This is a genomic window from Exiguobacterium sp. PHA03 (assembly GCF_041945985.1).
Lineage (GTDB): Bacteria > Bacillota > Bacilli > Exiguobacteriales > Exiguobacteriaceae > Exiguobacterium_A.
In genome coordinates, this window is record NZ_JAUTYQ010000005.1 from 1 (window position 1) to 54,202 (window position 54,202).

Annotated in this window: 70 protein-coding genes and 2 other annotated features; of the genes, 1 reads left to right on the plus strand and 69 read right to left on the minus strand. The window is 47.8% G+C overall.

Translation table 11 applies throughout. The features are described 5' to 3' along the window. Positions 1-226: 226 nt before the first annotated feature. The 3 genes from Q7C19_RS14895 to Q7C19_RS14905 all read right to left on the minus strand — a co-directional run bounded on the left by Q7C19_RS14895 (position 227) and on the right by Q7C19_RS14905 (position 2,658). Positions 227-829 carry a KinB-signaling pathway activation protein gene (locus Q7C19_RS14895; protein ID WP_056064876.1) on the minus strand — a complete coding sequence of 201 codons (603 nt, stop codon included), beginning with the start codon at positions 827-829 and terminating at the stop codon, positions 227-229. A gap of 2 nt (positions 830-831) precedes the next feature. Beyond that, on the minus strand, positions 832-1,863 hold the full coding sequence (locus Q7C19_RS14900) for an Mrp/NBP35 family ATP-binding protein (protein ID WP_023466657.1): 1,032 nt from the start codon (positions 1,861-1,863) through the stop codon (positions 832-834). A 144-nt stretch (positions 1,864-2,007) separates the two neighbouring features. Continuing rightward, positions 2,008-2,658 carry a M15 family metallopeptidase gene (locus Q7C19_RS14905; protein ID WP_375092394.1) on the minus strand — a complete coding sequence of 217 codons (651 nt, stop codon included), beginning with the start codon at positions 2,656-2,658 and terminating at the stop codon, positions 2,008-2,010. A 96-nt stretch (positions 2,659-2,754) separates the two neighbouring features. On the opposite strand from Q7C19_RS14905, the gene Q7C19_RS14910 reads away from it, so the two are divergent. Then, the gene (locus Q7C19_RS14910) at positions 2,755-3,042 is read left to right on the plus strand and encodes a hypothetical protein (protein WP_056064884.1); all 288 of its coding nucleotides are present in this window, start codon (positions 2,755-2,757) and stop codon (positions 3,040-3,042) included. Positions 3,043-3,136: 94 nt separating this feature from the next. Here the strand turns inward: Q7C19_RS14910 and rpsI are convergent, their stop codons facing one another. From rpsI to Q7C19_RS15240, 66 genes are all read right to left on the minus strand, one after another. Then, positions 3,137-3,529, minus strand: a complete 393-nt coding sequence (gene rpsI, locus Q7C19_RS14915) for a 30S ribosomal protein S9 (RefSeq protein ID WP_023466655.1) — start codon at positions 3,527-3,529, stop codon at positions 3,137-3,139. 24 nt (positions 3,530-3,553) lie between these two features. Continuing rightward, positions 3,554-3,991, minus strand: a complete 438-nt coding sequence (gene rplM, locus Q7C19_RS14920; RefSeq protein ID WP_023466654.1) for a 50S ribosomal protein L13 — start codon at positions 3,989-3,991, stop codon at positions 3,554-3,556. A 168-nt stretch (positions 3,992-4,159) separates the two neighbouring features. Continuing rightward, on the minus strand, positions 4,160-4,894 hold the full coding sequence (gene truA / locus Q7C19_RS14925; protein ID WP_290788141.1) for a tRNA pseudouridine(38-40) synthase TruA: 735 nt from the start codon (positions 4,892-4,894) through the stop codon (positions 4,160-4,162). Continuing rightward, a complete protein-coding gene (locus Q7C19_RS14930; RefSeq protein ID WP_029343097.1) occupies positions 4,894-5,685 on the minus strand; it encodes an energy-coupling factor transporter transmembrane component T family protein in 792 nt (263 codons plus the stop codon). Before Q7C19_RS14930 ends, truA begins: the two co-directional genes overlap by 1 nt. Continuing rightward, entirely contained in the window at positions 5,682-6,536 is an 855-nt protein-coding gene (locus Q7C19_RS14935; protein WP_035413165.1) for an energy-coupling factor transporter ATPase, read from the minus strand. The genes Q7C19_RS14930 and Q7C19_RS14935 overlap by 4 nt, the downstream gene beginning before the upstream one ends. Beyond that, positions 6,524-7,354 carry an energy-coupling factor ABC transporter ATP-binding protein gene (locus Q7C19_RS14940; protein WP_029343095.1) on the minus strand — a complete coding sequence of 277 codons (831 nt, stop codon included), beginning with the start codon at positions 7,352-7,354 and terminating at the stop codon, positions 6,524-6,526. The genes Q7C19_RS14935 and Q7C19_RS14940 overlap by 13 nt, the downstream gene beginning before the upstream one ends. Positions 7,355-7,452: 98 nt before the next feature. Continuing rightward, positions 7,453-7,824, minus strand: coding sequence for a 50S ribosomal protein L17 (rplQ, locus tag Q7C19_RS14945; protein ID WP_023466649.1), 372 nt, complete (start codon positions 7,822-7,824; stop codon positions 7,453-7,455). Between the two features lie 33 nt (positions 7,825-7,857). Then, complete coding sequence (locus Q7C19_RS14950; RefSeq protein WP_023466648.1) at positions 7,858-8,802, minus strand: DNA-directed RNA polymerase subunit alpha; 945 nt, start codon at positions 8,800-8,802, stop codon at positions 7,858-7,860. A gap of 137 nt (positions 8,803-8,939) precedes the next feature. Beyond that, positions 8,940-9,335, minus strand: a complete 396-nt coding sequence (rpsK, locus tag Q7C19_RS14955; RefSeq protein ID WP_023466647.1) for a 30S ribosomal protein S11 — start codon at positions 9,333-9,335, stop codon at positions 8,940-8,942. A 16-nt stretch (positions 9,336-9,351) separates the two neighbouring features. Continuing rightward, positions 9,352-9,717, minus strand: a complete 366-nt coding sequence (rpsM, locus tag Q7C19_RS14960; protein WP_023466646.1) for a 30S ribosomal protein S13 — start codon at positions 9,715-9,717, stop codon at positions 9,352-9,354. A gap of 20 nt (positions 9,718-9,737) precedes the next feature. Continuing rightward, entirely contained in the window at positions 9,738-9,851 is a 114-nt protein-coding gene (rpmJ, locus tag Q7C19_RS14965) for a 50S ribosomal protein L36 (protein ID WP_003156543.1), read from the minus strand. A gap of 33 nt (positions 9,852-9,884) precedes the next feature. Further along, positions 9,885-10,103 (minus strand): translation initiation factor IF-1, encoded by a 219-nt coding sequence (infA, locus tag Q7C19_RS14970; protein ID WP_012369032.1) that lies wholly within the window; start codon positions 10,101-10,103, stop codon positions 9,885-9,887. A 149-nt stretch (positions 10,104-10,252) separates the two neighbouring features. Beyond that, entirely contained in the window at positions 10,253-11,005 is a 753-nt protein-coding gene (map, locus tag Q7C19_RS14975; protein ID WP_023466644.1) for a type I methionyl aminopeptidase, read from the minus strand. Beyond that, positions 11,005-11,652 (minus strand): adenylate kinase, encoded by a 648-nt coding sequence (locus Q7C19_RS14980; protein WP_023466643.1) that lies wholly within the window; start codon positions 11,650-11,652, stop codon positions 11,005-11,007. Before Q7C19_RS14980 ends, map begins: the two co-directional genes overlap by 1 nt. 71 nt (positions 11,653-11,723) lie before the next feature. Further along, positions 11,724-13,013, minus strand: a complete 1,290-nt coding sequence (gene secY / locus Q7C19_RS14985) for a preprotein translocase subunit SecY (protein ID WP_023466642.1) — start codon at positions 13,011-13,013, stop codon at positions 11,724-11,726. Next, complete coding sequence (rplO, locus tag Q7C19_RS14990) at positions 13,013-13,453, minus strand: 50S ribosomal protein L15 (RefSeq protein WP_035399353.1); 441 nt, start codon at positions 13,451-13,453, stop codon at positions 13,013-13,015. Before rplO ends, secY begins: the two co-directional genes overlap by 1 nt. Positions 13,454-13,488: 35 nt before the next feature. Next, the gene (gene rpmD / locus Q7C19_RS14995) at positions 13,489-13,674 is read right to left on the minus strand and encodes a 50S ribosomal protein L30 (RefSeq protein ID WP_023466640.1); all 186 of its coding nucleotides are present in this window, start codon (positions 13,672-13,674) and stop codon (positions 13,489-13,491) included. A gap of 18 nt (positions 13,675-13,692) precedes the next feature. After that, positions 13,693-14,193 (minus strand): 30S ribosomal protein S5, encoded by a 501-nt coding sequence (rpsE, locus tag Q7C19_RS15000; protein ID WP_023466639.1) that lies wholly within the window; start codon positions 14,191-14,193, stop codon positions 13,693-13,695. Positions 14,194-14,215: 22 nt separating this feature from the next. After that, positions 14,216-14,566, minus strand: coding sequence for a 50S ribosomal protein L18 (gene rplR, locus Q7C19_RS15005; RefSeq protein ID WP_023466638.1), 351 nt, complete (start codon positions 14,564-14,566; stop codon positions 14,216-14,218). A 37-nt stretch (positions 14,567-14,603) separates the two neighbouring features. Then, positions 14,604-15,140: a 50S ribosomal protein L6 gene (rplF, locus tag Q7C19_RS15010; RefSeq protein WP_023466637.1), complete on the minus strand. Its 537-nt coding sequence runs from the start codon at positions 15,138-15,140 to the stop codon at positions 14,604-14,606. A 31-nt stretch (positions 15,141-15,171) separates the two neighbouring features. Further along, positions 15,172-15,570 carry a 30S ribosomal protein S8 gene (gene rpsH / locus Q7C19_RS15015; RefSeq protein WP_012369023.1) on the minus strand — a complete coding sequence of 133 codons (399 nt, stop codon included), beginning with the start codon at positions 15,568-15,570 and terminating at the stop codon, positions 15,172-15,174. Positions 15,571-15,601: 31 nt separating this feature from the next. Then, positions 15,602-15,871 (minus strand): 30S ribosomal protein S14, encoded by a 270-nt coding sequence (gene rpsN / locus Q7C19_RS15020; RefSeq protein WP_023466636.1) that lies wholly within the window; start codon positions 15,869-15,871, stop codon positions 15,602-15,604. 14 nt (positions 15,872-15,885) lie between these two features. Next, positions 15,886-16,425, minus strand: coding sequence for a 50S ribosomal protein L5 (rplE, locus tag Q7C19_RS15025; RefSeq protein ID WP_023466635.1), 540 nt, complete (start codon positions 16,423-16,425; stop codon positions 15,886-15,888). A 31-nt stretch (positions 16,426-16,456) separates the two neighbouring features. Further along, entirely contained in the window at positions 16,457-16,768 is a 312-nt protein-coding gene (rplX, locus tag Q7C19_RS15030; protein WP_012369020.1) for a 50S ribosomal protein L24, read from the minus strand. Between the two features lie 34 nt (positions 16,769-16,802). Continuing rightward, on the minus strand, positions 16,803-17,171 hold the full coding sequence (rplN, locus tag Q7C19_RS15035; RefSeq protein WP_012369019.1) for a 50S ribosomal protein L14: 369 nt from the start codon (positions 17,169-17,171) through the stop codon (positions 16,803-16,805). Positions 17,172-17,219: 48 nt separating this feature from the next. Next, positions 17,220-17,483 (minus strand): 30S ribosomal protein S17, encoded by a 264-nt coding sequence (gene rpsQ / locus Q7C19_RS15040; RefSeq protein ID WP_023466634.1) that lies wholly within the window; start codon positions 17,481-17,483, stop codon positions 17,220-17,222. A gap of 31 nt (positions 17,484-17,514) precedes the next feature. After that, the gene (rpmC, locus tag Q7C19_RS15045; protein WP_012369017.1) at positions 17,515-17,718 is read right to left on the minus strand and encodes a 50S ribosomal protein L29; all 204 of its coding nucleotides are present in this window, start codon (positions 17,716-17,718) and stop codon (positions 17,515-17,517) included. Next, positions 17,705-18,142 (minus strand): 50S ribosomal protein L16, encoded by a 438-nt coding sequence (gene rplP, locus Q7C19_RS15050; RefSeq protein ID WP_012369016.1) that lies wholly within the window; start codon positions 18,140-18,142, stop codon positions 17,705-17,707. The genes rpmC and rplP overlap by 14 nt, the downstream gene beginning before the upstream one ends. Positions 18,143-18,175: 33 nt before the next feature. Continuing rightward, on the minus strand, positions 18,176-18,832 hold the full coding sequence (rpsC, locus tag Q7C19_RS15055) for a 30S ribosomal protein S3 (protein ID WP_023466633.1): 657 nt from the start codon (positions 18,830-18,832) through the stop codon (positions 18,176-18,178). A 12-nt stretch (positions 18,833-18,844) separates the two neighbouring features. Beyond that, positions 18,845-19,177 carry a 50S ribosomal protein L22 gene (gene rplV, locus Q7C19_RS15060; protein ID WP_012369014.1) on the minus strand — a complete coding sequence of 111 codons (333 nt, stop codon included), beginning with the start codon at positions 19,175-19,177 and terminating at the stop codon, positions 18,845-18,847. A gap of 20 nt (positions 19,178-19,197) precedes the next feature. Beyond that, on the minus strand, positions 19,198-19,476 hold the full coding sequence (rpsS, locus tag Q7C19_RS15065) for a 30S ribosomal protein S19 (RefSeq protein WP_012369013.1): 279 nt from the start codon (positions 19,474-19,476) through the stop codon (positions 19,198-19,200). 63 nt (positions 19,477-19,539) lie between these two features. After that, a complete protein-coding gene (gene rplB / locus Q7C19_RS15070) occupies positions 19,540-20,370 on the minus strand; it encodes a 50S ribosomal protein L2 (protein WP_023466632.1) in 831 nt (276 codons plus the stop codon). 32 nt (positions 20,371-20,402) lie between these two features. Then, the gene (gene rplW / locus Q7C19_RS15075) at positions 20,403-20,687 is read right to left on the minus strand and encodes a 50S ribosomal protein L23 (RefSeq protein ID WP_023466631.1); all 285 of its coding nucleotides are present in this window, start codon (positions 20,685-20,687) and stop codon (positions 20,403-20,405) included. Then, a complete protein-coding gene (gene rplD / locus Q7C19_RS15080; RefSeq protein ID WP_023466630.1) occupies positions 20,687-21,310 on the minus strand; it encodes a 50S ribosomal protein L4 in 624 nt (207 codons plus the stop codon). The genes rplW and rplD overlap by 1 nt, the downstream gene beginning before the upstream one ends. A 29-nt stretch (positions 21,311-21,339) precedes the next feature. Then, positions 21,340-21,966 (minus strand): 50S ribosomal protein L3, encoded by a 627-nt coding sequence (gene rplC, locus Q7C19_RS15085; RefSeq protein ID WP_023466629.1) that lies wholly within the window; start codon positions 21,964-21,966, stop codon positions 21,340-21,342. 68 nt (positions 21,967-22,034) lie between these two features. Further along, on the minus strand, positions 22,035-22,343 hold the full coding sequence (rpsJ, locus tag Q7C19_RS15090) for a 30S ribosomal protein S10 (protein ID WP_029343090.1): 309 nt from the start codon (positions 22,341-22,343) through the stop codon (positions 22,035-22,037). A 316-nt stretch (positions 22,344-22,659) separates the two neighbouring features. After that, complete coding sequence (gene tuf / locus Q7C19_RS15095) at positions 22,660-23,847, minus strand: elongation factor Tu (RefSeq protein WP_035413159.1); 1,188 nt, start codon at positions 23,845-23,847, stop codon at positions 22,660-22,662. 117 nt (positions 23,848-23,964) lie between these two features. After that, complete coding sequence (gene fusA / locus Q7C19_RS15100; RefSeq protein ID WP_023466625.1) at positions 23,965-26,043, minus strand: elongation factor G; 2,079 nt, start codon at positions 26,041-26,043, stop codon at positions 23,965-23,967. A 124-nt stretch (positions 26,044-26,167) separates the two neighbouring features. Then, complete coding sequence (gene rpsG, locus Q7C19_RS15105; protein WP_023466623.1) at positions 26,168-26,638, minus strand: 30S ribosomal protein S7; 471 nt, start codon at positions 26,636-26,638, stop codon at positions 26,168-26,170. Positions 26,639-26,687: 49 nt separating this feature from the next. Beyond that, positions 26,688-27,107: a 30S ribosomal protein S12 gene (gene rpsL, locus Q7C19_RS15110; RefSeq protein WP_023466621.1), complete on the minus strand. Its 420-nt coding sequence runs from the start codon at positions 27,105-27,107 to the stop codon at positions 26,688-26,690. A 125-nt stretch (positions 27,108-27,232) separates the two neighbouring features. Continuing rightward, entirely contained in the window at positions 27,233-27,484 is a 252-nt protein-coding gene (locus tag Q7C19_RS15115) for a ribosomal L7Ae/L30e/S12e/Gadd45 family protein (protein ID WP_023466620.1), read from the minus strand. Positions 27,485-27,564: 80 nt separating this feature from the next. Beyond that, the gene (gene rpoC, locus Q7C19_RS15120) at positions 27,565-31,164 is read right to left on the minus strand and encodes a DNA-directed RNA polymerase subunit beta' (protein ID WP_056064898.1); all 3,600 of its coding nucleotides are present in this window, start codon (positions 31,162-31,164) and stop codon (positions 27,565-27,567) included. Positions 31,165-31,184: 20 nt separating this feature from the next. Continuing rightward, a complete protein-coding gene (gene rpoB, locus Q7C19_RS15125; RefSeq protein WP_035399374.1) occupies positions 31,185-34,742 on the minus strand; it encodes a DNA-directed RNA polymerase subunit beta in 3,558 nt (1,185 codons plus the stop codon). Between the two features lie 231 nt (positions 34,743-34,973). Beyond that, entirely contained in the window at positions 34,974-35,570 is a 597-nt protein-coding gene (locus tag Q7C19_RS15130; protein WP_035413150.1) for a class I SAM-dependent methyltransferase, read from the minus strand. Positions 35,571-35,652: 82 nt separating this feature from the next. Beyond that, on the minus strand, positions 35,653-36,021 hold the full coding sequence (gene rplL, locus Q7C19_RS15135) for a 50S ribosomal protein L7/L12 (protein ID WP_023466613.1): 369 nt from the start codon (positions 36,019-36,021) through the stop codon (positions 35,653-35,655). Between the two features lie 76 nt (positions 36,022-36,097). Continuing rightward, positions 36,098-36,604: a 50S ribosomal protein L10 gene (gene rplJ, locus Q7C19_RS15140; protein WP_023466611.1), complete on the minus strand. Its 507-nt coding sequence runs from the start codon at positions 36,602-36,604 to the stop codon at positions 36,098-36,100. 50 nt (positions 36,605-36,654) lie between these two features. Then, positions 36,655-36,806: a sequence feature (ribosomal protein L10 leader region), on the minus strand. 55 nt (positions 36,807-36,861) lie between these two features. Further along, complete coding sequence (gene rplA / locus Q7C19_RS15145; protein WP_023466610.1) at positions 36,862-37,548, minus strand: 50S ribosomal protein L1; 687 nt, start codon at positions 37,546-37,548, stop codon at positions 36,862-36,864. 117 nt (positions 37,549-37,665) lie between these two features. Then, the gene (rplK, locus tag Q7C19_RS15150; RefSeq protein WP_023466609.1) at positions 37,666-38,091 is read right to left on the minus strand and encodes a 50S ribosomal protein L11; all 426 of its coding nucleotides are present in this window, start codon (positions 38,089-38,091) and stop codon (positions 37,666-37,668) included. Between the two features lie 149 nt (positions 38,092-38,240). Further along, positions 38,241-38,792, minus strand: coding sequence for a transcription termination/antitermination protein NusG (gene nusG, locus Q7C19_RS15155; RefSeq protein WP_023466607.1), 552 nt, complete (start codon positions 38,790-38,792; stop codon positions 38,241-38,243). Between the two features lie 19 nt (positions 38,793-38,811). Continuing rightward, positions 38,812-38,982, minus strand: coding sequence for a preprotein translocase subunit SecE (gene secE / locus Q7C19_RS15160; RefSeq protein ID WP_023466605.1), 171 nt, complete (start codon positions 38,980-38,982; stop codon positions 38,812-38,814). Positions 38,983-39,026: 44 nt separating this feature from the next. After that, positions 39,027-39,173, minus strand: coding sequence for a 50S ribosomal protein L33 (rpmG, locus tag Q7C19_RS15165; protein WP_023466603.1), 147 nt, complete (start codon positions 39,171-39,173; stop codon positions 39,027-39,029). 155 nt (positions 39,174-39,328) lie between these two features. Beyond that, positions 39,329-39,970, minus strand: a complete 642-nt coding sequence (sigH, locus tag Q7C19_RS15170) for an RNA polymerase sporulation sigma factor SigH (protein ID WP_035413147.1) — start codon at positions 39,968-39,970, stop codon at positions 39,329-39,331. A gap of 185 nt (positions 39,971-40,155) precedes the next feature. After that, positions 40,156-40,686 (minus strand): NYN domain-containing protein, encoded by a 531-nt coding sequence (locus Q7C19_RS15175; protein WP_035413144.1) that lies wholly within the window; start codon positions 40,684-40,686, stop codon positions 40,156-40,158. Further along, positions 40,683-41,366 carry a 23S rRNA (guanosine(2251)-2'-O)-methyltransferase RlmB gene (rlmB, locus tag Q7C19_RS15180; protein WP_369792041.1) on the minus strand — a complete coding sequence of 228 codons (684 nt, stop codon included), beginning with the start codon at positions 41,364-41,366 and terminating at the stop codon, positions 40,683-40,685. The genes Q7C19_RS15175 and rlmB overlap by 4 nt, the downstream gene beginning before the upstream one ends. A gap of 166 nt (positions 41,367-41,532) precedes the next feature. Beyond that, positions 41,533-41,937 carry a Mini-ribonuclease 3 gene (locus tag Q7C19_RS15185; protein WP_023466600.1) on the minus strand — a complete coding sequence of 135 codons (405 nt, stop codon included), beginning with the start codon at positions 41,935-41,937 and terminating at the stop codon, positions 41,533-41,535. Beyond that, positions 41,934-43,331, minus strand: coding sequence for a cysteine--tRNA ligase (gene cysS / locus Q7C19_RS15190; protein ID WP_056064901.1), 1,398 nt, complete (start codon positions 43,329-43,331; stop codon positions 41,934-41,936). The genes Q7C19_RS15185 and cysS overlap by 4 nt, the downstream gene beginning before the upstream one ends. Further along, positions 43,285-44,004, minus strand: coding sequence for a serine O-acetyltransferase EpsC (epsC, locus tag Q7C19_RS15195; RefSeq protein ID WP_255344377.1), 720 nt, complete (start codon positions 44,002-44,004; stop codon positions 43,285-43,287). The genes cysS and epsC overlap by 47 nt, the downstream gene beginning before the upstream one ends. Before the next feature lie 9 nt (positions 44,005-44,013). Next, positions 44,014-44,232, minus strand: a binding site (T-box leader). Beyond that, positions 44,232-45,680 (minus strand): glutamate--tRNA ligase, encoded by a 1,449-nt coding sequence (gltX, locus tag Q7C19_RS15200; protein ID WP_375092395.1) that lies wholly within the window; start codon positions 45,678-45,680, stop codon positions 44,232-44,234. Its footprint overlaps the feature before it by 1 nt. 43 nt (positions 45,681-45,723) lie before the next feature. Then, positions 45,724-46,206: a 2-C-methyl-D-erythritol 2,4-cyclodiphosphate synthase gene (gene ispF / locus Q7C19_RS15205; protein WP_029343079.1), complete on the minus strand. Its 483-nt coding sequence runs from the start codon at positions 46,204-46,206 to the stop codon at positions 45,724-45,726. A 2-nt stretch (positions 46,207-46,208) separates the two neighbouring features. Continuing rightward, a complete protein-coding gene (ispD, locus tag Q7C19_RS15210; RefSeq protein WP_035413128.1) occupies positions 46,209-46,892 on the minus strand; it encodes a 2-C-methyl-D-erythritol 4-phosphate cytidylyltransferase in 684 nt (227 codons plus the stop codon). Positions 46,893-47,023: 131 nt separating this feature from the next. Further along, a complete protein-coding gene (locus Q7C19_RS15215; protein ID WP_290754263.1) occupies positions 47,024-48,109 on the minus strand; it encodes a PIN/TRAM domain-containing protein in 1,086 nt (361 codons plus the stop codon). A 127-nt stretch (positions 48,110-48,236) separates the two neighbouring features. Continuing rightward, positions 48,237-49,613, minus strand: a complete 1,377-nt coding sequence (radA, locus tag Q7C19_RS15220) for a DNA repair protein RadA (RefSeq protein WP_375092396.1) — start codon at positions 49,611-49,613, stop codon at positions 48,237-48,239. 75 nt (positions 49,614-49,688) lie between these two features. After that, entirely contained in the window at positions 49,689-52,136 is a 2,448-nt protein-coding gene (gene clpC / locus Q7C19_RS15225; RefSeq protein ID WP_035413120.1) for an ATP-dependent protease ATP-binding subunit ClpC, read from the minus strand. After that, positions 52,136-53,209: a protein arginine kinase gene (locus Q7C19_RS15230; protein ID WP_290754255.1), complete on the minus strand. Its 1,074-nt coding sequence runs from the start codon at positions 53,207-53,209 to the stop codon at positions 52,136-52,138. Before Q7C19_RS15230 ends, clpC begins: the two co-directional genes overlap by 1 nt. Beyond that, a complete protein-coding gene (locus Q7C19_RS15235; RefSeq protein ID WP_023466580.1) occupies positions 53,202-53,630 on the minus strand; it encodes a hypothetical protein in 429 nt (142 codons plus the stop codon). Before Q7C19_RS15235 ends, Q7C19_RS15230 begins: the two co-directional genes overlap by 8 nt. Positions 53,631-53,655: 25 nt before the next feature. Beyond that, the gene (locus tag Q7C19_RS15240; protein WP_023466578.1) at positions 53,656-54,111 is read right to left on the minus strand and encodes a CtsR family transcriptional regulator; all 456 of its coding nucleotides are present in this window, start codon (positions 54,109-54,111) and stop codon (positions 53,656-53,658) included. Positions 54,112-54,202 lie beyond the last annotated feature (91 nt).

A 54,202-nucleotide genomic window follows, 5' to 3' on the forward strand; every position in this document is an offset into this window, starting at 1 on the left:
ATGTCATTTGACGACTTTTAAATCTTACAGTAAAGTAATATGTGATGTCAATTACTTTTTTGAAGTTTTTTTCGTCTGTGACGCTCGCGTTTGGCGTGTGCCTCAGCGACATGTATTAATATATCAACTCTTGTTTTTTTCGTCAACTGTTTTTCTAAAAAAACTTTAGAAAAAAGATAGACCCGCTTGAACCGGTAAAACACTACCCGTTCGCGGGTCTTTTTCGTTACGCCTGTTTTTGAGATCGTCCTTGAGAAGCGGGCTTTTCTTGCAAGCGATGTAGCATTAGAATCTGATACGCATTACAGATTAAAAGTGTCGCAAGCGCCGCCCATAACATCCGCTTGTCTTGTGTTGCCTGCAAAGCAGGTACCCATTCAATCAATGTGATGACTGTCATGAGGAACAATGTCGGAATGAACGCTGTAAAGTTCGTTTCCCGTGCTTTTGTCCGCGCGACTAAGAATGCAATTAAAAGCAAGACGACCATCTCACCAATATAGAGACTTGTCTTATCAAAACCGTATGCTAGTCCACGTAGATAAACGCCATCAAATAGTGCAAATGCGATCAAAACGATTTGGACACGGTTCCAAAGCTTTGCGCCGCGGAATAAATCGAGTCCGACGCGATGTAAGATCAAGTACGAGAAGAATCCCATCAAACTGATGGCAGTCCACGTACTACTGTAGGAGAGAGCCGTCACATATCCGCTAATCGATTGATTTCGGATATATCCAGGTTCCGCTACCAAGTTAAACACGAAGCCGGCGAGCGTTCCGATTAGGAGCGTCATCCAAAACAGCTTCAAAAATCCTTTAATCTTCATTCTTATCCCTCTACTTTTTCGATGACACGCGTGGCGAGTTCATTATAGTACGTCTCAAATGGATGTTCATCGCGATAGATTGATGGGGCGAAGTCCGCATCATTCGCATATGGTTGTCCAAGTGGAATCTTAGCTAGAATATCGGTTTTTAACGCTTCTGACAACCTCTCTCCGCCACCACTACCGAAGACATACTCTTTTTCGCCTGTCACTTTGCTTTCAAAGTACGCCATGTTCTCGACGATACCGAGTAGACGGTGGTTCGTTTTGATTGCCATTGCCCCTGCTCGTGCTGCAACGAAAGCGGCTGTTGCGTGAGGTGTCGTGACGATGACTTCTTGACAACTCGGGAGCATCGAATGAATATCGAGTGCAACATCTCCTGTACCCGGTGGAAGATCAAGCAACAAGTAATCGAGATCGCCCCATTCGACGTCTGCGAAGAAGTTGTTGAGCATCTTCCCGAGCATTGGTCCCCGCCAGATGACTGGTGCATTATCTTCGACGAAGAAGCCCATTGAGATGACTTTGACGCCAAAGCGTTCTGGTGGAACGATTCGGTCGTTCACGACAGTCGGACGTGTTTCGATTCCCATCATGTCTGGAACACTAAAGCCGTAGATATCGGCATCAATCAAACCGACCTTCTTCCCTGCTCGTGCGAGGGCGACTGCTAAGTTAACGGAAACCGTCGATTTCCCGACGCCCCCTTTACCGGAGGCGATCGCGATGAACGTCGTACCGGATTCTGGTTTAAGGATCGACGGTGTCGTCGCTGCTTGGATCCCGTGATCACCGAGTGCCTCAAAACGGAGTCCCACCGTCTTGAATCCTTTTTCTTTCAGTTCCTTGACGATTTGCTGTTGGAGCACGAGTTGCTCCCCAGAACCGGATTGTGCTAAAGCGATTTTCAGACTGACATAATCACCTTTAATCCGGACGTCACGAATGCCGTTCGTATCTGCAAGCGGGCGGTCAATCGTCGGATCGACGAGCGTTCCGACTACCTCGCGAATTTCTTGTTCATTCAACATAGTGCCTTCCCCCTGAAAACGTTCGATTTAATCCTTATTAGTATAACAAAAATAAGAGAGCGCTTGCACATTTCGACACCGGAAAGGATGACTTTTCCATGTCCAGTGTCAGTTTTCATCATTTTACTCGATCATTCGCTCGTTTTAGAACATTCGGTTCCATGTACGAGGACCCACGACACCATCAACGTCAAGTCCTTGACGTGTTTGATAGGCACGCACCTTCTGAGCCGTCTCTACATCAAAGCGCCGAGTCACGGTTGCTTTGACTGCACGCTGAATTCGTTCGATATCCCGTGGATTCATATTGGCTGCCCCTTGATACAACGGACGACCTGGATACGGAACGATCGCACGAGAGCGATTCAGCGTTTCTTCAGACACTCCTAGTAATTCAAAGTGTGGATAATCCTTAAAGCTCGTCCAGTCCCCACCCCAAGAAAAGCCACGTCGTTTCATCGCAGCAACAATCTTTTGAAAGCTTTGGTCATTTCGAAATAGCGCTTGTGTACCGTCTTGGGAATATTGAAAGAGGTCGACGGCAATTCCACGGTTATGATTCGATTGTCCCCCGCGTGCATTCGTTACGATTGGTCCCGGTAGTGTCCGTCCCTGTGCGTACAACCGATTCTGTTCTGCGATCGATCGGTACCCTTGGGCGATACCGACATAAATCCCTTGTGCATGCATCTCCCGGATGACCTCTTGCGTCCGTTTGGCGACTTCTCGTGACAGTCCCGAAGCATTCAACTTCCGATTCGCTCGCTCGAGTAACCAGCTGATCGATAATGCCATCTATGCTCACTCCCTTTGTCTCCTGTTCCCGAAAACAAAATCCGCTATACTTATGGAATGCAGAATGATTTTAACTCATATCAAAAGGAGCATCATATGAAAAAACGCATCATTTGGACACTTGGCGTCACCTGTCTCTTACATCTTAGCTTCGTCCTGTATCTGACGCTGCAACCGACCGTAGCTACCAAGACGGAGTTACCGGACAATGCAACCGTCTTGAGTGAAGAAACCTCTTTTACGGGACATGTCGGTCAAGCGACGACACATACACCTATCGCATTCATACAATCTGTCTTTGTTTGGAGCATCCCGCTGACGATCGTCATCCTCTATATTCTTCTGACGATATTGCACCGATTACGCTCCACTCCGTCGTCTTGACTTGAATCGCTGTTCTGACACTTCGTCAGGAGAGCGGTTTTTTAGTGCACAAAAAAAACCTCCCACCACAAGGGTGAGAGGGATTCGAAAAGAATTAACGTTTCGAGAATTGTGGTGCACGACGAGCTGCTTTAAGACCGTATTTTTTACGCTCTTTCATACGAGCATCACGAGTCAAGAAGCCTTTCGCTTTGAGTGCGCCGCGGAATTCTGGATCCGCTTGAAGAAGAGCACGTGAGATACCGTGACGGATAGCGCCTGCTTGACCAGTGAAGCCGCCGCCTTTGACCGTTACGATTACATCGTACTTGCCTTCTGTTTCTGTGATTACGAGTGGTTCTTTTGCAGTCATGATCAATGTCTCATAACCGAAGTATTCGCTGATATCGCGACCGTTAACTGTGACTTTACCGTCTCCAGCAACGAGGAAAACGCGCGCTGCCGCGTGTTTCCGGCGACCAGTGCCGTAGTAACGTACATCTGCCATCGTGTAGTTCCTCCTAAATTCGTATTAACCGCGAAGTTCGTAAACTTCTGGTTGTTGTGCTTCGTGCTTGTGTGCAGCTCCAGCGTAGACGTGGAGTTTGTTGAACATTTGACGACCGAGGCTACCTTTTGGAAGCATCCCTTTGATCGCGAGTTCAAGCATGCGCTCAGGTTTGTTAGCAAGCATATCGCGTGCAACAGTCTGCTTTAAGCCGCCTGGATGACCAGAGTGACGGTAGTAGACTTTTTTGTCGAGTTTGTTACCAGTTAAAACGATTTTCTCAACGTTGATGAGGATAACGTTATCCCCACAGTCAACGTGTGGTGTGAACGTAGGCTTGTGCTTACCACGGAGAAGTGATGAAACTTCGCTCGCAAGGCGACCGAGTGTTTTACCTTCAGCGTCGATAAGGAGCCATTTGCGTTCTACATCAGTAGCTTTCGCCATGAAAGTTGTGCGCATGTAAAATACCTCCTAAGGAATTAAAAGTTCTGTTTTTGATTTTTCATTTATTCACTAGGTGAATCTATCATAATCTTAGGTGTACGGGGCTAAGATTGTGGTTTCATAATAAATGAAATGCCAATAAACATTGTATGTTTTTTAATAGCCAATGTCAATTGCCTTTTTTCACTCCGGATAGAAAACTTCCCATAGATAGAGTCCATGAGGAGGCGCCGTCACGCCTGCAACGTTCCGGTCCTTTGCCAGCAACATTTTTTTAATGTCCTCTGGTGCAAAACGACCGCGTCCGACGTCAAGTAACGTCCCGACCATGATCCGGATTTGATTATAGAGAAAACCACTGCCCTGGAACCGAAAGACGAGTTCGTCACCGATCGTCATCAACTCTGCCTCGTAAATCGTCCGGACCCGGTTATCCGTTTCCGTCTTCGCGACACAGAACGAACTGAAGTCGTGCGTCCCGACGAGATGCGCCATCCCTTGGCGTATCCGCTCAAGATCAATCGGATACGGAACATGAACCGACAGATTCCGACGAAACGCATTTTCTTCTCTACGGACGAAATAGCGGTATTCCTTCCCTACGACATCGTAACGTGCTTCAAAGGTCGATTCGACCTCTTCACAGCTCCGGACACGAATATCCGCTGGTAAGAGCGTATTAAGTGCCTTAACGACGTTCTCCGGGGGAATCGCTAGTTCCGTATCAAAGTGAATGACTTGTCCGTAGGCATGGACTCTCGCATCCGTCCGTCCCGAGCCGATGATCTTGACGGGATGTTTGTGCATCCGCGCAAGCGTCGTTTCAATCACTTCTTGAATCGTCAATCCGTTTGGTTGCACCTGATACCCGGCGTAGCCGGTTCCATCATATTGAATCGTACATTTTAAACGACGCATTACCCGATCCCTCGCAATCCTACTAAACTGATCGTCAGGAGGACGAGCAAGATCATCAGACCCGTATCCCGCATCGTCCACTTGGACTCCCGTAGACGTGTCCGTCCCTCTCCTCCACGGTACCCCCGCGCTTCCATCGCTGTCGCAAGATCCTCTGCCCGCTTAAAGGCGGAGATGAACAAGGGAATCAATAACGGAATGATCGCCCGTAAACGTTCCTTAATCGGTCCTGCTGACAAATCGACACCACGTGCTTGCTGTGCCTTCATGATTTTCTCCGTCTCTTCCGCTAAGGTTGGTAAGAACCGAAGCGAGATCGACAACATTAAGGCAATCTCATGCGTCGGGACACGGACGACCTTGAACGGTTTCAATAACAATTCAATCGCATCCGTCAATTCGATCGGTGAAGTCGTCAACGTGACGAGTGTCGTGATCGAGACGAGATAGAAGAAACGTAATGAGACGATGATCGCGAGTCGCAGTCCTTCTTCATAGATTCGAAGCCAGCCAAACTCAAAGAGGACAGCCCCTTCGCGCGTGAAGAACAGTTGGATGACGAACGTAAAGACGATCAGGAAAAGAATCGGTCGCAGTCCCTTTAGAACATAACGAAGCGGTAAGCGACTACTCATGAGTGCTAAGAACGTAAAGATGAGTAAAAAGATGTTCGTTGCTGCATTGTTCGCGAGAAAGACGAGCGGAATGAAGCAGAAAGCAAAGATGATCTTAGCGAGTGCTGACGAGCGATGCAAGTACGACTGACCGGGAATATGTTGTCCAACGATCATTCGCTCACCCCCTTCGTCATTAACCACTCGATCAATTCGGTTTCCGTCCGGATGTCCGGACGTTCCAGCCCACGCTGATCGGCGACTTGCCAGGCAAGCGATAAGACGTGCGGGAGATCGAGATGGAATTGCTCGAGCAAAGTCTCTTCTTTAAACAGATCAAGCGGTAGTCCGTCAAACGCCACCTGTGCATCTTCCATGACGATCACGCGCTCGGCATACTCAAGCACCTGATCCATGTCGTGCGTGATTAGGAGCAACGTCATACCGGTTTCTGCATGGAGCCGGGCAAACAGACTCAGCATATGCTTGCGTCCTTGCGGATCGAGTCCTGCCGTCGGCTCATCGACGATCAACACGTCTGGTTGACTAGCGAGTACGCCGGCAATTGCAACACGCCTCATTTGCCCACCAGACAGGTCAAACGGCGAACGACTCCAAAAGACTTCATCGAGTCCGACAGTCCGTAATGCCTCTTTTGCTAATTGCTCAGCCGTCGCACCATCATGACCGAAGTTCATCGGACCGAACATGACATCTTTTAAAACCGTCTCTTCGAACAATTGATATTCCGGATATTGAAAAACAAGCCCGACGCGACGTCTTAATGGCTTGAGGTCCTGTTTTTTCTTCGGTTCGACGATGATGTCATCGACTTGTACCTTCCCCGCTGTCGGCTTGAGCAATCCATTGATGTGCTGCACGAGCGTCGATTTTCCGGATCCGGTGTGCCCTACAAACGCAACAAGCGCCCCTGACGGAATCTCAAGATTCACATCACGTAGCGCGACTCGTTCGAACGGACTATTGAGTTGATACGTATAATTTAATTCCTGGATTAAGATTGGCATAAACGGTTCACCAATTCTCTTTCATCTAGTATCGTCTCCTCGAGTGAGAGACCTTGCGCCCGTAAACGTTCTTGTACCCGAACAACGAATGGAACATCGAGTCCGATGTCTTCTAAGAACGATGCATGACGAAAGACTTCCTGAGGGGATCCTTCTAATACGATTTTCCCGGCATCCATAACGATGACACGACTAGCTCGTAATACTTCGTCTAATTCGTGTGTAATCGCGATGACCGCCATTGGGTGAGTCGCATGGAGTTCTTGAACGGTCGACATGACCTCTTGTCGTGCTAATGGATCAAGCATCGATGTAGCTTCATCGAGCACGAGAACATCAGGGCGCATCGCAAGCGCCGAAGCGATTGCGACACGCTGCTTCTGTCCGCCGGATAATTGATGGGGTTCCCGATCAACAAAATCCGTAAGGCCAACGCGCGCTAGACTGTCGTCGATACGACGAACCATTTCCTCGCGTGGCACACCCCAGTTTTCTAGAGCAAATGCCACGTCGTCGCGCACGGTCGTGCCAACGAATTGATTATCTGGATTTTGGAAGACGATGCCGATCGCTCGGCGCATCTCCCACAGTTGCTCCGGATTTGCACTTGAAAAGCGCTCAGCAACCGTAACGGTCCCTGTCTCCGGTAACAACAATCCATTAAACAATTTCGTCAGCGTTGATTTTCCAGAGCCGTTGTGACCAACAATAGCAACCCATTCACCTGAACGAATCGTCAGAGAGACCTCGTGTAAGGCTGCTTGTTCCTGTTCCGGATACCGATAGGTGACCTGTTCCAGTTCAATCAGCTTGTCCATGATCTCTCCTCCTTCATCAAATCAATACTTTCATTTTGTAGCAAAAGGGCAGAAGCGGGATACGCACTGCCCTTTTATGGCGAATCATTTAATGAGGATTAAACGAGTTCGATGATGACCATTTCTGCGCCGTCACCACGACGTGGTCCCATTTTCATGATGCGTGTGTAACCACCTTGACGCTCAGCAAAACGTGGAGCCACATCAGCGAATAATTTTTGGATCGCGTCTTGTGCTTTGCCCTCTGCGTTTTGACCAGCAGCTTCACGGCGAACGAACGATGCAACTTGACGACGAGCGTGGAGATCACCGCGTTTACCTAAAGTGATGAGTTTCTCTACGACTGGACGAAGTTCCTTCGCTTTTTGTTCTGTAGTTTGGATACGCTCATTGATGATGAGATCAGTCGCAAGGTCACGCAAAAGTGCCTTACGTTGTGAGCTTGTACGGCCTAATTTCGAGTATGCCATGGATGGATTCCCTCCTTCGTGCAATTAATAGTATTAGTCTTCTTTGCGCAAGCCTAGTCCGAGTTCGTCGAGTTTCGCTTGAACTTCCTCGAGTGATTTACGTCCGAGGTTACGGACTTTCATCATCTCGTCTTCGCTCTTGTTCGCGAGTTCTTGAACCGTGTTGATACCAGCGCGTTTCAAACAGTTGTACGAACGAACTGAGAGATCGAGTTCTTCGATCGTCATTTCGAGTACTTTTTCTTTTTGATCTTCTTCCTTTTCGACCATGATTTCAGCATGGAGCGCTTCGTCTGTAAGACCAACAAAGATGTTTAAGTGTTCTGTCATGATTTTCGCACCGAGTGACACTGCTTCTTCAGGGCGGATTGAACCGTCCGTCCAAACATCAAGCGTCAATTTATCGAAGCTCGCATCTTGACCAACACGTGTTTTTTCAACTTGATAATTTACACGTTGAATTGGCGTGTAAATTGAGTCGATTGGGATGACACCAATTGGCATATCGTCCCGTTTGTTATCTTCAGCCTGAACATACCCACGACCACGGCGTGCTGTAAGACGCATATGAAGTGATGCACCTTCTGCAAGCGTTGCGATGTGAAGTTCTGGGTTGAGGATTTCGACGTCGCTGTCATGCGTAATGTTCGCAGCAGTGACAACACCAGCGCCTTGAATATCGATCTCAAGCGTTTTCTCTTCTTCCGAGTACACTTTGAGGGCGAGTTTCTTAAGGTTCAAGATGATTTGGGTAACGTCTTCTACAACGCCATCAATCGTCGAGAACTCATGAAGAACGCCATCGATTTGGACTGCAGTGACTGCAGCACCCGGAAGTGAAGACAATAGGATACGACGCAATGAGTTACCAAGCGTTGTACCGAATCCACGTTCAAGCGGCTCAACTACGAATTTACCAAACGTAGCGTTCTCGCTTAACTCGATCGTTTCAATCTTCGGTTTTTCGATTTCGATCATCTGAACCCCTCCTTGAATATCGTCATGTTGGCCATCGCGTTCAATCGCCAACCGCCTTGTGTACGTTTCTACTGCCTTGCTTGGTCAAACGATCAACAAAAGTCTACTCGAATCCCCGCTCTGCAGTACAAGACGGGTTACACGCGACGACGTTTTGGAGGGCGGCAACCGTTGTGTGGTACTGGAGTAACGTCACGGATTGCAGTGACTTCGAGACCGATTGCTTGAAGAGCACGGATAGCTGCTTCACGACCTGCACCAGGACCTTTAACGTTAACTTCTACAGTACGCATACCGTTATCCATTGCTGTTTTAGCAGCTGTTTCAGATGCCATTTGTGCAGCGAAAGGAGTCGATTTACGTGAGCCTTTGAAGCCCATGTTACCTGCAGTTGCCCAAGAGATTGCATTCCCTTGCATATCAGTGATCGTAACGATCGTGTTGTTGAATGTTGAACGGATATGCACGATACCAGATTCAATATTCTTTTTGACTTTACGTTTACTACGAACGTTCTGTTTGCGTTTTGCCATCTTAGTTTACCCTCCCTTACTTCTTCTTGTTCGCTACTGTACGGCGTGGGCCTTTACGAGTACGCGAGTTGTTTTTAGTGTTTTGACCACGAACTGGAAGACCACGACGGTGACGAACACCACGGTAGCAACCGATTTCGATCAAACGTTTGATGTTGAGTGAGATTTCACGACGAAGGTCACCCTCAACTTTGATTTTGTCTAAACCATCACGAAGTTGGTTCAATTGTTCCTCAGTCAAGTCGCGAGTACGAGTATCTTCAGAGATACCAGTTTCTTTCAAGACTTTTTGAGCAGTCGTTTTACCAACACCATAGATGTAAGTGAGTGAGATGACGATGCGTTTCTCACGTGGAATATCTACACCAGCAATACGTGCCATGTGTGCACCTCCTTGTTTAATTACCCTTGTTTTTGTTTATGCTTAGGGTTTTCGCAAATAACCATTACTTTGCCTTTACGGCGGATAACTTTACATTTTTCACAGATCGGTTTAACCGAAGGTCTTACTTTCATTGTGAATACCTCCTCCTGAAAAAATCGGAGTTTTTATTTGAAACGGTATGTGATCCGTCCGCGAGTCAAGTCGTATGGTGACAACTCAACCGTTACTTTATCTCCTGGCAAGATCCGAATGAAGTGCATCCGAATTTTTCCTGAGACGTGCGCGAGGACCGTGTGGCCGTTTTCTAACTCCACCTTAAACATCGCGTTTGGAAGCGGCTCGATAACCGTACCTTCCACTTCGATTACATCTTGTTTCGCCATCAATTATACCCCTTTCTCTATAAAGTTGATTGGGAGCCCAGACGATTTGTAGCGCTAGGGGCTTTCTACAAGAGCCATTGAGAGATCATCGGTCACAAACACGAGTGGATACTGGCTTATAGAAAGGTGACACCAATAACGCGCACAGCTCACTCTGCATCGACCGTTAAGATCTCGTAGCCGTCGTCTGTGATGGCGATGGTGTGCTCAAAGTGGGCGCACATGCTACCGTCCACCGTCACTACCGTCCAATTGTCGGATAGTGTGCGAACATAGCGTTTCCCGACGTTGACCATTGGCTCAATTGCCAGTGTCATGCCGGTTTTCAGGCGCGGCCCTTTCCCCGGTGGTCCATAATGTGGAATTTGCGGATCTTCATGCAAATTTTGTCCCACGCCGTGGCCCACATATTCGCGGACTACAGAAAAATTCGCTGCTTCAACATGTGACTGAATCGCATGCGAAATATCTGTCAGGTGCACGCCAGCTTTGGCGCGCTCCAATCCTTTATACAGAGATTCTTCAGTTACGTCAAGTAACCGCTTCGTCTCTTCAGAGATTGTACCTACCGGATATGTCCAGGCTGAATCTCCGTGATACCCATTGTACTCTGCTCCGATGTCAATCGAGATGATGTCACCGTCCTGAAGTACACGATCTCCCGGAATACCATGGACAAGCTCTTCGTTCACGGAAGCACAGATGCTACCCGTGAAACCATTATACCCTTTAAACGATGGTGTTGCCCCTTGACTTCGAATATAGCGTTCAGCGATCGCGTCGAGTTGCCCCGTCGTGATACCTGGGCGAATATGAGCTTGAAGCTCCTTATGCGTCCGGGCGACGATTTGTCCTGCTTTACGCATGATGTCGATTTCACGCGGCGCTTTCGTGATGATCATTACTGATCACCAAGGAGTGCCTGAACATCGGAATATACATCGTTGATTGGACGATCACCGTCCAAATTACGAAGATACCCTTTTTCTGCGTAAAAGTCAATCAAAGGTTGCGCTTGAGCGACGTTGACTTCCAAGCGACGACGTACTGTCTCCTCTTGGTCATCTTCACGTTGTACAAGTGCTGATCCGTCGATATCACAGATCCCCTCCACTTTTGGTGGGTTGTAGAGAACATGATACGTTGCTCCGCAAGTTGGGCAAATCCGGCGACCTGTCAAACGAGGGACAAGTTTCTCCGGGTCTACACCGATGTGGATGACGTGATCAATTTGTTTGCCCAGATCTTCAAGTAATGCTTCAAGAGCATCTGCTTGTTTCACTGTGCGTGGGAAACCGTCAAGGAGAAAACCATTTGCACAGTCTTCTTTGGCGAGACGCTCACGTACGATGCCGATTGTGACTTCGTCCGGAACGAGTTCCCCTTTATCCATGTATGATTTCGCTTCTTGTCCGAGTGGCGTCGAATCTTTGATCGCCGCGCGGAACATGTCGCCTGTCGAGATGTGGGGGATCGCATAGTCTTCGATGATTTTCGCAGCCTGCGTTCCTTTACCAGCACCCGGCAAACCCATCAATACTAGATTCATGTCGGTAGCCTCCACTTCTATAGCTCTATAGACACAACAGAAAGGAAAGGGATGGTCCCCTTCCTCCCGCCTTATCGGATAAAGCCTTTGTAGTGTCGTTTAACCAATTGACTTTCAATCTGTTTCATCGTCTCTAGTCCTACACCGATGACGATCAGCAAGCTCGTACCACCAATCTGCACCGAGTTCGGCAAGCCAGCAAACTTAATAAAGAATGTCGGCGTCACCGCGATGACAGCGAGGAAGAGTGAACCGAAGAATGTCAGACGGTATAGAATCTTCGTGATGTACTGCTCCGTTTGCTTACCAGGACGAATACCAGGAATGTATCCGCCTTGTTTTTGAAGGTTCTCTGCCATTTGTTCTGGGTTAACCTGAACGAATGTGTAGAAGTACGAGAACGCGATGATCAATGCCACATAGATCGACATACCGATTGGACTCGTATAGTCGAAAATGTCACGGATCTTCGTTGCCGTCTCCGGACTTGCAAAGAAACTCGCAATCGTTGGTGGCGTCACCATGAACGACACCGCGAAGATGACTGGAATAACACCGGCAGCGTTCAATTTGATCGGCAAGTGTGCCGATTGACCGCCAACTGGTGTCCGGTTCACCGTACGCTTAGCGTACTGAATCGGAATCTTACGTGCAGCTTGCTGGACGTAGATGACTCCGACGATGACCGCGATGATGATTAAAAGCAAGAGTACGATATAAAGCACGTTTACAAACAAAGCATCCCCTGCATTTTGGAGCTTCGTTTCGTAAATCTGGCGGAATGCATTCGGGAAGCCCGCGACGATCCCAGCGAAGATGATCATTGATATCCCGTTACCAATGCCCTTCTCCGTGATGAGTTCACCGATGAACATCAAGAATGCTGTTCCCGCTGTCAATACGAGTGCAATCATAACGTATGTCCAGGTGCCGAACTGTTCGTCGACAAGACCTGGGTAGATACGGTTAAATCCAAGCGCGATTCCAAACGCTTGGACTAAGCCGAGTACGATCGTTCCATAGCGCGTTACCGTTGCTAACTTCTTACGGCCCGCCTCTCCTTGTTTTGCCCATTCGGCAAACTTTGGAACAACGTCCATCTGTAAGAGTTGGACAACGATCGAGGCCGTGATATACGGCATGATTCCCATCGCAAAGAGTGAGAAATTCTGCAAAGCATTCCCACCAAACGAGTTCAAGAAACCAAGAATACCATTCTGGTCGATCTTGAACACTTCCGTGTTTACCATCGGCACCGGGATATGTGCTCCGATACGGAACACGATGACCAAGGCCAAGGTAAAGAGAATGCGCCGACGAATGTCAGCTACGCGCCACATATTGGAGATCGCTTGAAACATTAGATCACCTCAACCGTACCGCCGGCAGCTTCGATTGCTTGCTTCGCAGCGTCGGAGAACTTATGAGCTTTAACTGTTAGTTTCTTTTCGATCTTACCGTTAGAAAGAATTTTCACGCCGTCTTTCATGCCTTTGACTGCACGAGTCTCGACAAGAAGTTCTGGAGTGACTTCAGTTCCTTCTTCAAAACGGTTGAGTGTGTCAAGGTTAATGACCGCGAACTCTTTACGAGTTGGGTTGTTGAAGCCGCGTTTTGGTAAACGACGGTAAAGTGGGTTTTGTCCACCTTCGAAACCTGGACGAACACCACCGCCTGAACGAGCTTTTTGACCTTTGTGACCACGGCCAGAAGTCTTACCGTTACCAGAAGACATACCGCGACCTACACGGTTGCGTTCTGAACGTGAACCAGCAGCTGGTTTCAATTCATGGAGTTTCATAGTGGGGCACCTCCTCATAAAATTATATCGAACTATTACTCTTGAATTTCTTTTACTGTCACTAAGTGTGACACGTGGTTAATCATCCCACGCATAGCAGCGTTGTCAGGTACGACAACAGTCTGGTGCATCTTACGGAGACCAAGCGTACGAGTAGTAACGCGTTGGTTCTCCGGACGACCGATCATGCTGCGTGTGAGGGTAACTGCGAGTTTCGCCATCTGTTTTCCCTCCCTTTCTTAACCGCGAAGTTCTTCGACGGTTTTACCGCGGAGTTTCGCAACTTCTTCAGCACGTTTGAGTGATGTGAGACCTTCGACAGTCGCACGAACCATGTTGATTGGAGTGCTTGATCCAAGTGATTTTGAAAGAATGTCGTTGATTCCCGCTAATTCGAGAACCGCACGAACTGGACCACCAGCGATGACTCCAGTACCTTCAGAAGCAGGCTTCAAGAAGACGTGACCTGCACCGAATACACCGTTGACTTCGTGTGGAATTGTTGTGTTAACGATTGGAACGTTAACCATGTTTTTCTTAGCATCTTCGATTGCTTTACGGATCGCTTCAGGCACTTCCTGAGCTTTACCCGTACCGAAACCTACGTGACCATTCTTGTCACCAACGACGACGAGGGCAGCAAAACGGAAGCGACGGCCACCTTTTACTACTTTCGCGACGCGGTTTACGGTAACAACGCGTTCTTCGAGTTGATCCATGTTAATTTCTAACTGGCGCATGTAGAGGTTCCCTCCTTTTCTATTAGAATTTGAGACCAGCTTCACGAGCTGCTTCAGCTACAGCTTTGATACGTCCATGATAGAGATATCCTCCACGGTCGAAAACGACTGTTTCGATACCTTTTTCAAGAGCGCGCTCAGCTGCGAGCTTACCAACTGCTGCCGCAGCGTCAGTCGTGTTGCCTTTTTCAAGGTCGAGTGATGATGCAGATGCGAGTGTTGCATGTGTTGCATCGTCAATGACTTGTACGTAAATGTTCTTGTTCGAACGGAATACGTTCATACGTGGACGTGTTGCAGTCCCGATGATTGTACGACGGACACGACCATGACGTTTTTTACGCGTAGCGTTTTTATCTGCCTTTGAGATCATTTATGCCACTCCTTTCCGGTCAATTCGCATGTGCGAATTACTTACCTGTTTTACCTTCTTTACGACGAACGACTTCATCACTGTAACGAATACCTTTACCTTTGTACGGCTCAGGTTGACGGTACGAACGGATCAATGCAGCGACGTGACCAACACGTTCTTTGCTGATTCCGCGAACGATGAGTTGCGTATTCGTAGGAACTTCGACTTCGATGCCTTGTTCCGGAGTGTACTCGATTGGGTGTGAGTAACCGAGGTTGAGTACGATTTTGTTACCTTGCTTTTGTGCACGGTAACCAACACCTTGGATATCGAGTGTCTTAGCGAAACCGTTGCTTACACCTTCGACCATGTTCGCGATAAGCGCACGAGTCGTTCCGTGGATCGTACGGCTTGCTTTCTCGTCGTTCGGACGAGTGACAGTCAATTCATTACCTTCTACGTTGATCGCCATAGCTGGGCTGAACTCGCGTGAGAGTTCCCCTTTAGGACCTTTTACTGTAACCGTGTTGTTTTCAACTGTTACTGTAACGCCTGCTGGGATGACGACTGGCTTTTTACCAATACGTGACATTTAAGACACCTCCGTTCTTTTTATGCGTGTATTACCAGATGTATGCGATCACTTCGCCGCCGACTTTTTGTTGGCGAGCTTCTTTGTCAGTCATTACACCTTTAGATGTTGAAACGATAGCGATTCCGAGACCACCGAGTACTTTCGGGATTTCATCAGCTTTCGCGTAAACGCGAAGACCTGGTTTCGAGATACGTTTGAGTCCAGTGATAACGCGCTCGTTGCTTGCGCCGTATTTAAGGAATACGCGGAGCGTACCTTGTTTGCTGTCCTCGAGATATTCAACATCGCGGATGAAACCTTCACGTTTGAGGATTTCAGCGACTTCACGTTTGATTGTAGAAGCTGGCATTTCCAACTTCTCATGGCGAACCATGTTTGCATTACGAATGCGTGTAAGCATATCTGCAATCGGATCTGTCATAACCATGCGATGTACCTCCTTTCACAACTTTAATGAATTACCAGCTTGCTTTTTTAACACCAGGGATTTGACCTTTATGAGCAAGATCACGGAACTTAATACGGCTGATACCGAATTTACCAATGTAACCGTGTGGACGGCCAGTGATACTACAACGGTTGTGTAAACGAACCGCTGAAGAGTTACGTGGGAGTTTGCTCAAGCCGATGTAGTCGCCTTGTGCTTTCAATTCTGCGCGTTTTTCAGCGTAGCGCTCAACGAGTGCTTGACGTTTTACTTCACGTGCGATCATTGATTTCTTAGCCATGTTGTCGACCTCCCTTATTTTTGGAATGGCATGCCGAGTGCTGTGAGAAGCTCACGTGACTCTTCATCCGTGTTAGCAGTAGTTACGATAACGATGTCCATACCACGGACTTTCGATACGCGATCGTAGTCGATCTCTGGGAAGATCAATTGTTCCTTCACGCCTAGCGTGTAGTTACCACGGCCATCGAAAGATTTTTTCGATACGCCACGGAAGTCACGTACACGTGGAAGTGACACGTTGATCAACTTGTCGAGGAATTCGTACATGCGCTCGCCACGAAGTGTAACCTTCGCACCGATTGGCATACCTTCACGAAGTTTGAAACCAGCGATTGATTTCTTAGCTTTCGTGATGAGTGGCTTCTGACCAGTGAGGAGCTGAAGCTCTTCGACTGCCATGTCAAGTGCCTTAGAGTTCGTAACAGCGTCACCAACACCCATGTTGATTACGATTTTATCGACTTTCGGCGCTTGCATTACAGAACTGTAGTTGAATTTCTCCATCATTACTTTGACGATTTCGTCTTGGTATTTCGCTTTTAAACGGTTCATCAGAAAGTGGACCTCCTTTCTTTAAATCTTCTTATTTATCTAAAGCTTCGCCCGATTTTTTAGCGATACGTACTTTCTTGCCGTCAACCACAGTGAAACCAACGCGTGTTGGGTTACCTGTCTTAGGGTCGATGAGCATAACGTTCGATACGTGAATCGGTGCTTCTTTCTCGACAATTCCGCCTTGCGGGTTGAGTTGAGAAGGCTTTGAGTGTTTTTTGATCATGTTAACGCCTTCGACGATTACGCGATCTTTTTTAGGCATAGCTGTAAGGACAACGCCTTGTTTGCCTTTGTCTTTACCAGTCATAACCTGAACTTTATCACCTTTTTTGACATGCATCGTTAGAGCACCTCCTTGTAGGAATTCTTTGGAATTAAAGTACTTCCGGTGCCAACGAGACGATCTTCATGAAGTCTTTTTCACGAAGTTCGCGTGCGACTGGTCCGAAGATACGTGTGCCACGTGGGCTTTTGTCATCTTTGATGATGACTGCTGCGTTTTCGTCAAAACGGATGTACGAACCGTCTTTACGACGAACGCCACGTTTAGTACGAACGACTACTGCGCGTACAACTTCACCTTTTTTGACAACGCCACCTGGTGTTGCTTGTTTTACTGTACAAACAATAACGTCACCGATGTTAGCAGTTTTACGACCAGAACCACCGAGGACTTTGATCGTCAAGACTTCACGAGCTCCTGAGTTGTCTGCTACTTTTAAGCGAGATTCTTGTTGAATCATACGATTGTACCTCCCTCCGGATGTTTATTCACCCGAACTAATTAGAGTTTAGATGATTACTGCTTCTTCAATGACTTCTACGAGACGGAAACGTTTGTCCTTAGATAATGGACGTGTTTCTTGAATGCGTACAACATCACCGATTTTAGCTGTGTTGTTTTCATCATGCGCTTTGTACTTTTTAGAGTAGTTTACGCGTTTGCCGTAAAGCTTGTGCTTTACTTTTGTTTCAACTGTAACTACGATCGTTTTGTCCATTTTGTCAGAAACGACGCGTCCAGTTAACACTTTGCGGTTGTTAGTGCGTTCCATTGAGTGTTCCTCCTCTCAGAATCCGAGTGAATTATGCGTTGTTGATGCCGAGTTCGCGTTCACGAAGAACGGTTTTCGCGCGTGCAATCGACTTGCGCACTTCACGGATACGAGCAGGGTTCTCAAGCTGACCAGTCGCGAGTTGGAAACGAAGGTTGAACAACTCTTCTTTCCACGAACCGACTTTACCGTTAAGCTCTTCAGTTGTTTGCTGACGGAGATCAGTTGCTTTCATTCGTATCACCACCATTTTCTTCACGTTTTACGAACTTACATTTTACTGGAAGTTTGTGTGATGCAAGACGGAGAGCTTCGCGTGCGATCTCTTCCGATACTCCTGCGATTTCGAACATTACTTTACCCGGTTTGACGACTGCTACCCAGCCCTCCGGAGCACCTTTACCTGAACCCATTCGGACTTCAAGAGGTTTTTTAGTGTATGGCTTGTGTGGGAAGATCTTGATCCACACTTTACCACCACGTTTCATATAACGAGTCATCGCGATACGCGCTGATTCGATTTGACGGCTAGTGATCCAGCTAGCTTCTTGAGCTTGGATACCGAACTCGCCGAAGTGTACTGTAGTACCACGTTTCGCTTTACCACGCATGTTGCCGCGGTGAACACGACGATATTTTACACGTTTTGGTAACAACATGTTGTGTTGCCTCCTTCCCTAGACGGATGTGGATTATTCTTCGTTTGCTGCTGCTTTTTTCGTAGGAAGCACTTCACCGTGGTGGAGCCATACTTTTACGCCAATTTTGCCGTAAGTTGTATCAGCTTCTGCAGTACCGTAATCGATGTCTGCACGGAGTGTATGAAGTGGAACTGTTCCTTCCGAATACTTCTCAGAACGAGCGATATCAGCGCCACCAAGACGACCAGAAACTTCAGTCTTGATTCCTTTGATACCAGAACGCATTGAGCGTTGGATTGATTGCTTCATAGCACGACGGAACGATACGCGACCTTCAAGTTGGCGAGCGATGTTCTCAGCGACGAGCTTAGCAACTGCATCCGGGTTTTTCACTTCAACGACGTTAACGTGAACGCGTTTGCCTTTTGCAAGGTTAGTGATGTCTTTACGAAGTGTTTCGATTTCAGAACCGCCTTTACCGATAACCATACCAGGCTTAGCAGTGTGAAGTGAGATGTTCAAGCGGTTAGCTGCGCGCTCGATTTCTACTTTAGAGACACTAGCGTCTTTAAGACGTTTTTCGATATATTCACGAACTACGTAGTCTTCATGAAGGAGATCAGCATAGTCTTTATCTGCGAACCAACGTGATTCCCAGTCTTTGATGATACCTACGCGAAGACCAGTTGGGTTAATCTTCTGACCCACGGTAATCCCTCCTTATTTTTCAGATACCACGATGTGAACGTGGCTCGTACGTTTGTTGATGCGGCTTGCGCGACCCATTGCACGTGGGCGGAAACGTTTGAGCGTTGGACCTTCGTTTACGTAAGCCTCAGTGACTACGAGGTTTTCGATGTTCATGTCGAAGTTGTGCTCAGCGTTCGCGATTGCCGATTTCAATACTTTCTCAACGATTGGCGTTGCTGCCTTGTTCGTGTAAGCAAGAATCGAAAGTGCTTCGCCGATTTGCTTCCCGCGGATTAAGTCTACTACGAGACGTGCCTTACGAGGAGCAATGCGAACCATATTAGCCGATGCTTTTGATTGCATAATGAGTACCTCCCCTCAGATTAACGTTTCGTTTTCTTATCGTTTCCAGCATGTCCTTTGTAAGAACGTGTTGGAGCGAATTCACCAAGTTTGTGACCGACCATATCTTCTGTCACGTAAACCGGTACGTGTTTACGACCATCGTAGACAGCGATCGTGTGACCGATGAACTCTGGGAAGATTGTCGAGCGGCGTGACCAAGTTTTGATGACATGTTTGTCACCAGCTTCGTTGGCTTTATCAACCTTAGCGAGCAGATGGTGATCTGCGAATGGACCTTTTTTCAAGCTGCGACCCATAGTTGTACCTCCCTTTGGCATGATTCAGGAACGGTTCCTACGAACCGTCCAGAAATCATGTAATTATTTTTTAGAACGACGGACGATATATTTATCGCTCGCTTTGTTTTTCTTACGAGTTTTGTATCCGAGTGCCGGTTTACCCCAAGGAGTAAGTGGGCCCGAACGACCGATTGGAGCACGTCCTTCACCACCACCGTGTGGGTGATCGACTGGGTTCATGACAGAACCACGAACTGTAGGACGTTTTCCGAGCCAGCGTGAACGACCAGCTTTACCGATATTGACGAGCTCGTGCTCTTCATTACCGACAGCGCCGACTGTTGCACGACAAGTAGCAAGGATCATACGAGTTTCGCCTGATTGAAGACGAACGATCGCGTATTTACCATCTTTACCGAGAAGCTGAGCAGAAGTACCAGCTGCGCGAACGAGCTGACCACCTTTACCTGGCTTAAGTTCGATGTTGTGGATCAACGTACCGACTGGGATGTTTGAAAGTGGAAGAGCATTACCGACTTTAATGTCAGCTTCTGGTCCAGCCATGACTTGCATGTCTACTTTCAAGCCTTTCGGTGCGAGGATATAGCGTTTTTCACCATCGATGTAGTGGATCAATGCGATGTTAGCAGAGCGGTTTGGATCGTACTCAATTGTAGCGACACGACCAGCGATGCCATCCTTGTTCCGTTTGAAGTCGATGATACGATATTTACGTTTGTGTCCGCCACCTTGGTGACGTACTGTCAAGCGACCTTGGTTGTTACGTCCGCCCTTTTTCGAAAGCTTTTCAGTTAACGATTTTTCAGGACGTGAAGCCGTAATCTCAGCAAAGTCAAGTGCAGTCATATTACGACGACCGTTAGTGGTCGGTTTAAACTTTTTAATTCCCATCGAGAGTTCCCTCCTTTTCTACAGAGTTCCGATTAACCGAGGTAATCGAGTTCTTTGCTATCTGCAGTAAGCGTGACGACCGCTTTTTTGCGGCGTGCTGTGTAACCAGCGTGACGACCTACGCGTTTTGCTTTTGGTTTTGAGATCAATGTGTTGACTTTGTCAACTTTCACTCCGAAGATCGCTTCAACTGCGTCTTTGATTTGAGTCTTAGATGCCTTCACGTCTACTTCGAATGTGTACTTTTTCTCAGCCATTTGGTTTACTGAACGTTCAGTAATGACAGGACGTTTGATAATGTCGTGTGTGTGTGCCATTATGCAAGCACCTCCTCTACTCTCGCAACAGCGTCCTTCGTAATGATGACTTTGTCATGAGCGACAAGATCAAGGACGTTTACACCTGCAGCGTCAACGACTGTGACACCCGGGATGTTGCGTGTTGAAAGAACGACTGACTCGTTGTAATCAGCAGTAACGACGAGAACTTTACGTTCGATTGAAAGAGCAGCGAATACTGCGATCATGTCCTTAGTTTTAGGAGCATCGATTGTCAATCCTTCAAGAACGATGAACTCGTTGTTAGCGACTTTCGAAGAAAGTGCTGAACGAAGTGCGAGACGACGAACCTTTTTAGGAAGTTTGTAAGCGTACGAACGTGGTGTTGGACCGAAGACTGTTCCACCGCCAACCCATTGTGGCGAACGGATCGAACCTTGGCGTGCACGACCAGTACCTTTTTGTTTCCATGGTTTACGGCCGCCACCGCGAACTTCCGAGCGACCTTTTGTATCATGTGTACCTTGGCGACGTGAAGCTTGTTGCATGACGATTGCATCGTATACGACTGCTTCATTTGGCTCGATTCCGAAAACGGCATCTGCGAGCTCGATGTCTCCAACTTGTGTACCTGTTTGGTTAAGCAAAGCTACTTTAGGCATTCGTTATTCCTCCTTTCCTTGCAAACGGATTAGTTGCCTTTAACCGCAGTTTTGATGACAACTTGGCTCTTACGTGCGCCTGGGATAGCACCCTTGACGAGGAGTAAGCCGCGTTCTGCATCAACTTTTACGATTTCAAGGTTTTGAACAGTGATTTGCTCTCCACCCATGCGTCCAGGGAGCAATTTCCCTTTGAATACACGGTTAGGAGCAACAGGACCCATTGAACCTGGGCGACGGTGGTAACGCGAACCGTGAGCCATTGGACCACGTGATTGGTTGTGACGCTTGATTGCACCAGCGAAACCTTTACCTTTCGACGTACCTGTTACATCAACCATTTCGCCTGCAGCGAAAGTATCTGCTTTAATCTCTTGACCGATTTCGAAATCTGCTACTGATGTACGGATTTCTTTAATGAAGCGCTTAGGTGTCGCGTTTGCTTTCGCAGCGTGACCTTTTTGCGGTTTGTTTTGACGACCTTCTTTGATATCACCAAAGCCGAGTTGAACTGCTTCGTAACCGTCAACTTCCGTTGTTTTCAATTGAAGAACAACGTTACCTTCGACTGAAACGACAGTAACAGGGACGACTTCGCCTGACTCGTTGAAGATTTGTGTCATACCGAGTTTAGTTCCTAAGATTCCTTTAGCCATGAGATACACCTCCTAATATTGAATGATTTTGATCTTCTGGCTAGTATCAACTATCTATAGAAGAAAAATTAAAGTTTGATTTCGATGTCAACGCCCGATGGAAGTTCGAGACGCATAAGCGCATCAACAGTTTTCGGTGTTGGGTTAACGATGTCGATCAAACGTTTGTGTGTACGCATTTCGAACTGCTCACGAGCATCTTTGTACTTGTGAACGGCACGAAGTACTGTGTAGACCGCTTTCTCCGTTGGGAGTGGGATCGGACCAGATACAGTAGCACCTGAACGTTTTGCTGTGTCGACAATCTTCTCAGCCGATTGATCAAGCACGCGGTGATCGTATGCTTTCAAACGGATCCGAATTTTTTCATTTGCCATGTTATTTCCCTCCTTTTCGCCTATTTCGTAAATAGACATTCTCCGCGGAAATTTCCACACTAGCCATGGCAATGCCGCCTGGTGTGTCATAACCTCCCGCTTCATCGCGTTGTGTTTGTGACCAACATATTCTATCATACTGAATCACCAGCAAGAATGCAAGCACTAATAAAATAGAATATGTATTCAAGTCTCTCACCACTCGCACAAACACTTTCCTCAGTATATAAGATGTCAGACCATGTTGCAAGACTGTTTTCAAAGAAATGAAAAAAGGTCTTCCGCCACGGGAGACGGAAGACCTTTGTCTTAAAAATTACTCAACGATTTCTGTAACTGATCCAGCGCCTACTGTACGGCCACCTTCACGGATTGAGAAACGAGTTTCTTTTTCAAGAGCGATTGGTGCGATGAGTTCAACAGTCATTTCGATGTTGTCCCCAGGCATAACCATTTCAGTACCTTCTGGAAGTTGAACCATACCAGTTACGTCAGTTGTACGGAAGTAGAACTGCGGGCGGTAGTTCGCGAAGAATGGCGTGTGACGGCCACCCTCTTCTTTAGAAAGAACGTAAACTTGCGCTTTGAACTTTTTGTGTGGTGTGATTGTGTTTGGTTTCGCGAGAACTTGTCCACGCTCGATGTCGTCACGTGATACACCACGGAGAAGAGCACCGATGTTGTCGCCAGCTTCAGCATAGTCAAGAAGCTTACGGAACATCTCTACACCAGTACATACTGATTTTTTAGTTTCTTCGTGAAGACCAACGATTTCGATCTCGTCGTTGACTTTAAGAACTCCACGCTCAACGCGGCCAGTAGCAACTGTACCACGACCAGTGATTGAGAAGACATCCTCAACTGGCATCATGAAGTCTTTTTCAGTGTCACGAGTTGGTTCTGGGATGTACTCATCGACAGCTGCCATGAGTTCCATGATTTTTTCTTCCCATTTAGCTTCGCCGTTAAGCGCGCCAAGAGCAGAACCTTGGATAACTGGGAGGTCATCACCTGGGAAGTCATACTCAGAAAGAAGTTCACGGATTTCCATTTCGACGAGCTCAAGAAGCTCTTCGTCGTCAACCATGTCAACTTTGTTCATGAATACTACGATGAAAGGAACACCTACTTGACGTGAAAGCAAGATGTGCTCACGTGTTTGTGGCATTGGACCATCTGTTGCAGAAACAACGAGGATCGCGCCGTCCATTTGTGCAGCACCAGTGATCATGTTTTTAACATAGTCAGCGTGACCTGGGCAGTCAACGTGTGCATAGTGGCGTTTTTCTGTTTCGTACTCGATGTGAGCTGTTGCGATTGTGATACCGCGCTCGCGCTCTTCTGGAGCACCATCGATTTGGTCAAACTTAGTTGCAGCTTTACCTTGTGATTTTGCAAGTACAGCTGAGATAGCTGCTGTCAAAGTTGTTTTACCGTGGTCGACGTGGCCGATTGTACCAACGTTAACGTGCGGTTTAGAACGGTCGAATTTTTCCTTACCCATTCTGAATTCCTCCTCTATGTGTCTAATAATTTTTTATAACTAGGAAGGTGAGTCGTAAGATAACGTACACCTTCCTTAGCTTACACTAATCATAAAAGCGTGACAACCTGTGAAGGATTAGCCGTTTGCTTTTTTGATGATTTCTTCTGCAACTGATTTCGGTACTTCTTCGTAGTGATCGAAGTGCATCGAGTACGTTCCGCGACCTTGTGTGCGTGAACGAAGACCAGTAGCGTATCCGAACATTTCAGAAAGTGGAATCATTGAACGGACAACTTGAGCGTTACCGCGTGCTTCCATACCTTCTACGCGACCACGGCGTGATGTAACATCACCCATGATGTCTCCCATGTATTCGTCTGGGATGACGATTTCAACTTTCATCATTGGCTCAAGGATAACAGCTCCGCTCTTATCTTTAAGTTGTTTGACTGCCATTGAAGCCGCAACTTTAAATGCCATCTCGTTTGAGTCGACATCGTGGTACGATCCGAAGACGAGTGAAGCTTTTACGTCAACGACCGGGTAACCAGCAAGGATACCGTTTTGAAGTGCTTCTTCGATTCCGTTCTCAACCGCTGGGATGTATTCACGTGGAACAACACCACCGACGATTTTGTTGTTGAACTCGAAGCCAGCGCCTTCTTCGTTCGGCTCGAATTCTACGACGACGTGACCATACTGACCACGACCACCAGATTGACGAGCGAACTTCGAATCGATCTTCGCCGCTTGGCGGATCGTTTCACGGTAAGCTACTTGTGGAGCACCAACGTTTGCTTCGACTTTGAACTCGCGACGCATACGGTCAACGATGATGTCGAGGTGAAGCTCACCCATACCTGAGATGATCGTTTGACCAGTCTCTGGGTTTGTTTCAGTGCGGAACGTTGGATCCTCTTCAGCAAGCTTAGCGAGGGCTTGACCCATTTTATCTTGGTCAGCTTTCGTTTTTGGTTCGATAGCGACCGAGATAACTGGTTCTGGGAATGTCATTGATTCGAGAACGACGTTGTCTTTCTCTGCACAAAGCGTATCTCCAGTAGTTGTATCTTTCAAACCTACAGCTGCAGCGATGTCACCCGCGTATACCATCGGGATCTCTTCACGGCTGTTTGCGTGCATTTGAAGGATACGTCCAAGACGCTCACGTTTGCCTTTTGTTGAGTTTTTAACGTACGATCCTGCCGAAGCTGTACCAGAGTACACACGGAAGAATGTCAATTTACCGACGTAAGGGTCAGTCATGACTTTGAACGCGAGTGCAGAGAATGGTGCTTCGTCCGAAGACTCACGCACGATTTCTTCATCCGTATCCATGTCGATACCTGAGATCGCTTTTACGTCGATTGGTGATGGGAGGTAATCGAGAACTGCGTCAAGCATAAGCTGAACACCTTTGTTCTTGAATGCCGAACCTACGAGTACAGGATAGAAGTCAACTGTCAGAGTTGCTTTACGGATAGCCGCTTTCAACTCGTCGATTGTGATTTCTTCACCCTCGAGGTATTTCATCATCAATTCTTCTTCGTAATCCGCAACTGCTTCGATCAATGATCCACGGAGTTCTTCAGCTTGATCAGCGAGATCAGCTGGGAAACCGTCAGTCACTTCGATGTCAGTTCCAAGATCGTTACCGTACATGTATGTTTTCTGTTCGACGAGGTCGATGATTCCTTTGAATTCATCTTCCGCACCGATTGGAAGTTGGATCGCGTGTGCGTTCGCTTGGAGGCGTTCGCGAAGCGTTCCGACCGAGTACAAGAAGTCTGCACCGATTTTATCCATTTTGTTAACGAAAACGATACGTGGTACGCCGTAAGTTGTAGCTTGGCGCCATACTGTCTCAGTTTGTGGCTCAACACCAGACTGAGCGTCAAGTACTGCTACCGCACCATCAAGTACGCGAAGTGAACGTTCAACCTCAACTGTGAAGTCTACGTGTCCAGGTGTATCGATGATGTTTACGCGGTTACCTTTCCATTGAGCAGTTGTTGCTGCCGATGTAATCGTGATCCCACGCTCTTGCTCTTGCTCCATCCAGTCCATTTGTGAAGCACCTTCGTGCGTTTCACCAATCTTGTGGATACGACCCGTGTAATACAGGATACGCTCAGTCGTTGTTGTTTTACCAGCATCGATGTGAGCCATGATCCCGATGTTACGAGTGTTCTTAAGGGAGAATTCTCTTGCCATCTTTAAACATTCTCCTTTCGCATTTTAGTTTAGTGGTCGTGTGTTGCCACACGTCATGACTATACCCGAAAGCCACCTCATAATTCCATTAAAAATGGCATGCATGAGGTGGTGATTTTCGGAATTACCAGCGGTAGTGAGCAAACGCTTTGTTCGCTTCCGCCATTTTGTGCATATCTTCGCGCTTCTTAACAGAAGCACCAGTGTTGTTTGCAGCGTCCATGATTTCGTTAGCAAGGCGCGCATCCATAGTTTTTTCGTTACGGAGACGTGAGTAGTTCACGAGGTAACGAAGTGCGAGTGTCGTACGACGCTCTGGGCGAACTTCGACAGGAACTTGATAGTTAGCTCCACCTACACGGCGTGCTTTAACTTCAAGAACTGGCATGATGTTGTTCATCGCTTCTTCAAAGACTTCCATTGCATCGCGACCTGAACGTTCAGCGATAGTTTCGAAAGCTTTGTATAAGATTTGTTGAGCAGTACCTTTTTTACCATCTAACATAAGACGGTTGATAAGGCGGGTAACGAGTTTAGAGTTGTAGATCGGATCAGCCATTACATCACGACGTTCTGCTTGACCTTTACGTGGCATTCCGAGTCCCTCCTTTCATATAGTGAGGTGATATCTTAAGATATCTAGATTATTTTTTAACTTTAGGACGTTTAGTACCGTATTTCGAACGACCTTGCATACGGCCGTCAACACCAGCTGTATCAAGTGCACCACGAACGATGTGGTAACGTACCCCTGGTAAGTCTTTTACACGGCCGCCGCGGATAAGAACAACACTGTGCTCTTGAAGGTTGTGGCCGATACCTGGGATGTAAGCTGTTACTTCCATTGTGTTCGTCAAACGTACACGTGCGTATTTACGAAGAGCCGAGTTCGGTTTCTTCGGAGTCATTGTACCTACACGAGTACAAACACCACGTTTTTGTGGTGAGCTGATGTCAGTACGAGCTTTAATGAAGCTGTTGTACCCTTTGTTCAGCGCTGGCGAATCTGATTTCACAACTTTTGATTGACGTCCTTTACGGACTAATTGGTTGATAGTAGGCATCTTTGAGATCCTCCCTTCCTGAATTCATGACAAATTTCAAAACCACCGAGCCGGGTGGTTCATCGAAAGTCATAATGAAACGTTTTGCGTGGCTCAGGCATTCCATCGCCACACAAAACGCATTATCAAACTTTCTTAATGGCAACAGCTGTTGCTGCGACATCGATTCCACAAGCTTTTCCAAGCTCTTGCTTAGAAGGAACATTCACGACTGGAACGTTAGCTTGTTTCGCCGCATCGAGCAATGCTTGTTTTACGTGTTCATCTGCGTCATCCGCAATGATCACTTCCGACGCCTTGCCAGATCGCAATGCTTTGAGCGTTTGCTTTTGACCGACAAACTTCAAATCTGCGCCGACTACTTTTTTGTAAGACATGAAGATATCCTCCAAAATAACACAGCCGGTTGGCAACACTATATCATAGTAGCACCGCCATACCGGCGTGTCAAGGCGTTTTATTCTACCGGAGAATCGGCTTCTACAGGTGCTTCGCCAGCTACTTCGAGATCGATCTGACGGTAACGTGACATCCCAGTACCAGCTGGAACCAACTTACCGATGATGACGTTCTCTTTCAAGCCGCGAAGGTAGTCGCTCTTCCCTTTAATCGCTGCATCCGTAAGGACACGAGTCGTTTCTTGGAACGACGCAGCCGATAGGAATGAATCTGTTTCAAGTGACGCTTTCGTGATACCGAGAAGAACTGGTTTCGCCGAAGCGAGAGCTTTCCCGTTACGGAGCGCTTCTTTACAAGCTTCCTTGAACGTGCTGATATCGACGAGCGAACCTGGTAAGAGTGAAGTCTCACCAGACTCGATGACACGTACGCGACGGATCATTTGGCGAACCATGACCTCGACGTGTTTGTCACCGATCTCAACCCCTTGCATCCGGTATACTTTTTGAACTTCTTGAAGCAAGTAGTTCTGAACGCCGGATACACCTTTAACGTTCAAGAGTTCTTTCGGATCGATCGAACCTTCCGTGAAGACTTGACCGGCTTTGACGTCGTCCCCAAGCTGAACACGTAGACGCGAACCGAATGGGATCGTGTATGTGCGTGTTTCGCTGAGTCCTTGGACCGTCAATTCACGTTTGTCACGCGATTCCGTGAAATCGATGACTTGACCATCGATTTCCGAGATGACTGCTTGCCCTTTCGGGTTACGCGCTTCGAACAACTCTTGGATACGCGGAAGACCTTGTGTGATATCGTCCCCGGCAACCCCACCTGTGTGGAAGGTACGCATCGTAAGCTGCGTTCCTGGCTCACCGATTGATTGTGCCGCGATGATACCGACAGCTTCGCCGACTTCGACGTCGTTGCCTGTTGCCAAGTTGCGTCCGTAACATTTCTTACAGACACCATGGCTTGTGTTACAAGTGAAGGCAGTACGGATCTCAACGTTGTCGACACCTGCGTCAGTGATGACACGCGCGATGTCTTCATCGATGAGTTCGTTCGTCGAAACGAGGACTTCTCCTGTTTCAGGGTGAACGACGTTTTCGAATGCAGTACGGCCGACGAGGCGGTCGTAAAGGCTTTCGATTTCTTCCGTTCCTTCACGGAGTGCTGTGACGCGGATACCACGATCCGTTCCACAATCATCTTCACGGATGATGACGTCTTGAGCGACGTCAACGAGACGACGAGTCAGGTAACCTGAGTCAGCCGTTTTCAAGGCTGTATCGGCAAGACCTTTACGCGCACCGTGTGTCGAGATGAAGTATTCCTGTACCGTTAGACCCTCACGGAACGATGATTTGATCGGGAGCTCGATGATCCGTCCACTTGGAGCGGCCATGAGTCCACGCATACCAGCGAGCTGCGTGAAGTTCGACGCGTTACCACGGGCACCGGAGTCACTCATCATGAAGATCGGGTTGAGACGGTTGAGGGATTTCATCAGACGAGACTGAATTTCATCCTTCGCATCATTCCACGATTTAACGACGCGCTCATAGCGCTCGTCTTCTGTGATGAGACCACGACGGTACGATTTCATGACGCGGTCGACATTGTCCTGGGCTTCAACAAGAATCTCTTGTTTATCCGGAAGAACGATGATGTCCGCGATCCCTACTGTGATACCGGCACGAGTCGAGTGTTTGAATCCGAGGTTTTTCATGCGGTCGAGCATGCGGCTTGTTTCTGTCGTCTCAAACCGTTTGAAGACTTCCGCGATGACATTTCCAAGGAATCCTTTTTTGAACGGGTCGATGATCGGACGGTTCTTCAGTTCTGCCGCAACATCTGTTCCTTTTTCAAGGAAGTACTTGTCTGGCGTCGCCTCTTGAAGGTTCGTCATCGTTGGTTCGTTCAAGTAAGGGAACGTCGTTGGGAGGATCTCGTTGAAGATCAACTTACCGACTGTTGTAATCAATAATTTCTCGTTTTGCTCTTCCGTGAATGTCGGGTTCTTGAGAACGCCGGCTGGAATCGCAACACGTGTATGGAAGTGCGCATAACCGTTTTGATAAGCGATGAGCGCTTCATTCACTGTCGAGAAGATTTTACCTTCGCCGATCGCATTTTCGCGCTCGAGCGTGAGGTAGTAGTTACCGAGGACCATATCCTGCGATGGTGTAACAACAGGTTTACCGTCTTTCGGGTTCAAGATGTTTTGTGCAGCGAGCATGAGAAGACGCGCTTCTGCTTGTGCTTCTGCCGAAAGTGGTACGTGAACCGCCATTTGGTCACCATCGAAATCGGCGTTATATGCCGTACATACGAGTGGGTGAAGGCGAATCGCGCGTCCTTCGACGAGCGTTGGTTCGAACGCCTGGATACCGAGACGGTGAAGTGTCGGTGCACGGTTCAAGAGAACCGGATGCTCACGGATGACTTCTTCAAGAACATCCCAGATTTCAGGTTGAACGCGCTCGATTTTCCGTTTCGCACTCTTGATGTTCGGTGCGATGCCACGAGAGACAAGTTCTTTCATGACGAACGGTTTGAAGAGTTCAAGGGCCATTTCTTTTGGAAGACCACATTGATACATCTTCAGATTCGGACCAACGACGATAACCGAACGACCAGAATAGTCGACACGTTTACCGAGCAAGTTTTGACGGAAACGTCCTTGTTTCCCTTTCAACATGTGTGAAAGTGATTTAAGTGGACGGTTACCTGGTCCTGTGACTGGACGACCACGACGACCGTTATCGATCAAGGCATCGACTGCTTCTTGAAGCATCCGTTTTTCATTCTGAACGATGATGTTCGGAGCGCCAAGGTCAAGAAGACGCTTGAGACGGTTGTTACGGTTGATGACGCGGCGGTACAAGTCGTTCAAGTCAGACGTCGCGAAACGTCCGCCATCGAGTTGAACCATCGGACGAAGTTCCGGTGGGATGACTGGAAGTACTTCAAGCACCATCCATTCTGGATTGTTGCCTGAGTTACGGAAAGCATCGAGAACTTCAAGACGTTTGATCGCACGCGTACGACGTTGTCCTTGAATCATACGAAGTTCTTCACGTAATGCAGCGACTTCTTTATCGAGTTCCACGTCACGGAGCAATTTACGAACTGCTTCCGCACCCATTTCAGCAGTAAACGAACGACCGAACTTCTCACGATAGGCACGGTATTCTTTCTCTGAAAGGAGTTGTTTCTTCTCAAGTGTCGATTCGCCTGGATCTGTTACGACGTACGACGCGAAGTAGATGATCTCTTCTAACGCACGTGGTGACATGTCGAGGACGAGTCCCATACGGCTAGGAATTCCTTTGAAGTACCAGATGTGCGAAACCGGTGCTGCGAGCTCGATGTGACCCATGCGCTCCCGACGGACTTTCGACTTCGTGACTTCAACGCCACAGCGATCACAAATGATTCCTTTATAGCGGATCCGTTTGTATTTACCACAGTAACATTCCCAGTCTTTTGTTGGACCAAAAATACGTTCACAGAACAAACCATCTTTCTCCGGTTTGAGTGTACGATAGTTGATCGTCTCCGGCTTTTTCACTTCCCCGAAAGACCATGAACGGATCTTTTCGGGGGAAGCGAGGCCGATTTGCATATATTCAAATCTATTAACATCTACCAAGGGGTGGACCTCCCTTTCGCTTATTCCTCTTCAGTAACAACTGGTGCGACAGGCGCTTGAACTTCTTCGAGTGCTGGAGTCGCGTTCGGGATATTGTCCTCGTCTTCGTCACGCATTTCGATCTCTTCATCATCAGCAGACATCATCTTAACGTCCATACCGAGGGATTGAAGCTCTTTAATGAGGACTCGGAACGATTCCGGTACGCCCGGTTGTGGTACATTCTCACCTTTGACGATTGCTTCGTACGCTTTGACACGACCGATCGTATCATCCGACTTGATTGTAAGGATTTCTTGGAGCGTGTAGGCTGCGCCGTATGCTTCAAGTGCCCATACTTCCATCTCACCGAAACGCTGACCACCGAACTGGGCTTTACCACCGAGCGGTTGTTGTGTAACGAGTGAGTATGGTCCTGTCGAACGTGCGTGAAGTTTATCATCGACCATGTGAGCAAGTTTAATCATATACATGACACCGACAGAGATACGGTTATCGAACGCTTCACCCGAACGACCATCATAAAGAACAGTCTTCGCGTCGCGATCCATACCTGCTTCTTCAATCGTTGCCCAAACATCTTCCTCACGCGCACCATCGAATACTGGTGATGCGACTTTAATGCCGAGTTGACGTGCTGCCATCCCGAGGTGAAGCTCGAGCAACTGCCCGATGTTCATCCGTGATGGAACCCCAAGTGGGTTCAACATGATGTCAATTGGCGTACCGTCTGGCATGTACGGCATGTCTTCTTCTGGAAGGATACGTGAGATAACACCTTTGTTACCGTGACGACCCGCCATTTTATCACCCTCGTGAATCTTACGCTTCTGAACGATGTAAGCACGGATCAACTGGTTGACACCAGGTGAGAGCTCGTCCCCATTATCGCGGTCGAAGATTTTGACGTCGAGAATGATTCCATCACCACCGTGTGGAACACGGAGAGATGTATCACGGACTTCACGTGCTTTTTCACCGAAGATTGCATGAAGAAGACGTTCTTCCGCTGTCAATTCCGTTACACCCTTCGGCGTAACTTTACCGACGAGGATATCGCCGTCCTTGACTTCCGCACCGACGCGAATGATTCCGCGATCGTCGAGGTTTTTCAAGGCATCATCACCGACGTTCGGAATATCACGTGTGATTTCTTCCGGTCCGAGTTTCGTATCACGCGACTCACATTCGTATTCTTCGATGTGGATCGATGTGTAGACGTCGTCTTTGACAAGACGTTCACTCATGATGACAGCATCCTCATAGTTGTAACCATCCCATGTCATGAAACCGACGAGTACGTTACGACCAAGCGCAAGTTCCCCACCGTCCATCGATGGACCATCTGCAAGGATCTCGCCTTTATCGACTGGGTCGCCTGCTTTGATGATTGGTTTTTGGTTATAACACGTTCCTTGGTTAGAACGGATGAATTTTTGAATCTTGTAACGGTCGAGTTCACCTTCGACGATGTTGCCATCGACTTCCGTCGTACGACGGACAAGGATTTCACGCGCCGTAACGCGCTCAGCGATCCCTGCGTGCTTCGCAACAACAGCGGCTCCTGAGTCTTTTGCAGACACGTACTCCATACCTGTACCGACAATCGGAGATTCCGGGTTCAGAAGTGGGACGGCCTGACGTTGCATGTTCGCTCCCATGAGGGCACGGTTCGAGTCATCGTTCTCAAGGAACGGGATACAAGCCGTTGCGGCAGATACAACCTGCTTCGGTGAAACGTCCATATAATCGACACGTGCTGGTTCAACAGACAAGTTTTGTCCACGGAAACGTGAAAGGACGTGTGAATCTTGGAACGTCTTCTCTTCCGTCAACAACATGTTTGCCTGTGCGACGACGTAAAGATCCTCTTCGTCTGCAGTCATGTAATGGATTTCATCTGTGACGACGCCCGTTTCCGGATCGACACGACGATATGGTGCTTCGATGAAGCCGTACTCATTGACCTTCGCGTACGAAGACAACGAGTTGATCAAACCGATGTTTGGTCCCTCTGGCGTTTCGATCGGACACATACGGGAATAGTGCGAGTAGTGTACGTCACGAACTTCGAAACCAGCGCGCTCACGTGTCAAACCACCGGGTCCGAGTGCTGAAAGACGACGTTTGTGCGTCAATTCTGCAAGCGGGTTCGTTTGGTCCATGAACTGAGACAACTGCGAGCTACCGAAGAACTCTTTAATCGATGCGATAACTGGACGAATGTTGATCAATGCCTGTGGCGTGATCGCATTCTGATCCTGAATCGACATCCGTTCTTTAACGACACGTTCCATCCGCGAGAGACCGATCCGGAATTGATTCTGGAGCAGCTCACCGACTGAACGGAGACGACGGTTACCGAGGTGATCGATATCGTCTGTCGTACCGACTTCATGCAACAAGTTGAAGAAGTAGTTGATGGCAGCAATCATGTCAGCAGGCGTGATGTGCTTGATGTCACGATCGATGTTACCGTTACCGATGATATTGATGATGCGTTCACCTTCAGCATCGTCCGGTGCGAACACCTTGATTGACTGTAAGTTGAAAGCCTCACCCTGCGTCACGCCGCCTGTAGGCGTCGCTTCGATGTAACCAACGGATCCTTCGAGGAATGGAAGGACTTTATCGAGCATACGACGATCAAGGACCGTTCCTGCTTCCGCGATGACTTCACCTGTCTCTGGGTCAACGAGCGTTTCCGCAAGTTTCTGACCGAAAAGACGGTTCTTAAGATGAAGCTTTTTATTGATTTTATAACGACCAACGTTTGCCAAATCATAACGTTTCGGGTCAAAGAAGCGCGACACGAGTAACGCTTTTGCGTTTTCGACTGTCGGCGGCTCTCCCGGACGTAGACGCTCATAAATCTCGATGAGGGCTTTTTCCGTTGATTCCGTATTATCTTTTTCAAGTGAATTCCGGAGGTACTCATCATCACCGAGAAGATCGATGATTTCCTGATCCGTACCGAAACCAAGAGCACGTAAAAGAACCGTTACTGGAATCTTACGCGTGCGATCAATGCGAACATAAACGATGTCTTTCGCGTCTGTCTCGAGCTCGAGCCATGCACCACGGTTTGGGATGACTGTCGCGGAGAACCCACGCTTACCGTTCTTATCTAACTTATTGTTGTAATAAACACTTGGCGAACGAACAAGCTGCGAAACGATTACGCGTTCCGCTCCATTGATGATGAATGTTCCCGACTCCGTCATAAGCGGGAAGTCACCCATGAAGACTTCTTGTTCTTTCAATTCACCCGTCTCTTTATTTTGAAGACGGACTTTAACGCGTAGTGGTGCCGAATAGGTCACGTCGCGCTCTTTCGATTCATCGATCGAATACTTCGGCTCTCCGAGCGAGTAGTCGATGAATTCTAATACGAGATTCCCTGTGAAATCGGAAATCGGCGAAATGTCATGAAACATTTCACGAAGACCTTCCCGCAGGAACCACTCATACGAATTCGTTTGAATCTCGATTAAGTTTGGAAGTTCCAATACTTCGCTGATACGTGCATAGCTTCTTCTCTGACGGTGACGACCGTACTGAACAAGTTGACCAGTCAACTGATTCACCTCTCAGACCCACTTCTTCTTATAGAGAAGGACGGGTGTAATATCGAACATTGAAGCCATTTTTTGATTGATAAGCGCAAAAAAGCGACGTCTTGTCTACTCAATCATCTGTAGTCGAGAACGCCAGCTGCTTTCAAACATCTTATCCAAAAATCACTCCAATGGCATTTTATAATACTATCATAGACACAACATGAGGTCAACGACAAATCCTTCGATTTGTCAAGACCGAATTGATTTAAATATCGAGTACCCTTTATCCCGGGTAACTGTCTCACACATACCGAATACTTCTTCCATCAACTTCTTCGCAGATGGTCCACCTTGTTTCTTTTGAATGACGACCCAAAGTTCGCCGCCAACGATGAGATGATCATATGCTTCTCGGAGAATACGATGAACGACCGTTTTTCCTGCCCGAATCGGTGGATTCGTCACGATCGCTGCGAATGTCGATTCGCCTACCCCATCATACCCGTCACTCACACCGGTCGTCACGGAAACACCGTTCGCGCGCGCATTGTCTGCCGCTAGTTCGAGCGCCCGTTCATTGACATCGATCAAGTGTGCCGGACGTCCTGTCGACTTCGAGAGCGCAATGCCCATCGGTCCATATCCACAGCCGACATCTAAAATGTCTCCAGCTACAGCCGGTTCCGTGAATGCCTCAATCAACAGACGTGAACCAAAATCGATTCCGTTCTTTGAAAAGACACCGTGATCCGATGTAAAGCGGAGCGTTTGACCACGCAGGACATATTCCCACGTCTTCGGATCTCGTTTCGATGAAGGGTCATTCGTATAATAATGATCCGCCATGTTTCCTTCCCCTCTCATGTAAAAGATGAAAACAAAAGAAGCTCGCAATGCGAGCTTCTCTTGTTTCTACGGAAGAAGAAAATTACTTAACTTCTACAGTAGCGCCAGCTTCTTCAAGCTTAGCTTTCATTGCTTCAGCGTCTTCTTTCGAAACGCCTTCTTTAACTGGTGCTGGAGTTCCGTCTACGAGAGCTTTCGCTTCTTTAAGACCGAGGCCTGTCAATTCGCGAACTGCTTTGATGACGTTGATTTTACCAGATCCAGCGTTAGTAAGGATAACGTCGAATTCAGTTTGCTCTTCAGCTGCTGCGCCTGCGCCAGCACCTGCAACTGCTACTGGAGCTGCTGCTGATACGCCGAATTCTTCTTCGATTGTTTTTACGAGTTCGTTAAGTTCAAGAACAGTCATGCCCTTGAGGTCTTCGATAAATTGCTCTTTGTTGAAAGCCATTATGGTTTTCCTCCTTTGATTTAGCCCACGTTGGGGTGTGAAAATTGTGTTGGTTGCCTATCCCGCTAAGCAGAAATTAAGCAGATTGTTCTTCTTTTTGCTCTGCGATTGCGTTCGTTGCCACCGCGAGTCCACGGATTGGCGCTTGAAGCACGCTGAGGAGCATCGAAAGGAGACCTTCGCGTGATGGAAGTTCCGCAAGGGCTTTGACATCTTCTACTGAAGTGACTTTGCCTTCGATGATACCACCTTTAAGTTCGAGAGCCTTGTGCGTTTTAGCGAAGTCGTTCAAGATCTTAGCTGGCGCGATAACGTCTTCATTGCTGAAGGCGATCGCACTAGGACCTGTGAAGACTTCATCAAGACCTTCGAGGTTGCTTTGAACTGCCGCGCGGCGGAGGAGACCGTTTTTGTAAACTTTGAATTCAACGCCCGCTTCGCGGAGTTGTTTACGAAGTTCAGTGACTTCTTCTACTGTGAGACCACGGTAGTCGACGACAACTGTTCCTGCGCTCGCTTGGAGTTTCTCAGCGATCTCAGATACGAGATCCGCTTTGACAGCGATAACTTTTTCGTTTGCCATTTCTGTTGCACCTCCTGGTAGATGAAATGTACCGGTGCGAGGGGCTGCTCGATTTCAAATAAAAAGCCTCCGTCTGCAAAGCAGAGGAGGCGTAATCGTCAAAAAGGATACCTGAACAAACAGGCTCTCTGAGCAAGAACACCTCGGAAGGATTTATGCCCATATGAGCACCTTCTGTCTACGGTATGTCGAAATATATCAACGTTTTATACTGTAACAGCGTTCTTAGAACGTTGTCAAGTTCGTTTTAGACGAAATTATTTCGCGAAGTCAGCTGAAGATACTTTTACACCAGGACCCATTGTAGAAGCGATCGCGATGTTCTTAAGGTATACACCTTTAGCAGTAGCAGGCTTAACTTTTACGAGAGTTTCGATAACTGTGTTGATGTTCTCAACGAGTTTCTCGTTATCGAATGATTTTTTACCGACAGGAACGTGGATGTTACCTGATTTGTCGACACGGTACTCAACTTTACCAGCTTTGATATCGTTGATTGCTTTTGTGACGTCAAATGTAACTGTACCTGTTTTCGGGTTTGGCATGAGGCCTTTTGGTCCGAGAACGCGACCAAGTTTACCAACTTCACCCATCATGTCTGGTGTCGCAACGATAACATCGAAGTCGAACCATCCTTGTTGGATTTTGTTGATGTACTCAGCATCACCAGCGTAATCTGCTCCAGCAGCTTCCGCTTCTTTAAGTTTCTCACCTTTCGCGAAGACGAGAACTTTTTGTGTTTTACCAGTACCGTGTGGCAATACGACTGCTCCACGGATTTGTTGGTCTGCTTTCTTCGGATCTACTCCGAGACGAACAGCCAATTCGATAGTCTCATCGAATTTCGCAGTTGCAGATTTTTTAGTCAAATCTACAGCTTCTGCGAGTTCGTATGAAACCGTACGATCGATAAGCTTAGCAGCTTCTTTGTACTTCTTACCCATTTTAGGTTCCTCCTTTGTGGTTGTGCGGAAAATCCTCCCACATAATGAAAGGGTAGCAGGCTTCAAGAAACTATCCGCCTGCGACCCTCATCGTTGTTCATGGTAATCAAAAAGACATTAGTCTTCGATTACGATACCCATAGAACGTGCAGTACCTTCAACCATCAACATTGCTGTTTCAACAGATGATGCGTTAAGGTCTGGCATTTTTGTTTCAGCGATTTCACGAACTTTGTCACGTTTGACTGTCGCTACTTTCTTACGGTTCGGTTCACCTGAACCACTCTCAATTCCAGCTGCTTTCTTCAAGAGAACTGCTGCTGGAGGAGTTTTAGTGATGAATGTGAATGAACGATCTTCAAAAACCGTGATGACTACAGGGATAATCAAGCCGGCTTGGTCTTGTGTACGAGCGTTGAACTCTTTACAGAAGCCCATGATGTTCACACCTGCTTGACCGAGTGCCGGTCCAACTGGTGGAGCTGGGTTTGCTTTGCCCGCAGGAATTTGAAGTTTTACGAGTTTCATAACCTTCTTCGCCACGAGACACACCTCCTTAATTCTTTAATGTGGTTTAATTGGACGTTGCGCGTCCTCCCACTCATTCTATTCGACGAGTTATTTATCGAAATAAGCACAACATCAAACACGAAAAATTGTATCATTAAAACAAAACATTCGCAATAGGAAACTTAATCGATTTTATCGACCTGTGCGAAATCAAGCTCGACCTTCGTTTCGCGACCGAACATATCAACAGAGACTTTCATTTTCTCAGCATCTGTATCAAGCTCCTCGATCGTACCTTCGAGATTTTCGAAAGCTCCTTCTTTGATTCGGACGATTTGTCCGAGTGAGAAGTCGTAACGGCTCTTCAGATCGACAAGACCCATTGATCCAAGGATATTTTCTGCTTCTTCCGGAAGAAGTGGGGTTGGTTTTGAACCGCCGCCGACTGATCCGAGGAAGCCTGTGACGTTCGGAGTATTCCGGACGACATACCAGGAATCATCCGTCATGACCATCTCAACGAGGACATACCCCGGGAAGATCTTGACTTCACGTTCCTTGATTTTCGTTTCTCCCTTTTTGTTCGTTACTTCTTCTTGTACCGTTTCAATCGGAACGAGTACACGGAAGATTTTTTCGTCCATGTTCATGGATTCAATTCGACGTTCAAGGTTCGCCTTGACGTTATTTTCGAATCCGGAATACGTTTGGACGACAAACCATTGTTTCTCCATGGTAGGCCACCTCTTCTTTTTACTTAATCAACCAGCTCATCAATGCGCTAAGCCCTGAATCGACGCCGAAGATGAAGACACCCATGAAGATCACCATACCGATGACCGTCAATGTGTATTTCGTCAGCTCTTTCCGTTTTGGCCAGCTCGTCTTTTTCAATTCATTCCATACGTCACGCAAAAATTTCATCGTACTTTCCCTCCAGGATGTAATAAATCGGGACAGATGAAGCTTTATTTCGCTTCTTTATGAATCGTATGCGCGTTACAACGACGGCAGAATTTCTTCAATTCCAAGCGGACAGTTACGTCCTCTTTTTTCATCGTCGTATAGTCGCGGGCACCGCAATTATCACAAGCAAGGCCTACTTTCTTCGCCATCTCAAAGTCCTCCTTCTTTGCCACTCTTCTCTTCTGTTGAGGTACTTTCCTTCCGAAAAAGAGCGTAAAAAAAAACGCCTATGAGCGGCGTCTCGCTAGTAAGGCGCTAGTTATACAGTAGCATAGGAAGGGATTACGGTCAATCTACCTCTCTGTTAGACCGTCATCTTTCGTGCTTCGAGATAACGCTCAAGCTTGCGCTTGACGCGTTGCAAGGCATTGTCGATCGATTTGACATGACGATCGAGGTCGTCAGAGATTTCCTGATACGTCCGTCCGTCAAGATAGAGCGCGAGGACTTTGCGTTCAAGGTCGCTTAAAATTTCATCCATCTTCGATTCAATGTCTGCATATTCTTCCCGGTTGACGATCAAGATTTGTGGGTCAGAAGGTGCTGTCGACGTAATGATATCGAGTAACGTCCGCTCCGATTCATCGTCATAGATCGGTTTATCGAGTGAGATGTAAGAGTTCAACGGGATATGTTTCTGACGTGTCGCCGTCTTGATCGCAGTGATCATCTGTCTCGTAATGCATAATTCGGCAAATCCTTTAAACGAGGCAAGCTTATCCGTTCGGTAATCTCGTACTGCTTTATAGAGACCAATCATTCCTTCTTGAATGATATCTTCTCGGTCTGCCCCGATCAAAAAATAAGAACGGGCTTTGGCGCGCACGAAATTTCGATACCGCTCGATCAAAAATTCGAGCGCATCGCTGTTGTCGAACTCTTTCGCTTGTTCTACAAGCGCTTCATCGGTCATGCACCCAAACTGGTCGAACGAAACCAAACTCATCTTGTATCCCTCCAAGCATCATTGACGAATAGTTCAATTGTTTTTAATTATACAATAATTACCTGTCGCACGACAATGAAAATTGGCATGACCTCTTTTGTTGTATCCAAAATGTATCTTTTCATAAAAAACACCGTTCTTCCAAAGTAGGAAAAACGGTGATCTGCTCATGCGAATGGTTTATATCATGTATCTGAATTCTTTCGACGACGGATCGCTTCTAAACGTGCGACGACGTCTTCTGGTAAATCAATCTTCGAGCGCGGTTGAGCCGTCGTCTTCGCAGACGTCGTCTGTTGTTTGATGACAGCGACTGCCGCTTTCCACTCTCGCCGGAGCTCTTGCGCCGATATGCGGAGTGCTCCGAGCGTGAAGATGACCCACTGCTCCGTATAATCATTCGTCGCTACCGTTAACTTGACTCGGATATCTTGTAGCCAATCAGCAGCTGTCTTTTCAATCCATTCATCTGCCGTTTCGTTCTCCCGTGTGTAGACGATATCAATCCCGCTTTTTTGCATCCGGGATTCACGTCCCGGTTGAAGATAGGCATCGAAGACGATCGTAACGCTGAGACCTGTGACAGCTTGGTATTCCGCCATCGCATGAATCAGCCGTTCCCGTGCCAATTCAAAATCTTGCTCCCGCAACGTCCGAAATTCTGGCCATGCGCCAATGATATTATAGCCATCTACGATGAGACGATCATATTTCATCGCGCATACGGCTTTCTAGTCCGGTAGACTTCATATAGTAATAACGAAGCAGCAACCGATGCGTTGAGCGATGTGACATGTCCCGCCATCGGGAGGTGGACGAGGAAATCACATTTCTCACGGACGAGCCGGCTCATTCCTTTTCCTTCACTTCCAATGACGATTCCGAGTGGCATCGTACCATCGAGTGTCCGGTAGTCGTCACTTTCACGTGCATCCGTTCCGACGAACCAGATGCCTTGTTTCTTTAGATCCTCCATCGTCCGCGCAAGGTTCGTCACGCGAACGACAGGAATATGTTCGATCGCGCCTGTTGATGCCTTTGCGACGACTTGCGTCAATCCGACTGATCGACGCTTCGGAATGATGATCCCGTGTGCCCCGACAGCATCTGCTGTCCGCAAGATTGATCCGAGATTATGTGGATCCTCCAGTTCATCGAGTAGGATCAAGAGCGGTGTTTCGTCCTTTTGACGCGCGAGCTCAAAGATGTCTTCCATCTCAGCGTACTCATACGCCGCTACCGCTGCGACGACACCTTGGTGATTTTCCGTTCCGGCTAAACCCGTTAACCGTGAGCGAGGTACGAGCTGGATTTGAATCCCTGCTTCCTGCGCCATCGCGTGGATGACGGCAAGTGGTCCTTTTTGTTGTCCTTCCTGCAGAAACAGCTTGTTCATCTCTCGTCCGCTCCGTAATGCTTCTAGAACCGGATTTCGACCCGACAAGAAATCTTGTCCTTCTTCGAGCGGTTCGATCGCGACTGGCTGTTCCTTGACTGGAGCGGCTTTTCGTTTCTCTTGTGCTGGACGCTGTGCCTTCGTTTTTGGCTTCGCGCTTGTAGCCTTAGGATTCGTCTGTTTTTTCGGCTTCGAGTAATTCGAACGCTTGTCCGATGAGTTCTTCAAGGCGATCCCCTCCTTCTGAAAGATAAATATAACCGAGCAATGCTTCAAATGCTGTCGCGTAGCGATACGTGTGGACGTCCGTACTCTTCGGGACAGAACCGGATTTTGCGTTCTTCCCGCGCCGGACGACCGCTGCCTCTTCTTCCGTCAACGCATCCGTGTTCAACCAGTGCGTCACGACCGTCGCTTGTGCTTGTGCCCGAACGTACCGGACAGCTGCTTTGTGCAACTCGCCCGGCTTCACATAACCTTGTTCGAGCAATCGCTCGCGCACACGAATCTCATAGACGACGTCGCCCATGTACGCTAACGCGAGTGCATTCAGTTGTTTGTAGTTCTTCATCCGCGCTTCCACCGCATCCCTTGCGCTGTGTCTTCCAGCAAGATACCTTGATCACGTAGCTGATCACGGATTGCGTCCGCTCGTGCGAAGTCACGATTTTGACGGGCTGTGTTCCGCTCTTCGATCAACTGTTCGACTTCTTCATCGAGTAAGCCTTTATCAACTGTCAACGTCACACCTAGGACGCCTGATAATTCCGAGAAGAGTGCGAGGAACTGTTCGAGAACCTGTTTCGATACATGCGCTTCTCCGAGGTATAGGTTGGCTTCTTTTGAGAGATCAAACAAATCCGTCACCGCGTTCGCTGTATTGAAATCATCATCCATCGATGTGATGAAGTGTTCCTTGATTGCCGCTAGACGATTCAACCACTTCTCGTCACCTGTTCCGAGATCAGCCGTCATGTCAAGTCGGTGTTCAATGTTTGCGACCGACTCCCGGATCCGTGCGAGACCATTCGCTGCTTGGTCGATCAGTTCACGACTGTAGTTGATCGGATGACGATATTGAACCGACAACATGAAGAATCGTAACACCATCGGATCGACCGCTTGGATTGCTTCATGGACCGTCAGGAAGTTACCGAGCGACTTCGACATCTTCTCATTTTCGATGTTCAAGAACCCGTTATGCATCCAGTAGTTCGCGAACTTCTGAGAATTGCATGCTTCCGACTGAGCGATCTCATTCTCATGGTGCGGGAACTTCAAGTCTTGTCCACCGGCATGGATATCGATCGTCTCTCCGAGGTATTTCTTTGCCATCGCCGAGCACTCGATGTGCCAGCCTGGTCGCCCTTCGCCCCACGGACTCGTCCATGCCGGCTCGCCTGGTTTTGCTGCTTTCCAGAGCACGAAATCAAGCGGATCTTCTTTTTTCTCTCCGACTTCGATTCGTGCACCTGCACGCAACTCGTCGATTGACTGTTGGCTTAATTGTCCGTAATCCTTGAAACTACGCGTCCGGAAGTAGACATCTCCGCTTGAAGCGTAGGCATTGCCTTTTGCAACGAGTACTTCGATGAAGGCGATGATATCGTCCATCGTTTCCGTGACAAGTGGATGGATATCCGCTTTTTGGACATTCAAAGCACCCGTATCCGCGTGATACGCTTCAATGAAACGTTTCGTCAACGCATGATAATCTTCTCCCAGTTCGTTTGCTGTCCGGATGATCTTATCGTCGACGTCCGTGAAGTTCGAGACGTATTTGACCTCATATCCGCGGTATGTGAAGTAGCGACGGACCGTATCGAAGACGATCGCTGGACGTGCATTGCCGATATGAATGTAGTTGTACACAGTTGGACCACAGACATACATCTTGACCTTTCCTTCTTCTAATGGTTTAAATGGTTCCTTTTTTCCGGTCATGCTGTTGTACAGTTGAATCATGACGTCGCCCTCCTTTAATCCGTTCAATTTCTTGTTTTAATACTTCTAGTTCCATTTCAATCCGCTCTTGGCATTCGCTGACCGGATCCGGGAAACGATGATCAAGTGGTGCTTCGACCTTCATGCCGTCTTGAATGACGACACGTCCCGGAATGCCGACGACGGTCGCATTTGGAGGAACGTGTTTTAAGACGACGGAACTGGCACCGATTTTTGAGTATGCCCCGATCGTGATATCACCTAGGACACGAGCACCGGCAGAGACAAGTACGCCGTCTTCAATCGTCGGATGACGCTTTCCTGTTTCTTTCCCCGTTCCGCCGAGTGTCACGCCTTGAAACAACGTGACGTCATCGCCAATGATCGTCGTCTCACCAATGACGACACCCATCCCGTGGTCAATAAAGAATCGGCGTCCAATCGTCGCTCCTGGATGAATCTCGATGCCTGTCAAAAAGCGACTGAATTGCGAAATCAATCGACCGAGCAAGCGAAACTTCGCGTTCCAGAGTCGATGGGCCAAGCGATGCATCCAAATCGCATGTAAGCCCGGGTATGTCAAAATGACTTCTAACGTGCTGCGGGCAGCTGGATCTTGCTCAAACACATTGCGGATATCTTCTCGCATCCGTGTCATATACGTTCTCCTTTCCATAAGAAAAAGCGCCTCTATGCATTGCTGCACAGAGACGCTAACGAAGCGCGGTCCCACTCTGTTTGGACGATTGACTCGTCCCTCTCGACGTCCGTTAACGCCGGAGATACGTCTGCGCCTACTCTCACGGATTTCGGGCAGCACTCAGAGGGGCATTTCATGATTCGCTTCTTCAAGCCCTCGCACCATTCGAGCTTGTCTCTGGAGAAGAAGACGCATCGTTACTTTCCTCGTCTACGCTTTCGTTATTCTGCTTCAAGCCGTGCAAGCACACGGTCTTTTCCTAGTAATTGAATCGTGTTCGGGAGTTCTGGACCATGCGTCTGTCCTGTCGTCGCGACACGAATTGGCATGAACAAGTTTTTTCCTTTTTGACCAGTCGCTTTTTGCGTCGCTTTGATCGATGCTTTGATTGCTTCTGGTGTCCACTCTTCGAGAGCGCGTAACTGGTTCGCGAATTCTGCAAGTACAGTCGGAACCGTCTCGCCACTCAAGACAGTGTTTGCCTCTTCATCATACACCACTTCATCCTCAAAGAACATCTCTGAAAGCTTGACGATTTCCGCGCCATGCGTCATCTGTTCGCGGTATAGCGCGACAAGATCACGTGCCCAAGCGAGCTCTTCTTCTGAAGGTGACGCTTCGACGCGACCTGCTTCTTGTAGGAACGGAAGACTTGCTTCGAATACTTCTTCGAACGATTGATGTTTCATATACTGACTGTTGATCCAAGCCAATTTGTTTTGGTCAAAGACAGCCGGACTCTTCGAGAGACGATCCGCGTCAAAGATCTTGATTAACTCTTCTTTTGTGAAGATTTCCTCTTCGCCGACAGGTGACCAGCCGAGAAGCGTGATGAAGTTGAGTAATGCTTCCGGGAGATAACCGAGCTCTTTATACTGCTCGATGTACTGAATGATCGAGTGATCACGCTTCGAGAGTTTCTTGTGTGCTTCATTGACAATCAATGTCATGTGACCAAACGTCGGGTATTCCCAACCGAACGCATCATAGATCATCATCTGTTTCGGTGTGTTCGAAATATGATCATCTCCACGAAGAACGTGACTGATCGCCATCAAGTGATCGTCGATGACGACAGCAAAGTTATATGTCGGAATGCCGTCTTTTTTAACGATGACCCAGTCACCGAAGTCTTTTGATTCGAACGAGACGTCGTCTTTGACGATATCATTCCATGTATACGTGACATCTTCCGGTACACGAATCCGAATCGATGGCGTGCGACCTTCTGCGCGGAACGCTTCTTCTTGTTCTGCTGTCAGGTTACGGTGTGCCCCTGAATAGCGTGGTGCTTCTCCGCGTGCGATTTGCGCTTCGCGTTCTGCTTCGAGCTCTTCCGATGTCATGTAGCAACGGTAAACGAGTCCCTTTTCAAGTAACTCATCCGTATACTTTTGATAGATATCAAGACGCTCCATTTGTGAATAAGGACCGTACTCACCACCGCGATCTGGACCTTCGTCCCAATCGACACCGAGCCACTCGAGATTCTTCATTTGACTCTCGACACCACCTGCGATGTTCCGCTTTTGGTCCGTATCCTCGATTCGTAATACCATCTTGCCGCCTAAATGGCGTGCAAACAGATAATTAAATAATGCAGTCCGGGCATTCCCGATATGCAAGTGTCCTGTTGGACTTGGGGCATAACGTACTCGTACTTCTGCCATTGCCAATCACTCCTTCGACTAAAATTCGCTTATCTAGTATACCTTATTCTTCGATTCGTTTCAGTAGAATCACTGCTTGACAAGCGATTCCCTCTTCTCGTCCCGTAAAACCTAACCATTCCGTTGTCGTTGCCTTGACATTGATCTGTTCAATGTCCGCTTCGAGTAATTCTGCGATCCGAGCGCGCATCGTGTCGATGTACGGACGAAGCTTTGGTGCCTGTGCGATGACTGTCGCATCTAGGTTGCCAAGCTCATACCCTTGTTGTTTAACGAGCGCGTAGACATGCTGCAGTAATTTTGCTGAATCCGCATCCTTGAATTCAGGATCCGTATCCGGAAAATGTTTTCCGATATCCCCCGCTGCAATCGCACCAAGTGCTGCGTCGGCAATCGTATGTAACAAAACGTCTGCATCCGAATGACCGAGCAATCCTTTCGTATGCGGAATCTCAATGCCGCCTAAAATCAATTTCCGATCCTCTGCAAAGGCATGTACATCAAAACCTTGTCCAATTCGAATCATCGTCATTTCCCTCGTTTCATTAGAATTGCTTCACCGAACCATAGATCGTCCGGTGTCGTCATCTTGATATTTTCGTAGTGACCGTGGACGATCGTTACTTTTCCTCCGTCCCATTCTATCAAACTTGCATCATCGGTTCCTAGGTATTTTGTTGCCGCTTTTTCATGAACCGTGCGAATCGTTGCAAGATCAAATGCTTGTGGTGTCTGGGCTGCCATCAAGTGTTCTCGCGGAACGGTCTCACTGATGTGATTCGCTTCGATCCGTTTGACGGTGTCTTTGATCGGTACGGCGAGAATCGCTGCTTGATCCAACACTGCCGCCTGGACGACCGCATGAATCGCTTCTTGTGAAATGAACGGTCGAGCCCCATCATGAATCAGGACGATCCCTTCGCCTTCTAATGCCTCAAGACCACGGAGAACACTTTCTTGACGTTCGGCACCACCCGCAACCAGTTTGATGGCTGTCGCATAGGACGAAGTGACGTGCGTAAACCAGTCTTTCTCCATTGGATTGATCGCAAGAACGATTTCCGCACATGCCGGGTCCGCCTCGAAGACATCTAGTGTCCAAGCGATGATTGGACGGTCTCTTAGTTCAAGCATCAATTTATTACGATCTGCGCCCATCCGCTTACCGGCACCGGCAGCGGGGATGACGACGCGATATGTGGCTGTAGACATCTCATTCCCTCTTTTCTATCTCACTGATCATCGTGATCCATTCCATCACACCGAAAACGGACTCGATCATGAAATCGAATCCGTTGCGGGTCTATCTGAATGCCTCTCGATATCTCTCTAGGCATAGTGTCTCATTTTTCCTGTGGTTTCGCAAAAATCATTCGTCCAGCTGACGTCTGTAAGACACTCGTGACGACGACGCCAATCGTTTTCGAGATCAGGTGTTTTCCACCTTCGACGACGACCATCGTTCCATCTTCGAGATAGGCGATCCCTTGCTTTTGTTCTTTCCCTTCCTTGATGACAAGGACGGTCATTTCTTCTCCTGGAATGACGACTTGTTTGACCGCATTCGCCAGGTCATTGATGTTAAGGACAGGAACATGTCGGACTTCACAGACTTTGTTTAAGTTATAGTCGTTCGTGACGACGATTCCTTTAACGAGTTCCGCAAGTTTGATCAATTTGATGTCGACTTCCGGTACATCCTCGAAGTCGCCATCATAAATTTCGACCTCGACTCCAGGGATCTCTTGTAATTCTTTTAAGACATCGAGCCCGCGGCGTCCACGGTTTCGTTTCAACGTATCAGAAGAATCCGCGATGTACTGCAACTCACCGATGACGAATTGCGGAACGATCAGTTTCCCTTCGACGAAGCCTGTTTTCGTGATATCTGTGATTCGTCCGTCGATGATGACGCTCGTATCGAGCACTTTACTATTCGACTTTGCTGGAACGACGACTTCAGGTGCCGTCTTTTTTTCACTTTGGTTGCTACGTAAGAAGATTTTCGTCAATTCATGACGTTTTCGATACCCGACCGTAAAGCCGAGATATCCGAATAACGCGGTCACGAAGATCGTTAAGACATTACTGAGGACAGGAATCCCAACTAAGTCGATTAACGTACTGACGAGAAATGCTAATACTAATCCGATCAACAAACCAAACGTACCAAAAAAGAGATCTGCTACTGGGGCTTTGACGAGTCGTTCTTCTAAAAATCGGAGAAGTCGAATTACCGAATCCGTAATGAATAATCCAATTAATAAGAATATGAGTGCACCAATCGTTCCAGTTACGTATTCGCTCATCAACCATGCCGGGAAAGTCGTACTTGTCGCTGTTTCAATCAATTGGAAAAACTGAGGAAGCAACAAGATCCCAAGGGCAAGTCCGAGTAATGCAAAAAATACCCGTATGACGATTTTCAATCTTCTCACCTCCTTTGCCTATTTTAAGTTCATTGTAACATGTACTCAATTGAACTACCTACGCCGGAAGGAGGGGAAACTGTTTACATATCCATTACAGTTCCCCCATTTTTTACGTCATCCCAGCTTAAAACGGAATTGTTTCGCGTAATGCTTCGTCCACGCTCTCGACACCGACGATCGTAATCCCGTCCGGATACGTCCAGCCTCCTAAGTTATTTTTCGGAATGATCGCTCGTGTAAAACCAAGTTTGGCTGCTTCTGCTACACGTTGCTCAATGCGCGATACACGACGAACTTCTCCCGTCAAACCGACCTCACCAATCACGACATCCGTCGGACGCGTCGGTTTGTCACGGAAACTAGAGGCAATGGCAACACAGACGGCTAAGTCGATCGCTGGTTCATCGAGCTTCACACCACCCGCTGCCTTGAGATAGGCATCTTGTGTTTGTAAGAGAAGACCCGATCGTTTCTCAAGAACGGCCATCAATAACGCTACTTTATTTTGATCGATTCCGGTCGCCATCCGTCTAGGATTCCCAAATGACGTCGGTGAAATCAATGCTTGCAGTTCGACGAGGACGGTTCGTGTCCCTTCCATTGAAGCAACGATCGTTGAACCGGATACGCCGGATGTCCGCTCTTCGAGGAAAATTTCTGACGGATTTAAGACCTCTTCAAGACCAGACTCCCGCATCTCAAAAATTCCGATCTCATTCGTTGAACCAAATCGATTTTTAACAGCACGCAGAATTCGAAACGTATGGTGACGTTCGCCTTCGAAATACAAGACAGCATCCACCATGTGCTCAAGTAAACGTGGTCCAGCAATCGAACCCTGTTTTGTAACGTGACCAACGATGAAGATCGCAATACCACGACTCTTTGCAATTTTCATCAGCATCGCCGTACATTCACGTACCTGTGTCACACTCCCGGGTGCGGACTGGATGTCATCAATGTAGACGGTTTGAATCGAGTCGATGATTAAAAACCGTGGCTGTTCTTCATCAACGACACGTTCAATCATGTTCATGTCCGTTTCACTGAGGACGAACAAATCCTGTGTCGGCAATCCAAGCCGTTCCGCGCGCAATTTGGTTTGTTTAAGCGATTCTTCCCCTGAGATGTAGAGCACTTTTTCACCACGTTGGGCAAGCCGTGCACTCGTCTGCAGTAAGATCGTCGACTTCCCGATCCCCGGGTCTCCTCCAACAAGCACCATCGAACCTGGAACGATGCCGCCTCCGAGGACACGGTCGAATTCACCACTTCCGGTAAAGACACGACTCTCTTCTTGCGAGACGATATTCGCGAGGCGTTCAGGCTTTAATTGTTTTGTCGTCGTATGAACAAAAGCGGCACCGCGCCGTCCTTTTTTTTCTTCGACGACTTCTTCGACCATCGTGTTCCATTCTCCGCATCCAGAACAACGTCCCATCCATTTCGGTGATTCAGTTCCACAGCTTTGGCAAACGAATTTTGTTTTTAACTTAGCCAATCGATTCATCCTTTCTGTTTCAAAAAAAGACCAGCTTCGCTCAGAAAGTGCGAAAGCTGGCCCTGTGCTCAGTGCTTATTCCGTTGCGGCAGAACTCACGTGATTCCGGCGAACGATGAATTCGTTCTCTTCGACATCAAGCGCAACATGCTCTCCTTTTTGGATATCACCTGCGAGCAATGCTTCTGACAACCGGTCTTCCGCTTCCCGTTGAAGGGCACGACGGATTGGACGTGCGCCGTACTCTGGATCGTACCCGATATCGGCGATCTTCGAGAGGGCAGCTGGTGTCAATTCGAAATGAATTTCCTGTTCAGCCAAACGTTTTTCAAGGGTTTTCGCCATCAACTTCACGATCTCTTCGATGTGCTGTTTCTCGAGTGAATGGAAGACGATCGTTTCATCGATCCGGTTCAAGAACTCTGGACGGAACGCCCGTTTGAGTTCTTCCATGACTTTATCTTTCATGTCTTTGTATTCGCGATCTGTATCTTCAGAAACAGCGAAGCCGACATATTTATTACGTTTAAGGGCACTTGCACCGACGTTCGACGTCATGACGATGATCGTGTTACGGAAATCAACCGTCCGACCTTTCGAGTCTGTTAAGCGTCCATCATCAAGTACTTGCAAGAGAATGTTGAAGACTTCCGGGTGCGCCTTCTCGATTTCATCAAGTAAGATGACCGAGTACGGTTTCCGGCGAACTTTTTCAGTCAATTGACCGCCTTCTTCGTAACCGACATATCCTGGAGGTGAACCGACGAGACGGCTCGTTGCATGTTTCTCCATGTACTCTGACATGTCGATCCGGATGATTGCATCCTCATCTCCGAACATCGCTTCGGCAACCGCACGGGCGAGTTCTGTCTTACCAACCCCAGTAGGACCGAGGAAGATGAACGAACCGATCGGACGTTTTGGATCTTTCAGTCCAGCACGTGCCCGACGAATGGCTTTTGAAATCGATTTAACGGCTTCGTTTTGACCGATGACACGATCGTGAAGGATTTCTTCGAGGCGAAGGAGACGATCCGTCTCTTCTTCCGCGATCTTCGTGACCGGTACACCTGTCCAGTTGGCAACGACTTGTGCGATGTCATCTTTTGTGACTTCAAGTTTTTCGTTGCCTTGTTTATTCTGCCATTCCTCTTTCAAACGCTCAAGCTCATCGCGTAATTTTTGTTCCGTGTCACGGAGGCTTGCTGCTTTTTCGAACTCTTGGCTTTGGACAGCTTCGTCCTTGTCCTTACGGATACCTTCGAGTTTCGCTTCGACTTCTTTTAAGTTCGGTGGTGCTGTGTATGAACGCAACCGAACTTTCGATGCCGCTTCATCGATCAAATCGATCGCTTTATCCGGAAGGAAACGATCCGAAATGTATCGATCCGACAATGTGACGGCTTCTTGAATCGCTTCGTCTGTGATCGTCACACGGTGGTGTGCTTCATAACGATCGCGAAGACCAAATAGGATTTGTGTCGCTTCATCCGTTGTTGGCTCTGCGACTTGAATCGGTTGGAAACGACGTTCGAGTGCCGCATCTTTTTCGATGTATTTCCGGTACTCATCAAGAGTCGTTGCTCCGATACACTGGAGTTCACCTCGTGCGAGCGATGGTTTAAGGATGTTCGATGCATCGATCGCACCTTCTGCTCCACCCGCTCCAATCAATGTATGCAACTCATCGATGAAGAGAATGATGTTCCCCGCTTGACGAATCTCATCCATGACCTTTTTCAAACGATCTTCGAATTCACCACGGTATTTCGTACCGGCAACGAGTGTTCCCATGTCGAGTACCATGACGCGTTTATTGCGTAACGTCTCCGGTACTTCATTGTTGATGATTTGTTGAGCGAGACCTTCGACGACAGCCGTTTTACCGACCCCTGGTTCCCCGATCAAGACTGGGTTATTCTTCGTCCGGCGGCTCAAGACTTCGATGACGCGTTGAATTTCTTTCGCACGACCGATAACTGGATCAAGACGTGTTTCACGCGCTTGTTGTGTCAAATCACGAGCAAGACCATCAAGCGTTGGTGTTGCGACACCTGAACCTGCTTGCGACGCGTTTGCTGTTGTTTCACTGTTCCCGAGCAACTGGAGTACTTGCTGACGGGCTTTTGAAAGACTGATGCCTAAGTTATTTAAGACACGAGCAGCAACGCCCTCTCCTTCTCGGATCAATCCGAGCAAGAGGTGTTCTGTTCCGACGTAAGAGTGACCGAGTTTACGTGCCTCATCCATTGATAACTCGATGACTTTTTTCGCACGTGGTGTATAGTGAATCGTCGTTGCACCATCTTGTCCGCGACCGATCAATGCTTCGACTTCCATCTGAATTTTATCTGAACTGAGACCGAGTGCTGTTAAGGCTTTCGCAGCGATTCCGTCTCCTTCACGTACAAGTCCGAGTAAAATGTGTTCTGTTCCGATATTGTGGTGCCCCAACCGTACTGCTTCTTCTTGAGCAAGTGCCAATACACGTTGTGCACGTTCTGTAAATCGTCCAAACATCATTATGCAAAACCTCCTTGTGTGTGATCCCTGTTTGTCTGTTCGGTTAACATCGTCCGAATTCGTTTCGCCCGTTCGATGTCCCGTTCTCTAGATGTTAATTGTTTCCCGAAATGCTTTTGTAGAAAACCTGTTTGTAATGAAACGAGCAGTTGATGAAAAAGATTTGGAGGAAGATTGACTTCTAGTCCCAGACTGTCTGCTAAGCGGACATCCGATAGCCGTTCCGTTGCTTCCCGCGCTGTAATCAGTCGAGCTGATGTCAGGATGCCATAGGAACGATATAGTCTGTCCTCTAGTTCTTCTTGATACATCTCCAATAATCCTTTTCGTGCTGCCTGTTCTGCTTCAATTAATGCTTCGACCGCAAATTGATAGTCCGTGATCAGCATATCCTCGCTTGCCCCAAGCGTCCGTTGGTTCGAAAGTTGGAACATGCGACCAGAAGCATCGCTTCCCTCACCGTAACGCCCACGAATCGCGAATCCTAACTGTCGTAAGTGTTTGATATAGCCTTGAATCTGATTCGTCAGGACTAGTCCCGGTAAGTGCAACATCACGGAAGCACGAAGACCTGTTCCGACGTTACTCGGACAAGTCGTTAAATAACCAAGCGTGTCATCAAAAGCAATTTTAAATCGTTCACTGATCAAGCGATCGACTTGTTTTGCGATCCGAAACGCTTCTTCAAGCTGTAGCCCAGGTAATAACGTCTGAATTCGAAAATGATCCTCTTCGTTTACCATGACACTGATCTGCTCATCTTCACTAATGAAGAGTCCTGTCCGTGGATGACTCGCTAACGCCGGACTAATTAGATGCTTTTCTACTAAAGCGGTTCGGGTCAGGACATCCGCCTGATCGACACGACCAAATCGGAACCCTTTCATCCCATTTAGTTGGCGTTCCGTCTCTTCAATGAGTGCATTGGCTTGTGCTTCTGACAACATCGTTGAGAACGGATAACGTGTCGTATTGCGCGCCAAACGGACTCGTGTCGAAACGACGATGTCGTCAAAGGGAGAAGATTGATTCATCGATTCGCTTAAAGGGTGTTGAAGCAACTCTTCAAACATGACGCAAATCCTCCTCGACACTCTCAATCTGTTGTTTTATGACTTCTGCTTCTTCATAATCTTCTGCTAAGATTTTGCGGTTGAGTTGTTCTTTGAGTCGACTAAGCTGCTGGTTTAATCGTTTTTCCACGGATTCCTCATCAGGGCGTGAACCATAATGTTGCGTATGACCGTGTTGGAACTGACGAACCATGCCGTCGACTTCGTCTTTGAAAAATGAATAACAAGTCGGGCAACCGACTTTACGAAGATGAAGCAATTGTTGACGGGTCATACCACAAGACGGACATGCCGTCCCTTGATATTCACGTGCTAACTCCCGTACACAAACCGAGCATAAGAACTTCTCATCGGTTTCTGACTCTTGTGGGAGTTTGACACGGACGATTGCTTCTCGTTCGCCACATCGTTGACAACGCATAGTGCATTCCTCCAATGTCCGACGACTAGAGTCGCTTCATGGTTTGAAGAAGCGTCCGCATCAAGTGGGCACGCATCCGGTGTTGATCTTCGACCGCCATTGGCAAACTCTCTTTTTGCAACAGCGATTGAATCAAAATAGCTTCCCGCCGCGTCAGTAATTGTTCGTTCATCAAACGAATCAAATAATCTTCTGCAGCTTGTTCCGTCAAATGATCACCGATCCATGAACTGACTTCGTCTAATAGATCGTGACTATCGAGCACAACGATTTTTTGAATCCGAATGTATCCACCGCCGCCCCGCTTACTTTCAACAAAATAACCCTTTTCGACCGTAAAACGAGTATTAATGACGTAATTGATTTGTGATGGAACACAGTCAAAACGTTGTGCAATTTCTTGACGTTTGATTTCAATCGTCTTTTCGTCGTGTAAAATTTGCTTTAAATAGGCTTCGATGATATCTGTGATGTTTTGCATTGGCACCACCTCTCTGACCATCTTTGACTATTGTTTGATTTAATAGTAATCATCTAAAAAAAGAAATGCAACTGATAAGGCTTTTTAGAAA

Bases quoted from the DNA above. Each gene is read 5' to 3' on its own strand.
- Q7C19_RS14895 (WP_056064876.1), bottom strand. From the start codon at position 829: ATGAAGATTAAAGGATTTTTGAAGCTGTTTTGGATGACGCTCCTAATC.
- Q7C19_RS14900 (WP_023466657.1), bottom strand. From the start codon at position 1,863: ATGTTGAATGAACAAGAAATTCGCGAGGTAGTCGGAACGCTCGTCGAT.
- Q7C19_RS14905 (WP_375092394.1), bottom strand. From the start codon at position 2,658: ATGGCATTATCGATCAGCTGGTTACTCGAGCGAGCGAATCGGAAGTTG.
- Q7C19_RS14910 (WP_056064884.1), top strand. From the start codon at position 2,755: ATGAAAAAACGCATCATTTGGACACTTGGCGTCACCTGTCTCTTACAT.
- rpsI (WP_023466655.1), bottom strand. From the start codon at position 3,529: ATGGCAGATGTACGTTACTACGGCACTGGTCGCCGGAAACACGCGGCA.
- rplM (WP_023466654.1), bottom strand. From the start codon at position 3,991: ATGCGCACAACTTTCATGGCGAAAGCTACTGATGTAGAACGCAAATGG.
- truA (WP_290788141.1), bottom strand. From the start codon at position 4,894: ATGCGTCGTTTAAAATGTACGATTCAATATGATGGAACCGGCTACGCC.
- Q7C19_RS14930 (WP_029343097.1), bottom strand. From the start codon at position 5,685: ATGATCGTTGGACAACATATTCCCGGTCAGTCGTACTTGCATCGCTCG.
- Q7C19_RS14935 (WP_035413165.1), bottom strand. From the start codon at position 6,536: ATGCCAATCTTAATCCAGGAATTAAATTATACGTATCAACTCAATAGT.
- Q7C19_RS14940 (WP_029343095.1), bottom strand. From the start codon at position 7,354: ATGGACAAGCTGATTGAACTGGAACAGGTCACCTATCGGTATCCGGAA.
- rplQ (WP_023466649.1), bottom strand. From the start codon at position 7,824: ATGGCATACTCGAAATTAGGCCGTACAAGCTCACAACGTAAGGCACTT.
- Q7C19_RS14950 (WP_023466648.1), bottom strand. From the start codon at position 8,802: ATGATCGAAATCGAAAAACCGAAGATTGAAACGATCGAGTTAAGCGAG.
- rpsK (WP_023466647.1), bottom strand. From the start codon at position 9,335: ATGGCAAAACGCAAACAGAACGTTCGTAGTAAACGTAAAGTCAAAAAG.
- rpsM (WP_023466646.1), bottom strand. From the start codon at position 9,717: ATGGCACGTATTGCTGGTGTAGATATTCCACGTGAGAAACGCATCGTC.
- rpmJ (WP_003156543.1), bottom strand. From the start codon at position 9,851: ATGAAAGTAAGACCTTCGGTTAAACCGATCTGTGAAAAATGTAAAGTT.
- infA (WP_012369032.1), bottom strand. From the start codon at position 10,103: ATGGCGAAACAAGATGTAATCGAAGTGGAAGGTACGGTTATCGAGCCG.
- map (WP_023466644.1), bottom strand. From the start codon at position 11,005: ATGATCATCACGAAAGCGCCGCGTGAAATCGACATCATGCGTAAAGCA.
- Q7C19_RS14980 (WP_023466643.1), bottom strand. From the start codon at position 11,652: ATGAATCTAGTATTGATGGGTTTGCCGGGTGCTGGTAAAGGAACGCAG.
- secY (WP_023466642.1), bottom strand. From the start codon at position 13,013: ATGTTTCAAGCGATCTCCAATATGTGGCGCGTAGCTGACATTCGTCGG.
- rplO (WP_035399353.1), bottom strand. From the start codon at position 13,453: ATGAAACTCCATGAATTGAAACCAGCTGCTGGTTCACGTTCAGAACGC.
- rpmD (WP_023466640.1), bottom strand. From the start codon at position 13,674: ATGGCGAAACTCGCAGTTACCCTCACACGCAGCATGATCGGTCGTCCG.
- rpsE (WP_023466639.1), bottom strand. From the start codon at position 14,193: ATGCGCCAGTTAGAAATTAACATGGATCAACTCGAAGAACGCGTTGTT.
- rplR (WP_023466638.1), bottom strand. From the start codon at position 14,566: ATGATCTCAAAGGCAGATAAAAACGCTACGCGTAAAAAACGTCATGGT.
- rplF (WP_023466637.1), bottom strand. From the start codon at position 15,140: ATGTCACGTATTGGTAAAAAGCCAGTCGTCATCCCAGCAGGCGTTACA.
- rpsH (WP_012369023.1), bottom strand. From the start codon at position 15,570: ATGGTTATGACAGATCCGATTGCAGATATGCTTACACGCATTCGTAAT.
- rpsN (WP_023466636.1), bottom strand. From the start codon at position 15,871: ATGGCTAAGAAATCAATGATCGCACGTGAAGTAAAACGTCAAGCACTC.
- rplE (WP_023466635.1), bottom strand. From the start codon at position 16,425: ATGAACCGTTTAAAAGCGAAATACCAAGACGAAATCGTCAAAGTAATG.
- rplX (WP_012369020.1), bottom strand. From the start codon at position 16,768: ATGCATGTCAAAAAAGGTGATAAAGTTCAGGTTATGACTGGTAAAGAC.
- rplN (WP_012369019.1), bottom strand. From the start codon at position 17,171: ATGATTCAACAAGAATCTCGCTTAAAAGTAGCAGACAACTCAGGAGCT.
- rpsQ (WP_023466634.1), bottom strand. From the start codon at position 17,483: ATGGAACGCACTAACAACCGCAAAGTGTTAACTGGACGCGTCGTTTCT.
- rpmC (WP_012369017.1), bottom strand. From the start codon at position 17,718: ATGAAAGCAACTGATCTCCGTCAGCAAACAACTGAAGAGCTTAACGGT.
- rplP (WP_012369016.1), bottom strand. From the start codon at position 18,142: ATGTTGTTACCAAAACGTGTAAAATATCGTCGTGTTCACCGCGGCAAC.
- rplV (WP_012369014.1), bottom strand. From the start codon at position 19,177: ATGCAATCAAAAGCATCGGCTAATATGGTTCGCATTGCTCCTCGTAAG.
- rpsS (WP_012369013.1), bottom strand. From the start codon at position 19,476: ATGGGTCGCAGCTTGAAAAAAGGTCCATTCGCAGATCACCATCTGCTC.
- rplB (WP_023466632.1), bottom strand. From the start codon at position 20,370: ATGGGAATTAAAAAGTTTAAACCGACCACTAACGGTCGTCGTAATATG.
- rplW (WP_023466631.1), bottom strand. From the start codon at position 20,687: ATGGCACACACACACGACATTATCAAACGTCCTGTCATTACTGAACGT.
- rplD (WP_023466630.1), bottom strand. From the start codon at position 21,310: ATGCCTAAAGTAGCTTTGCTTAACCAAACAGGTACACAAGTTGGAGAC.
- rplC (WP_023466629.1), bottom strand. From the start codon at position 21,966: ATGGCTAAAGGAATCTTAGGAACTAAACTCGGTATGACACAAATCTTC.
- rpsJ (WP_029343090.1), bottom strand. From the start codon at position 22,343: ATGGCAAATGAAAAAATTCGGATCCGTTTGAAAGCATACGATCACCGC.
- tuf (WP_035413159.1), bottom strand. From the start codon at position 23,847: ATGGGTAAGGAAAAATTCGACCGTTCTAAACCGCACGTTAACGTTGGT.
- fusA (WP_023466625.1), bottom strand. From the start codon at position 26,043: ATGGCAAGAGAATTCTCCCTTAAGAACACTCGTAACATCGGGATCATG.
- rpsG (WP_023466623.1), bottom strand. From the start codon at position 26,638: ATGCCACGTAAAGGTCAAGCAGAACGTCGTGATGTAATGGCTGATCCG.
- rpsL (WP_023466621.1), bottom strand. From the start codon at position 27,107: ATGCCTACTATCAACCAATTAGTCCGTAAAGGACGTCAATCAAAAGTT.
- Q7C19_RS15115 (WP_023466620.1), bottom strand. From the start codon at position 27,484: ATGTCTTACAAAAAAGTAGTCGGCGCAGATTTGAAGTTTGTCGGTCAA.
- Q7C19_RS15130 (WP_035413150.1), bottom strand. From the start codon at position 35,570: ATGGCGGATCATTATTATACGAATGACCCTTCATCGAAACGAGATCCG.
- rplL (WP_023466613.1), bottom strand. From the start codon at position 36,021: ATGGCTTTCAACAAAGAGCAATTTATCGAAGACCTCAAGGGCATGACT.
- rplJ (WP_023466611.1), bottom strand. From the start codon at position 36,604: ATGGCAAACGAAAAAGTTATCGCTGTCAAAGCGGATCTCGTATCTGAG.
- rplA (WP_023466610.1), bottom strand. From the start codon at position 37,548: ATGGGTAAGAAGTACAAAGAAGCTGCTAAGCTTATCGATCGTACGGTT.
- nusG (WP_023466607.1), bottom strand. From the start codon at position 38,792: ATGGAGAAACAATGGTTTGTCGTCCAAACGTATTCCGGATTCGAAAAT.
- secE (WP_023466605.1), bottom strand. From the start codon at position 38,982: ATGAAATTTTTGCGTGACGTATGGAATGAATTGAAAAAGACGAGCTGG.
- rpmG (WP_023466603.1), bottom strand. From the start codon at position 39,173: ATGGCGAAGAAAGTAGGCCTTGCTTGTGATAATTGCGGTGCCCGCGAC.
- sigH (WP_035413147.1), bottom strand. From the start codon at position 39,970: ATGAGTTTGGTTTCGTTCGACCAGTTTGGGTGCATGACCGATGAAGCG.
- Q7C19_RS15175 (WP_035413144.1), bottom strand. From the start codon at position 40,686: ATGAAATATGATCGTCTCATCGTAGATGGCTATAATATCATTGGCGCA.
- rlmB (WP_369792041.1), bottom strand. From the start codon at position 41,366: ATGAACAAGCTGTTTCTGCAGGAAGGACAACAAAAAGGACCACTTGCC.
- Q7C19_RS15185 (WP_023466600.1), bottom strand. From the start codon at position 41,937: ATGAAGAACTACAAACAACTGAATGCACTCGCGTTAGCGTACATGGGC.
- cysS (WP_056064901.1), bottom strand. From the start codon at position 43,331: ATGATTCAACTGTACAACAGCATGACCGGAAAAAAGGAACCATTTAAA.
- gltX (WP_375092395.1), bottom strand. From the start codon at position 45,680: ATGGCAGAAGTACGAGTACGTTATGCCCCAAGTCCAACAGGACACTTG.
- ispF (WP_029343079.1), bottom strand. From the start codon at position 46,206: ATGATTCGAATTGGACAAGGTTTTGATGTACATGCCTTTGCAGAGGAT.
- ispD (WP_035413128.1), bottom strand. From the start codon at position 46,892: ATGTCTACAGCCACATATCGCGTCGTCATCCCCGCTGCCGGTGCCGGT.
- clpC (WP_035413120.1), bottom strand. From the start codon at position 52,136: ATGATGTTTGGACGATTTACAGAACGTGCACAACGTGTATTGGCACTT.
- Q7C19_RS15230 (WP_290754255.1), bottom strand. From the start codon at position 53,209: ATGTTTGAAGAGTTGCTTCAACACCCTTTAAGCGAATCGATGAATCAA.
- Q7C19_RS15235 (WP_023466580.1), bottom strand. From the start codon at position 53,630: ATGCGTTGTCAACGATGTGGCGAACGAGAAGCAATCGTCCGTGTCAAA.
- Q7C19_RS15240 (WP_023466578.1), bottom strand. From the start codon at position 54,111: ATGCAAAACATCACAGATATCATCGAAGCCTATTTAAAGCAAATTTTA.